The 57,671-nt window shown below is 60.2% G+C and carries 48 protein-coding genes, 1 tRNA gene and 1 pseudogene (1 of these 50 running past the window's edge); 19 read left to right on the forward strand and 31 right to left on the reverse strand.

What is annotated here, in order from left to right; genetic code table 11:
* The 3 genes and pseudogenes from HNR62_RS08750 to HNR62_RS08760 all read left to right on the forward strand — a co-directional run.
* Window positions 1–343 (forward strand): annotated as a pseudogene (locus HNR62_RS08750) (IS1634 family transposase); the annotation flags it as partial.
* 204 nt (window positions 344–547) lie between these two features.
* Window positions 548–2,605 (forward strand): ATP-dependent DNA helicase DinG, encoded by a 2,058-nt coding sequence (gene dinG / locus HNR62_RS08755; protein ID WP_239552705.1) that lies wholly within the window; start codon window positions 548–550, stop codon window positions 2,603–2,605.
* 174 nt (window positions 2,606–2,779) lie between these two features.
* On the forward strand, window positions 2,780–3,412 hold the full coding sequence (locus HNR62_RS08760; RefSeq protein WP_204795708.1) for a YccT family protein: 633 nt from the start codon (window positions 2,780–2,782) through the stop codon (window positions 3,410–3,412).
* A gap of 72 nt (window positions 3,413–3,484) precedes the next feature.
* Here HNR62_RS08760 and HNR62_RS08765 read toward each other — a convergent pair whose 3' ends face one another.
* From HNR62_RS08765 to HNR62_RS08775, 3 genes are all read right to left on the reverse strand, one after another.
* Window positions 3,485–4,021 carry a DUF924 family protein gene (locus tag HNR62_RS08765; protein WP_204795709.1) on the reverse strand — a complete coding sequence of 179 codons (537 nt, stop codon included), beginning with the start codon at window positions 4,019–4,021 and terminating at the stop codon, window positions 3,485–3,487.
* Between the two features lie 319 nt (window positions 4,022–4,340).
* Entirely contained in the window at window positions 4,341–5,708 is a 1,368-nt protein-coding gene (locus tag HNR62_RS08770; protein WP_204795710.1) for a YjiH family protein, read from the reverse strand.
* 553 nt (window positions 5,709–6,261) lie between these two features.
* Window positions 6,262–6,459 (reverse strand): DUF4250 domain-containing protein, encoded by a 198-nt coding sequence (locus HNR62_RS08775; RefSeq protein WP_204795711.1) that lies wholly within the window; start codon window positions 6,457–6,459, stop codon window positions 6,262–6,264.
* A 189-nt stretch (window positions 6,460–6,648) separates the two neighbouring features.
* Here HNR62_RS08775 and HNR62_RS08780 point away from each other — a divergent pair, with 189 nt between their 5' ends.
* The 3 genes from HNR62_RS08780 (at window position 6,649) to HNR62_RS08790 (ending at window position 9,787) form a co-directional block, all read left to right on the forward strand.
* A complete protein-coding gene (locus HNR62_RS08780) occupies window positions 6,649–7,182 on the forward strand; it encodes a hypothetical protein (RefSeq protein ID WP_204795712.1) in 534 nt (177 codons plus the stop codon).
* Window positions 7,183–7,432: 250 nt separating this feature from the next.
* The gene (locus HNR62_RS08785; RefSeq protein ID WP_204795713.1) at window positions 7,433–8,917 is read left to right on the forward strand and encodes a SulP family inorganic anion transporter; all 1,485 of its coding nucleotides are present in this window, start codon (window positions 7,433–7,435) and stop codon (window positions 8,915–8,917) included.
* A gap of 15 nt (window positions 8,918–8,932) precedes the next feature.
* Window positions 8,933–9,787 (forward strand): universal stress protein, encoded by an 855-nt coding sequence (locus HNR62_RS08790; protein WP_204795714.1) that lies wholly within the window; start codon window positions 8,933–8,935, stop codon window positions 9,785–9,787.
* Window positions 9,788–9,896: 109 nt separating this feature from the next.
* On the opposite strand, the gene HNR62_RS08795 is transcribed toward HNR62_RS08790, so the two are convergent.
* Entirely contained in the window at window positions 9,897–11,489 is a 1,593-nt protein-coding gene (locus HNR62_RS08795) for an ABC-F family ATPase (RefSeq protein WP_204795715.1), read from the reverse strand.
* Window positions 11,490–11,805: 316 nt separating this feature from the next.
* On the opposite strand from HNR62_RS08795, the gene cysQ reads away from it, so the two are divergent.
* Entirely contained in the window at window positions 11,806–12,609 is an 804-nt protein-coding gene (cysQ, locus tag HNR62_RS08800; protein ID WP_338044093.1) for a 3'(2'),5'-bisphosphate nucleotidase CysQ, read from the forward strand.
* Between the two features lie 224 nt (window positions 12,610–12,833).
* Here the strand turns inward: cysQ and HNR62_RS08805 are convergent, their stop codons facing one another.
* Entirely contained in the window at window positions 12,834–13,694 is an 861-nt protein-coding gene (locus HNR62_RS08805; RefSeq protein ID WP_204795717.1) for a universal stress protein, read from the reverse strand.
* Window positions 13,695–14,115: 421 nt separating this feature from the next.
* Here HNR62_RS08805 and HNR62_RS08810 point away from each other — a divergent pair, with 421 nt between their 5' ends.
* The 4 genes from HNR62_RS08810 (at window position 14,116) to asnB (ending at window position 17,474) form a co-directional block, all read left to right on the forward strand.
* The gene (locus tag HNR62_RS08810; RefSeq protein ID WP_204795785.1) at window positions 14,116–14,544 is read left to right on the forward strand and encodes a YbjN domain-containing protein; all 429 of its coding nucleotides are present in this window, start codon (window positions 14,116–14,118) and stop codon (window positions 14,542–14,544) included.
* 143 nt (window positions 14,545–14,687) lie between these two features.
* A tRNA-Ser gene (locus HNR62_RS08815) sits at window positions 14,688–14,775 on the forward strand.
* A gap of 205 nt (window positions 14,776–14,980) precedes the next feature.
* Window positions 14,981–15,619 (forward strand): 2OG-Fe(II) oxygenase, encoded by a 639-nt coding sequence (locus HNR62_RS08820; protein WP_338044094.1) that lies wholly within the window; start codon window positions 14,981–14,983, stop codon window positions 15,617–15,619.
* Window positions 15,620–15,809: 190 nt separating this feature from the next.
* The gene (gene asnB / locus HNR62_RS08825; protein ID WP_204795718.1) at window positions 15,810–17,474 is read left to right on the forward strand and encodes an asparagine synthase B; all 1,665 of its coding nucleotides are present in this window, start codon (window positions 15,810–15,812) and stop codon (window positions 17,472–17,474) included.
* Between the two features lie 54 nt (window positions 17,475–17,528).
* Here the strand turns inward: asnB and recD are convergent, their stop codons facing one another.
* The 9 genes from recD to HNR62_RS08870 all read right to left on the reverse strand — a co-directional run bounded on the left by recD (window position 17,529) and on the right by HNR62_RS08870 (window position 31,712).
* A complete protein-coding gene (gene recD, locus HNR62_RS08830) occupies window positions 17,529–19,580 on the reverse strand; it encodes an exodeoxyribonuclease V subunit alpha (protein WP_204795719.1) in 2,052 nt (683 codons plus the stop codon).
* The gene (gene recB, locus HNR62_RS08835) at window positions 19,567–23,343 is read right to left on the reverse strand and encodes an exodeoxyribonuclease V subunit beta (RefSeq protein ID WP_204795720.1); all 3,777 of its coding nucleotides are present in this window, start codon (window positions 23,341–23,343) and stop codon (window positions 19,567–19,569) included. Before recB ends, recD begins: the two co-directional genes overlap by 14 nt.
* A complete protein-coding gene (gene recC / locus HNR62_RS08840; RefSeq protein WP_204795721.1) occupies window positions 23,340–26,747 on the reverse strand; it encodes an exodeoxyribonuclease V subunit gamma in 3,408 nt (1,135 codons plus the stop codon). Before recC ends, recB begins: the two co-directional genes overlap by 4 nt.
* Before the next feature lie 377 nt (window positions 26,748–27,124).
* A complete protein-coding gene (locus HNR62_RS08845) occupies window positions 27,125–28,111 on the reverse strand; it encodes a transposase (RefSeq protein WP_204795722.1) in 987 nt (328 codons plus the stop codon).
* 301 nt (window positions 28,112–28,412) lie between these two features.
* Window positions 28,413–29,240, reverse strand: coding sequence for a mechanosensitive ion channel family protein (locus HNR62_RS08850; protein ID WP_204795723.1), 828 nt, complete (start codon window positions 29,238–29,240; stop codon window positions 28,413–28,415).
* Window positions 29,241–29,251: 11 nt separating this feature from the next.
* Window positions 29,252–30,244 carry a hypothetical protein gene (locus tag HNR62_RS08855; protein WP_204795724.1) on the reverse strand — a complete coding sequence of 331 codons (993 nt, stop codon included), beginning with the start codon at window positions 30,242–30,244 and terminating at the stop codon, window positions 29,252–29,254.
* A gap of 126 nt (window positions 30,245–30,370) precedes the next feature.
* Window positions 30,371–30,580 carry a DUF3565 domain-containing protein gene (locus HNR62_RS08860; protein WP_239552699.1) on the reverse strand — a complete coding sequence of 70 codons (210 nt, stop codon included), beginning with the start codon at window positions 30,578–30,580 and terminating at the stop codon, window positions 30,371–30,373.
* 148 nt (window positions 30,581–30,728) lie between these two features.
* Window positions 30,729–31,070: a PBPRA1643 family SWIM/SEC-C metal-binding motif protein gene (locus tag HNR62_RS08865; RefSeq protein ID WP_204795725.1), complete on the reverse strand. Its 342-nt coding sequence runs from the start codon at window positions 31,068–31,070 to the stop codon at window positions 30,729–30,731.
* A 135-nt stretch (window positions 31,071–31,205) separates the two neighbouring features.
* The gene (locus HNR62_RS08870; protein ID WP_204795726.1) at window positions 31,206–31,712 is read right to left on the reverse strand and encodes a DUF3087 domain-containing protein; all 507 of its coding nucleotides are present in this window, start codon (window positions 31,710–31,712) and stop codon (window positions 31,206–31,208) included.
* 158 nt (window positions 31,713–31,870) lie between these two features.
* Between HNR62_RS08870 and HNR62_RS08875 the strand changes: the two genes are divergently transcribed.
* Window positions 31,871–32,353: a LabA-like NYN domain-containing protein gene (locus HNR62_RS08875; RefSeq protein ID WP_239552700.1), complete on the forward strand. Its 483-nt coding sequence runs from the start codon at window positions 31,871–31,873 to the stop codon at window positions 32,351–32,353.
* Between the two features lie 56 nt (window positions 32,354–32,409).
* Here the strand turns inward: HNR62_RS08875 and rplY are convergent, their stop codons facing one another.
* The 11 genes from rplY to ectA all read right to left on the reverse strand — a co-directional run bounded on the left by rplY (window position 32,410) and on the right by ectA (window position 46,546).
* Window positions 32,410–32,697: a 50S ribosomal protein L25 gene (gene rplY / locus HNR62_RS08880; RefSeq protein WP_204795727.1), complete on the reverse strand. Its 288-nt coding sequence runs from the start codon at window positions 32,695–32,697 to the stop codon at window positions 32,410–32,412.
* Between the two features lie 210 nt (window positions 32,698–32,907).
* A complete protein-coding gene (gene hrpA, locus HNR62_RS08885; protein ID WP_420827150.1) occupies window positions 32,908–36,783 on the reverse strand; it encodes an ATP-dependent RNA helicase HrpA in 3,876 nt (1,291 codons plus the stop codon).
* An 827-nt stretch (window positions 36,784–37,610) separates the two neighbouring features.
* The gene (locus HNR62_RS08890) at window positions 37,611–38,084 is read right to left on the reverse strand and encodes an outer membrane lipoprotein (protein ID WP_204795729.1); all 474 of its coding nucleotides are present in this window, start codon (window positions 38,082–38,084) and stop codon (window positions 37,611–37,613) included.
* Window positions 38,085–38,344: 260 nt separating this feature from the next.
* A complete protein-coding gene (locus tag HNR62_RS08895) occupies window positions 38,345–39,481 on the reverse strand; it encodes an MFS transporter (RefSeq protein WP_204795730.1) in 1,137 nt (378 codons plus the stop codon).
* Window positions 39,482–39,589: 108 nt separating this feature from the next.
* Window positions 39,590–40,321, reverse strand: a complete 732-nt coding sequence (locus HNR62_RS08900) for a hypothetical protein (RefSeq protein WP_204795731.1) — start codon at window positions 40,319–40,321, stop codon at window positions 39,590–39,592.
* A 32-nt stretch (window positions 40,322–40,353) separates the two neighbouring features.
* Window positions 40,354–41,976 carry a DUF2813 domain-containing protein gene (locus HNR62_RS08905; RefSeq protein ID WP_204795732.1) on the reverse strand — a complete coding sequence of 541 codons (1,623 nt, stop codon included), beginning with the start codon at window positions 41,974–41,976 and terminating at the stop codon, window positions 40,354–40,356.
* Between the two features lie 32 nt (window positions 41,977–42,008).
* The gene (ppiC, locus tag HNR62_RS08910) at window positions 42,009–42,290 is read right to left on the reverse strand and encodes a peptidylprolyl isomerase PpiC (protein WP_071474009.1); all 282 of its coding nucleotides are present in this window, start codon (window positions 42,288–42,290) and stop codon (window positions 42,009–42,011) included.
* A gap of 181 nt (window positions 42,291–42,471) precedes the next feature.
* A complete protein-coding gene (locus HNR62_RS08915; RefSeq protein ID WP_338044095.1) occupies window positions 42,472–43,908 on the reverse strand; it encodes an aspartate kinase in 1,437 nt (478 codons plus the stop codon).
* 140 nt (window positions 43,909–44,048) lie between these two features.
* A complete protein-coding gene (locus tag HNR62_RS08920) occupies window positions 44,049–44,456 on the reverse strand; it encodes an ectoine synthase (protein WP_204795734.1) in 408 nt (135 codons plus the stop codon).
* Window positions 44,457–44,680: 224 nt separating this feature from the next.
* Window positions 44,681–45,952 carry a diaminobutyrate--2-oxoglutarate transaminase gene (gene ectB, locus HNR62_RS08925; RefSeq protein WP_204795735.1) on the reverse strand — a complete coding sequence of 424 codons (1,272 nt, stop codon included), beginning with the start codon at window positions 45,950–45,952 and terminating at the stop codon, window positions 44,681–44,683.
* Between the two features lie 75 nt (window positions 45,953–46,027).
* A complete protein-coding gene (gene ectA / locus HNR62_RS08930; RefSeq protein WP_204795736.1) occupies window positions 46,028–46,546 on the reverse strand; it encodes a diaminobutyrate acetyltransferase in 519 nt (172 codons plus the stop codon).
* A gap of 299 nt (window positions 46,547–46,845) precedes the next feature.
* Between ectA and HNR62_RS08935 the strand changes: the two genes are divergently transcribed.
* From HNR62_RS08935 to cdd, 7 genes are all read left to right on the forward strand, one after another.
* Complete coding sequence (locus HNR62_RS08935; protein WP_104487633.1) at window positions 46,846–47,055, forward strand: cold-shock protein; 210 nt, start codon at window positions 46,846–46,848, stop codon at window positions 47,053–47,055.
* Between the two features lie 148 nt (window positions 47,056–47,203).
* On the forward strand, window positions 47,204–48,115 hold the full coding sequence (locus tag HNR62_RS08940) for a tetratricopeptide repeat protein (protein ID WP_239552701.1): 912 nt from the start codon (window positions 47,204–47,206) through the stop codon (window positions 48,113–48,115).
* A 99-nt stretch (window positions 48,116–48,214) separates the two neighbouring features.
* The gene (locus HNR62_RS08945) at window positions 48,215–48,553 is read left to right on the forward strand and encodes a MaoP family protein (protein WP_204795737.1); all 339 of its coding nucleotides are present in this window, start codon (window positions 48,215–48,217) and stop codon (window positions 48,551–48,553) included.
* A 174-nt stretch (window positions 48,554–48,727) separates the two neighbouring features.
* Window positions 48,728–50,149 (forward strand): exodeoxyribonuclease I, encoded by a 1,422-nt coding sequence (gene sbcB, locus HNR62_RS08950; protein ID WP_204795738.1) that lies wholly within the window; start codon window positions 48,728–48,730, stop codon window positions 50,147–50,149.
* A gap of 10 nt (window positions 50,150–50,159) precedes the next feature.
* Entirely contained in the window at window positions 50,160–50,498 is a 339-nt protein-coding gene (locus HNR62_RS08955) for a CidA/LrgA family protein (RefSeq protein WP_204795739.1), read from the forward strand.
* Complete coding sequence (locus HNR62_RS08960) at window positions 50,495–51,184, forward strand: LrgB family protein (protein ID WP_204795740.1); 690 nt, start codon at window positions 50,495–50,497, stop codon at window positions 51,182–51,184. Before HNR62_RS08955 ends, HNR62_RS08960 begins: the two co-directional genes overlap by 4 nt.
* A gap of 18 nt (window positions 51,185–51,202) precedes the next feature.
* On the forward strand, window positions 51,203–52,102 hold the full coding sequence (gene cdd / locus HNR62_RS08965; RefSeq protein WP_204795741.1) for a cytidine deaminase: 900 nt from the start codon (window positions 51,203–51,205) through the stop codon (window positions 52,100–52,102).
* 132 nt (window positions 52,103–52,234) lie between these two features.
* On the opposite strand, the gene recR is transcribed toward cdd, so the two are convergent.
* The 6 genes from recR to HNR62_RS08995 all read right to left on the reverse strand — a co-directional run.
* Window positions 52,235–52,840, reverse strand: coding sequence for a recombination mediator RecR (gene recR, locus HNR62_RS08970; RefSeq protein WP_204795742.1), 606 nt, complete (start codon window positions 52,838–52,840; stop codon window positions 52,235–52,237).
* 89 nt (window positions 52,841–52,929) lie between these two features.
* Window positions 52,930–53,259: a YbaB/EbfC family nucleoid-associated protein gene (locus HNR62_RS08975; RefSeq protein ID WP_204795743.1), complete on the reverse strand. Its 330-nt coding sequence runs from the start codon at window positions 53,257–53,259 to the stop codon at window positions 52,930–52,932.
* A 40-nt stretch (window positions 53,260–53,299) separates the two neighbouring features.
* The gene (gene dnaX, locus HNR62_RS08980) at window positions 53,300–55,795 is read right to left on the reverse strand and encodes a DNA polymerase III subunit gamma/tau (RefSeq protein ID WP_204795744.1); all 2,496 of its coding nucleotides are present in this window, start codon (window positions 55,793–55,795) and stop codon (window positions 53,300–53,302) included.
* A 6-nt stretch (window positions 55,796–55,801) separates the two neighbouring features.
* Window positions 55,802–56,347 (reverse strand): adenine phosphoribosyltransferase, encoded by a 546-nt coding sequence (gene apt, locus HNR62_RS08985; protein WP_204795745.1) that lies wholly within the window; start codon window positions 56,345–56,347, stop codon window positions 55,802–55,804.
* Window positions 56,348–56,417: 70 nt separating this feature from the next.
* On the reverse strand, window positions 56,418–56,810 hold the full coding sequence (locus HNR62_RS08990) for a YbaN family protein (protein WP_204795746.1): 393 nt from the start codon (window positions 56,808–56,810) through the stop codon (window positions 56,418–56,420).
* Window positions 56,811–56,959: 149 nt separating this feature from the next.
* Window positions 56,960–57,671, reverse strand: partial view of a sodium:solute symporter family transporter gene (locus tag HNR62_RS08995; RefSeq protein WP_204795747.1) — the 3' portion only. It continues 698 nt past the right edge of the window; the window shows 712 of its 1,410 coding nt (coding positions 699–1,410); its start codon lies off the right edge, out of view — the gene reads right to left on this strand; it ends in the stop codon at window positions 56,960–56,962.

Consider the following 57,671-nt stretch of genomic DNA (forward strand, 5'->3'; position numbering starts at 1 on the left):
CGGCTTCCGCTTTCTGAAAAGCCCGGAGTTTCTGACCTCTTCCCTGTTTCTGAAAAAACCAGAGCGCATCGAGGCATTGCTGATGGTGATGACCTGTAGCCTGATGATTTATGCAGCGCTGGAGCACCGTATCCGGCAGTCACTACGGCAGAAAGATCTCAGTTTCCCGGATATGAAGAAGAAGCCGAGCCAGAATCCTACCGCGCGGTGGGTCTTCCTGTGCTTCAGCGGCATTCATGAACTTGCGGTGGGAGACGAAACACCGCTGATCGTCAATCTTCAACCGCCGCAACAGACCATTCTTGAGGCACTCGGCAAACGTTACCTGGCCATTTATTCCTGAATTAGGTGCGGAATGTCGGTTAAATACAGCTTGCAACTGATTTGAAAGCCGTCATCGGTTATAATCGATGCCCCTATTTTTCCCAGCCACTTCCTGCCACCGCCTATGCCTCAGAAGTCTCGGCCCACACCACTGTCTACGTCAGATACGCCAGATTCGACAGAGTCCAATCCCTTACCCCCTACCGGCGGCGATTATCAACGCCTGGTGCGTGACAACTACCGCCGGTTAAGCCGGGCCCTGCCCGGTTTTATTCCCCGCCGGGAGCAAAACTACCTGGTGGCGGAAATCGGCAAGGTGCTGCTCGGCCGCTACGACCGGGCCCGGCGCATTCTGGTGGCCGAGGCCGGCACCGGTATCGGCAAATCGCTGGCCTACCTGCAGGCCGGTATTCCCTGGGCGCGAATGAATCAAAAGAAGCTGGTGATCTCCACCGCCACCCTGGCCTTGCAGGAGCAGTTGGTGGACAAGGATCTGCCGCTGTTTCTGCCCCACTGCCAACCCGCCTTTCGCTTCGTGCTGGCCAAGGGCCGGGCTCGCTATTGCTGCGCCCGGCGGCTGCAGGCACTGGCCCGGGGCGAGGCCCAGATCGGCCTGTTTGACACGGCGCAAGCGTTGAGCGCAGGCCAGCAGCAGCAACTGGCCGAGCTGTGGCAGGCCTTTATGGCGGGCAACTGGCAAGGCGACAGAGACAGCTGGCCCCAGCCCATAGACCCTGCCCTGTGGCAGCAGTTGCAGGCGGAGCGACACAACTGCCAGCCGGCGCTTGGCCACCAGCGGTGTCCCTTTCACCTGGCCCGGGCCGAGCTGGAGCAGGCCGATGTGATAGTGGTGAACCATGCCCTGTTACTGGCCGATCTGAGCATGGGCGGCGGCATAGTACTGCCCGAACCCGAACAGTGCCTCTACATACTGGACGAGGCCCATCATATCGCCCCGGTGGCCCGGGATCAGGGCTCGGCCCGGCTGGCCCTGCGCCAGAGCCGGCGCCAGCTGGAACAGTTCAACAAATGGCTGGGCGGCCTGAACGAACTGCTGGGGGACGAGGGTCAGTCGGCGCTGGGCCGGCTGCTACAGAGCCTGAGCCAGCTGATACCGGCGCTGAACGGACTTTATCGCCAGTTGCACGGCGCCCTGCAACGGCGGGAACTGGAGCCAGACAGCCAGGGCTGCCTGCGCTTCAGTCCCGGTGACCTGCCGGTCGGTCTGGATGAATTACTCGGCGTGCTGAAAGAAGACGCTCAGGGGTTCTGTCGCGCCCTGGGCCCGCTGCACAGCCAGTTGAGCGAACAGCTCAAACTCAAACCGAGCCGGGCGGCCACCACAGAGGCCGCCCTGGCGACCCTGAGCCAGCAGCAGTTGCACGGCGAACAACTGCGCGACGGTGCCGAACTCTTGCTGCGCGCCACCGGCCCCAAACAAACACCGCCAGCCCGCTGGCTGGAACTTGCTCAGCCAAACAAGCAACACGACAAGCAGGAACTGCTGCTGTGTGCCACCCCCCTGGCGGTGGGCCATCTGCTGGAGCTATGGTGCTGGTCGCGGGCCGCGGCGGTGGTGATGGTGTCGGCCACCCTCACCGCCCTCAACGACTTCGGTTATTTTCGCCGCGCCGTGGGGTTGCGGGCCGACGATGGCAGCCATTATCTGCGCCTGAATTCGCCTTTTGACTACCAGAGTGCGCGGCTGATCATACCGCCGCTGGAGTGCGAACCGACCGACCCGGATTTTGACGCCTTGCTGGTCGAGCAAATCCCCCTGTGGCTGCAGGAACAGGCCGCCAGCCTGGTGCTGTTTTCTTCCTACCGGCAGATGAACCAGGCCGCCGAGGCGCTGCGGGCCAGGGGACTGTCGCTGCTGGTGCAGGGCGAGGCCAGCCGCCAGGCCCTGCTGCAACTGCACAAGATGAAGTGCGACGGCAAGCAGCCCAGCGTGCTGTTCGGCACCGGCAGCTTCGCCGAGGGGCTGGACCTGCCCGGCCACTACCTGACCAACCTCATCATCACCAAGCTGCCCTTTGCGGTGCCCACCTCGCCGGTAGAAGAAGCCATGGCCGAGTGGATCAGCCTGTGCGGCGGCAACCCCTTCATGCAGTTGGCCATGCCCGAGGCCTCGCGCAAGCTGATCCAGGCCTGCGGCCGCCTGCTGCGTACTGAAACCGACCAGGGTCGCATCGTGCTGCTGGACAAACGGCTGCTCAGCCGGCGCTACGGCCCCGCCCTGCTCGACGCCCTGCCCCCCTTTACCCGGGAGCTGGGTTAGCGCCGCCTTGGCATGCGATTATGAGTTATTGCGCTGTTAACGGTAAATTGTCACAATCCTGCGGTTAACTTTATGCAGGTTGAATGACCAGACCGCCGTGCGCTAGGGTCTGTTGACCTTTCGAGATGACAACGGCTTATCAGAATAAAAATACACATGGCTCAGGAGCCCCAGATGAAAACTCGCTTTACCCTCGCCGCCCTCGCCGTGGCCGGCCTGTCCTTTGGCGCCAGTGCCGCCACCTTTGAAGCAGTGCAGCCTTACCAGATCCATCTGGTCAATGGCAGCAAAACCGCCAACAGCATTACCAAGTCCGTCCACAAGGTGGATCTTGCCGAAGGCAAGCAACAGATTGCGATTTCCTATACCAAGGACTATTCCAATCGCTCCGATCTGCGCCTGCTCAATGGCGACCCGGTGATCATCAGCCTTGATGTGCCCGCCGATGCCGAGCTCACCCTGGATTATCAGCCGCCCGCCAATTATCAGCTGGCGCGCCAGTTTTTACGCGAGCAGGCGACCGAGCTCAGCATCGTAGACAAGAAAACCGGTAATACGGTGCCGGCCGAGCTCACCCTGATCCCGATGCCGGCCGGTCTGGATACCGCCGGTGGTATTCAGGAATCATTGGCAGAAAGAGGCATGGCTTTTAATGGCCGCACCGACGCCGCCGTGGCCGCCGCCGAAGCCAAATTTGGCGATGCGGTGGTAGACGCCGACGCCCTAGACATGCTCAAGCACTGGTGGAACGCCGCCGACAAGGACACCCAGCGCGCCTTCCAGATCTGGACCATACAGCAGCAGTAATGCCTGCCGGGTTACCCAACAAAATGCCGGGCAGTGCCCGGCATTTTGTTGCCTACGATCGTTCATGCAGGTTCAGAACCCCGAGCCCGGCTGCTGCAGAAAGGCCATTTCTTCCGCGGTGGACTCCCGCCCCAGAATGGCATTGCGATGGGGATAACGACCGAAGCGGGCAATAATGTCCCGGTGACGCCGTTCGAATGCCAGGTTATCGGCTACCTCGTTCTTCTCGAAAAGCGCCAGGGCCACGTCGTGCACCTTGAGCGATTCGCTGTGCATCATCGGCATGTACAGAAACACCCGCTGTTGTCGTGTTAATTCCCGCTCTGCCCCCGCGCTTATCGCCTCTTGCGCCAGCACCAGCGCCATGCCGTCGGCGGCAAAGGCCGCGGGTTGATCACGATAAATATGGCGGGAAAACTGGTCAAGCACGATGATCTCGGCCAGCCGCCCCGTTGCCCGGGTGCGCCACTCGAAGCACTCCCCCAGACAGGCCCGCCGGTGCACATCGCCAAAACGCCGACGGATCTCGTCATCCAGCGCCTTGTTCTTTTGCCACCACTGCGCCGGCGTCAGCACCTCAAACCAGAATTGCAGTACCGATTGATACATGATGACTCCCCCGACGTTGCCTCTTTAGCTCACAACCTTAGCTGAGCATACACCACCGCCGGGCGGCGTAACCCCTCCCCACCCCTATTCGTCTACAGGTTCGCGCCGCATGAATACGCGCCTACTGCAACTTAAACCACGGTATCTGGTAGGGTCGAATTTATTCGACCGATGACGTGGTACACCGGCCTGGCGGTCCAATGAATTGGACCCTACAGACTCGTAGCCGCCGCTTCATCTGGGCAATAAAATCACTGCGCCGTGCCAATACAAAAAAGCCCCGACTCTACGGGGCTTGTTCTGGCTGAAGGGGCTGAGATCAGAACACCAGGTGGGCGATAAGCGCAATCACCGGCAGGGTGACCAGGGTGCGCAGCAGGAAGATGACGAACAGTTCCACTATGTTGACCGGGATCTTGCTGCCCAGCAGCAGGGCGCCCACTTCCGACATATAGATAAGCTGGGTCACCGACAGCGCTGCAATCACAAAGCGGGTCAGATCGCTCTCGATGGAGGTCGCCAGAATGGCCGGAATGAACATATCGGCGAAGCCGACCACCATGGTTTCGGAGGCGGCGGCCGCTTCCGGGATCTGCAGCAGATCCAGCAGCGGCACAAAGGGCATGCCCAGCCAGCTGAACAGCGGCGTGGTTTCGGCAATCACCAGCGCCAGGGTACCGAAGGCCATGACCACCGGAAGTACCCCCAGCAGCATATCCAGGGCATTGTGCATGCCGGTACGGGCCACCTGGCCCAGGCTTTCTACCTTGCCGGCACGAGCCAGGGCCAAATGATAGCCATGACTCAGGCGGGAATAGCCGGCCGGCGTGGCTTCAGCATCGGCCGGGCGCGCTTCACCGTTGATGAAGCTGTCTTTCTTCCAGCACAGGGGCGGCAGCCGCGGCACCACGATGGCCGCCACTATGCCGGCCACACACACCGCGATATAGAAGGGAATGAACATGTGCTCCAGCTTCACCTGGGCCAGTACCACCAGGCTGAAAGTGATGGACACCGCCGAGAAGGTGGTGCCGATCACCGCCGCCTCACGCTGGGTGTAATGATGGCCTTCATACTGTTTGCTGGTCAGCAGAATACCTACGCTGCCATCGCCCAGCCAGGAAGCCATGCAGTCTACCGCCGAACGACCGGGCAGACGAAACACCGGTCGCATGATGCCGGTCAGCAGGGTGCCGACAAATTCCAGCAGGCCGAAGTCCAGCAGTAACGGCAACAGCAGGCCGGCAAAAATAAACACCGCAAACAGCACCGGCAGCAGATCGTTCAGCACCAGGCCGCCGGTGTCGCCGCTGTACAGTATCTCGGGGCCGGTCTGGGTGTACACCATCACCACGAACAGGGCGCCCAGCAGCCGGCTGACCAACCATACCGGGCTCACATTGAACAGGGTATTCAAAAAAGCGCTGCGGGTGACAAACGCCGGTTTGAACAGGGTGGCAAACACTGAGGCCAGTGCCGACAGGCTGATAATGCCGGTCACGATGAGGGTGAGCGAACCCGACAGCGCCGCCTGCAGGCTTTTGGCCAGCACCGCTATCATGATGGTCAGATCGCCGTTATAGCTGACCGGGGTCATGAACAGCAGTATGCCCAGCAGCGAGGGCAGCAAAAACATCAGCAGATTGCGTTTACCGACCGCAGCCTGCCCTTTCAAGGTCTTTTCCATGGTGACTCCTTCCTTATCGGGTCACAACGCCCAACTCGGCTATAAAAGGTAGAAACCGCTGTTTTATGCGGTCAGCAAGACATAAATGAATAAATAATCAAACTGGTATCATCTTGCTGAATACTTATTTTACAGCCAAATATATTCAATCAAAAGAAAAAATCAAAACAAACAGCCATCAACATGTTCAATGTTGGATTTTTGTTCCATTTTGTTAACGCGGGCGGGAGTATAGGGACTTTTAGGGGACAGGGAAACCGGGTCGGCGCAAAAAAATAAAAAAGGCTGCCGGGGCAGCCTGTACAACTCATTTGCGCCGGAGCACAGTGTGGATACAAGGGTCAGTTTGCCTTTATCGTCACCCTCGCGAAGGCGGGGGTCCAGTGTCTTTGCAGGCGAACCGCAGTCTGACAGTTCTGCGCTACAGGTCCTGGATTCCCACCTTCGTGGGAATGACAAGAGAGGGCACGTGAGAATGACTACTTAAGCACTCCTGTTATGCGGCATGGCTTATATATATGGCCCAGTCGCTCCTCGGTAAAATGCGCCTCGATCACGCGCCCGGCTTGAACTGATTGCTGTTGGGATCGTAGCGGTAGCCAATTTGTGACATACGCGCCATCAGCTGGCCACTGTCCAGCTCGTAACGGGAAATCAGCGCAGAGAGGCTGTCGCACTCCAGCCGCAGCTTCTCGTTCAGAATGCTCAGCACCATATGATTATCCATTCGTTCCAGTAACGTCCTGTCCATGTCGTTCTCCTGTCTGGCTTTTTTGGCTCTATGTCGCCGTCATCAACGATGACTATAGCCGGAACGGAAAGCCGGAACGAAAAATACTGCCCACCTAAAATACTGTGTATTTAAACAGTATTAGGTTGACCGATATGCCACCGGGTATTACTGTATATAAACACAGTGAATGAGCAACAAGGATCCCGTATGGCCACTCTCTTGCTATCTCGTGAACAGTTACCCCGTGAACCGTTATCTCGTGAAACGGACAATGCAATAGTGCACATTGCGCACTGGAGCAGTACACAACAGACTCGGCTGCTGGCTAAGCTGGCCGCCATCAGCCAAGGTAACCGGGGCTGGATCCTGATTGCCAATGCACCGGCACCACTGTCACGCCGGGCGCTGGTCGACGCAGGCATCAATCCGGCACGGGTCATAGAGGTAAAAAGGGCATCCGGTCAGCTGCTGCAACAGGCCATGGCCTGTACCGGCATTGCCGCCCTGGTGTGCTGGCAGTCGGCCGGTACCGGGCTGCCCACCGGCAGCCATTGCCGTCAAAGTGTGTTCATGATCAACCAGCATAATGCCCTGCCACCCTCCTCCCTTCAGACCAGGTGTACCCCCGGCCATTTCATGGCCGATAAAGCCGGGTTCCCCGGATGCATGCGACCCGCAGCCGGAGACATGGCGTGGCGTGACGCGGGAATACTGCGGCACGATTCGGTGATGCCGAGGTAGAGCCGGCATTCGTGGTGGTTTCAATCGCGGGTTATCCGGGTTCTCGGCAGCAGGATCCGGCCTTGTTCCCATAGAAGCAGCCCCCTATAATAACCGCGATCTCACGCGCATAACTTATAAGAAATTAAAGCTGTATGAATTTTTAGAATAAAGCGAACACGCCGCCCTAGCCCGCACACCCGGTATCCATCGCGTCTACTTGCGCCTTGTCTCGCCCCGGACTCCAACCCACAACCCTGGAACAATAATAATGCTCTCGAACATCAAGCAAACCTGGTTCTTCAACATAAGAGGAGACGTGCTTGCCGGCCTGGTGGTTGCCCTCGCGCTGATCCCGGAAGCCATCGCCTTTTCCATTATCGCCGGTGTCGATCCCAAAATCGGTCTCTATGCCTCTTTCAGCATGGCGGTGGTCATCGCCTTTGCCGGTGGCCGTCCGGGCATGATCTCTGCCGCCACCGGCGCCATGGCGCTGCTGATGGTCACCCTGGTCAAGGAGCACGGCCTGCAATATCTGCTGGCCGCCACCCTGCTGTGCGGTGTGCTGCAGATCCTCGCCGGCTATCTGCGCCTGGGCGAGATGATGCGCTTTGTATCCCGCTCCGTGGTCACCGGTTTCGTCAACGCCCTCGCCATTCTGATCTTTCTGGCCCAGTTGCCCGAACTGACCAACGTCACCTGGCATGTGTATGCCATGACCGCCGCCGGTCTGGGCATCATCTATCTGCTGCCGCTGGTACCTGTGGTAGGCAAGCTGCTGCCTTCGCCCCTGGTGTGCATCATCAGCCTGACTCTGATCGCCATTGCCTTCGGCATCGATATACGCACAGTGGGTGACATGGGCGAGCTGCCGGACAGCCTGCCGGTGTTCCTGTGGCCCGAGGTGCCGCTCAACCTCGAGACCCTGGCCATTATCTTCCCCTACTCTCTGTCGCTGGCCATAGTGGGCCTGCTCGAGTCGATGATGACCGCCACCATAGTGGATGATCTCACCGACACCAAGAGCGACAAGAACCGGGAATGCAAGGGCCAGGGTCTGGCCAACATCGCCACCGGCGCCCTGGGCGGCATGGCCGGTTGCGCCATGATTGGCCAGTCGGTGATCAACGTTAAATCCGGCGGTCGCGGCCGGCTCTCTACCCTGGTGGCGGGCGTGGTGCTGCTGATCATGGTGGTGTTCCTCGGCCCCTGGGTATCGCAAATTCCGATGGCCGCCCTGGTGGCGGTGATGATCATGGTGTCTATCGGTACCTTCAGCTGGAACTCGATTACCGATCTGAAAGCGCATCCGGTCAGCTCCAGCATTGTGATGATCGCCACCGTGGCCACCGTGGTATACAGCCACAATCTGGCCTATGGTGTGCTGGTGGGCGTGCTGCTCAGCGCCCTGTTCTTCGCCAACAAGGTGGGGCAGATCCTGTATGTGGGCTCCGCCAGGGCCGACGATGGCGCCCGGGAATACCGGGTAGTGGGACAGGTGTTCTTCACCTCCGCCGAGCAGTTTGTGGCCGCCTTCGACTTCAAGGAAGTGGTGGAACGGGTACGTATCGATCTGAGCCGGGCCCATTTCTGGGACATTACCGCCATTGGCGCCCTGGACAAGGTGGTACTGACCTTCCGCCGGGACGGCACCGAGGTAGAAGTGATCGGTCTGAACGAGGCCAGCGCCACCCTGGTAGATCGCTTTGCCGAGCATAAGGATCCCAAGGCTGTCGAAAAGCTGATGGGCCACTAAATTAAGGGAATAACGATGACGACCAATGTAATGGCATGTATCGATGGCTCCAGTCATGCCGGCGCCGTGTGTGATTTCGCCAGCTGGGCCAGTCTGCGGCTGGATGCCCCCCTGACCTTTATTCATGTGCTGGATAAAACACGGCAGCCGGGCCTGGCCGATTTAAGCGGCACCATTGGCCTTGGCACTCAGGAGCATCTGCTGGAAGAGCTGGCCAGCCTGGATGAAAAACGCTCCCGGCTGGCCAAGGAGCAGGGCCGGCAGATGCTGGACGCGGCCCTTGCTCGCGCCATTAAAGACGGCGTTAATGAGCCAAGCAGCCTGCAACGCCACGGTGAGCTGGTGGAAACCCTGGTGGAATTCGAACCCCGGATCCGGCTGCTGGTATTGGGCCGCTACGGGGAAGACAGCGGCTCGCCCTTTGCGCATCTGGGCAGCCATGTAGAGCAGGTGATCCGTGCCGTGCACAGCCAGGTGCTGATCACCCTGGGCGAATTCAAGGCACCGCAGCACATCATGCTGGCCTTTGACGGCAGCGCCACCACCCGCAAGGCCGTGGAAATACTGGCCCAGAGCCCGTTGTTCAAGGGGCTGACCTGCCATCTGGTACTGGTCGGTGCCGACACCGACGATCACCGGGAACAGCTGAACTGGGCCAAAACGACCCTGGAAGCCGCCGGTATCGACGCACCTGCCACCATCATCGCCGGGGAAGTGGAGAAAGTGCTCGGCCAATATCAGCAGGATAACCATATCGACATGATGGTGGTGGGCGCCTACGGCCATTCCCGTATTCGCCAATGGCTGGTGGGCAGCACCACCACCACCATGATCAGCACCGCCCGGGTACCGCTGCTGATACTGCGCTAAGGTTTATCCGGCACTAAAAAAACCACCGGGAGCCAGGGCCCCCGGTGGTTTTTTTCTGCCTGAATGGAATCGGCGGGAAACCCGGTTCCCGCCCGATCACATCATCGGCTTACACCACGCCTTTTTCACGCAGGTATTCTTCGTAGTTGCCACTGAAGTTGCGCATGCCGTCTTCGCTCAGCTCGATAATGCGGGTGGCCAGCGACGACACGAACTCCCGGTCGTGCGACACGAAGATCAGGGTGCCCTGATACATTTCCAGCGCCATGTTCAGCGACTCGATGGATTCCATGTCCAGGTGGTTGGTGGGTTCATCCATCACCAGAATGTTGGGCTTTTGCAGCATCAGTTTGCCGAACAGCATGCGACCCTGCTCACCCCCCGACAGCACCCCGACTTTCTTCTTGATGTCATCCTGGCTGAACAGCAAACGACCGAGAATGCTGCGAATGGTCTGCTCGTCGTCGCCGGCCTGCTGCCACTGGCTCATCCAGTCGAATACCGTGATATCCATGTCGAAATCGTCGGCATGATCCTGGGCGTAATAACCGATGGTGGCGTTGTCCGACCATTTGTAATGGCCGCTGACGGGCGCCAGTTCACCGACCAGGGTCTTGACCAGGGTCGACTTGCCGATACCGTTGGCGCCGAGAATGGCGATGCGCTCGCCCACTTCCACCAGCATGTTCAGGTTCTTGAACAGCAGCTCTTCGCCATAGCCCTGCGACATCTTTTCCATTTCCAGCACATTACGATAGAGCTTCTTGTCTTGCTCGAAACGCAGGAAGGGGTTCTGCCGACTGGAGGCCTTGACTTCTTCCAGCTTGATCTTGTCCATCTGCTTGGCACGAGAGGTCGCCTGACGGGCCTTGGAGGCGTTGGCGCTGAAGCGGGCCACAAACGACTGCAGATCGGCAATCTGGGCCTTCTTCTTGGCGTTGTCGGACATCAGCCGCTCGCGGGCCTGGGTGGAGGCCAGCATGTAGTCGTCGTAGTTGCCCGGATACACCCGCAGCTCGCCGTAATCCAGATCCGCCATGTGGGTACAGACGCTGTTCAGAAAGTGACGATCGTGCGAGATGATGATCATGGTGCTGTTGCGCTCGTTCAGCGCCCCTTCCAGCCAGCGAATGGTATCGATGTCCAGGTTGTTGGTGGGCTCGTCGAGCAGCAGCACTTCCGGATCGGCAAACAGTGCCTGGGCCAGCAGTACCCGCAGTTTCCAGCCCGGCGCCACTTCGCTCATGGGACCAAAGTGCTGCTCGACCGCAATGCCCACGCCCAGCAAGAGCTCGCCGGCACGGGACTCGGCGGTGTAGCCGTCGTACTCGGCGACCTTGCCTTCCAGCTCGGCGGCGCGCATATAATCGTCATCGCTGGCTTCCATATTGGCGTAAATGGCATCACGCTCCTGAATGGCGGCCCACAGCTCGGTATGCCCCATCATCACCACGTCCAGCACGCGTACCTCTTCGTAGGCGAACTGATCCTGACGCAGCTTGCCCAGCCGCTCGTTGGCGTCCAGGCTGACATTGCCGGCGCTGGGCTCCAGATCCCCGCCCATGATTTTCATGAAGGTAGACTTGCCGCAACCGTTGGCGCCGATAAGGCCATAACGGTTGCCGTCGCCGAATTTGACGGAGATATTTTCAAACAGCGGCTTGGCGCCGAATTGCATGGTGATGTTGTTGGTGGAAATCAAGAAGCAGACTCACAGTTAACGAAACGAAGAAAGGCGCTATCGCCGAAGGTCGACAAGGATACCGACAGTGGGCCCAAAGTTCAAAGAATGCGCAATATTTATACTCACAAGGGTGCCGGATGACTACTTTTTCTGCGGTATCCGGCGATACCAAAGCATCAAGGAGAATAAAAGGAAGCAGGTTCTTTGGTCGGATTGAGATGCTCATCGAATGGATTGACCGTTTGATGGGCTGGGTCTGACTACATAAATAGGAATAAGCCGCGTTTTTTTATATCATATTGGCTCATTTAAAGGTCACCCTATGGAGAGCACGGTGCACTCAGATTATCTTACTACCGCCCTGATTGCCGAGGTGGAAGCCATCGCCCGGGAGGCGGGTGCCGCCATCATGGACATTTATGGCCGGGATTTTTCCATCGAGCAAAAAGCCGACCAGTCACCGCTGACCGAGGCCGACGCCGCCGCCCACCGGCTGATTGACGCTCGCCTGAACCAGTTATCGCTGCACCTGCCGGTGCTGTCGGAAGAAGACACCGGGCAATTCGGCGGCGCCGACGTCCAGGGCCGTTACTGGCTGGTCGACCCGCTCGACGGCACCAAGGAATTCATCAAGCGCAACGGCGAATTTACCGTCAACATTGCGCTGATCGAGCAGGGCAAGCCGGTACTGGGCGTGGTCTATGCCCCTGCGCTGGCGCTGTGCTACACCGCCGCCCGGGGATATGGCGCCAGCAAGACCGACGCCGAGGGTAATAAAAGGTCGATTAAGGTCGCCGAGCATAACGCCGGTACGCCCTGGCGGGTGGTCGGCAGCCGTTCACACGCCGGTGACGCCATGCCGCTGTTGCTCGAGCAACTGGGTGAGCACGAGCTGGTGGCCATGGGCAGCTCGCTCAAGTTGTGTCTGGTGGCCGAAGGCGCCGCCGATGTGTATCCGCGGCTGGGGCCCACCTCGCTGTGGGACACCGCTGCCGCCCATTGTGTGGCAGAGCAGGCCGGCGGCCGGGTCATACAACTCGATGGCCAGCCGCTCGGCTACGGCAACCCGCAACAGTTGCTCAACCCTCATTTTCTGGTAGTGGGCAACAGCAGCCAGGACTGGCCGGCGTTGTTTTAACACCTAGGTGACATGTACGCCGATCTGTTCCCTCCCCTGAAGCTCGGGTTAACAGAACGGCCGCAGGGTGCAACGCAAGGGGAGGGTTAGGGAGGGGTTACTGTAGGGCAACACCCCCACCCCGCCTCCCCCTGGCGATAATCCTCCGTTATACCTGTGACCCAGCTGCACAGGGGGAGGAGCAGTTCAACGCCTTCGGTTGGTTTGTCGGTTTAGCTGCAAACTTACCTCGCCACCAGCACATCGCAGGGCAGCGTGCTCAAAAAACTGGTGGCGACGCTGCCGATCAGCAGCCGGCCGATGCCATGACGCCCATGTGTACCCAGCACCAGCAGTTGCGGGCCATGCAGCGCCACCGCGTTATTCAGACAGGCCTGAACGCCCCCTGCCATAATATCGGGCCGAATACGGCTTTGGTCATCTTCGGCCATAAAATGCGCCATCTCGGTTTTAATTTCCCGGGTAATCCGCTCCTGCTGCTGCCTGATCATGTCATCGATATCCTGTTGATCGTGGTGTACCAAGCCGGTAAAAGGCGGGTCGAATACATGAACCAGCCGAATCTCCGCCTCCGGCGCCAGCCACAGGGCCGCCTTCAGGGCATGGTGCGAACTGCGGGAAAAATCCGTTGCCGCCAGCACATGCTCATAGGTATCGGTAGCGTCGGTACTGACCATCAGCAGGGGGATGTCGCAGTGGCGCAGCAGTCGCTCGGCGGTGGTACCGACAAAGAGATCCCGTAACGGCTCTATATGATGCCTCCCCACGATCAACAGATCGGCCTTCAGTGCCTCGACCGTTTTACCCAGGGTCTGATACGGCTTGCCCAGTAACACATGGCAGCCCCCGCGCGCCTTGACGTCATCGGGGGCAAGATCGAAGAAGCCCTGCAGCGCCATTTCTGCCGCCTTTTTCAGGCGATGGCGCACCGAAATTTCCACCATTGGCTCATAGAGGGTCAGTGCATCATCCACCACATGGACCAGATGCAGGCTGGCCTTGAGCCGAACGGCAAGCTCGACCGCCCTGTTAACCACCAGCATGGACTCCTGTTCCAGATCGATAGCAGCAAGCAGTGTTTTCATCTCGACTTTCCTTCTAGTGGCAACTGGTAAGCAACACCCTATAACTGATATGGATTCTGGCGCTGGTTTGCCTTTATCGTCACCCTCGCGAAGGCGGGGGTCCAGTGCCTTTGCAGGCAACCAGCAGCCTGACCGTTCTGCGCCACACGTCCTGGATTCCCGCCTTCGCGGGAATGACGACAGAGCCACAGCTGTTATGCAGCATTACTTAGCGGAAAACAGGGGAGCGTAACGGCTCCTCGATGAACCTATAATGAGCATTCCCGCTTTTGATAACAAAATCAAATCAACGCGGCGCTTTATGACCCCGGCACACCCGCCGGCACCGGCTTTTGATTTTCCTCGCCCGGCCTTTGGTTTACACTAGCGACCCTTCACGCCCCATTTTTCAGGAATCTCAGTGTTAACAGCAGAAACCGCCATGCGCTGGCTAACCGCCGGTTACATCGACCACTACATCTGTGAAAACTGTCACGGCATCCACCTTTCCGAGCTGCAGGGGCAGGACGGCGTACTGGAAAGCCGACTGTTCGTGGAACATGAAGACGCCATTCTCACCACGGAAATCGAGGTGCGCCCCACCGCCCTGCTGGCGCTGGTGGCCGATCTGGGCCGACTGAACATGAACTACCCCAGCCTCAAGGTATTTGTCGATATCGTCGACGACAACCTGCCCCGCCTGATCGTGGCCGACTACCTGCATACCCGGGCCGGTATGGATCAGCCGCAGTTTTTGTGGATAGTGCAGCAAACCATGATGGCGACTCAGCAGCTGCTGCTCGAAATCACCGAACTCGGCTTTCTGATGCAGGACGACGAGCCGCAGAAAACCCCCTCGGCTGTGCATTAAGCCCGCAACTTGTTCAGGGTTAAGCCAGTCGCACGTTTTTTTACTGAAAAGCCTTGAACAAGCACCGGCAAGCCGTTAAATTACGCCCCGTTCCCAAGCGGAGCCGAGTGAAGGACACACTCGAAAATAAAATACCAAAATCTGGTGAGGTGTCCGAGTGGCTGAAGGAGCACGCCTGGAAAGTGTGTATACGGCAACGTATCGAGGGTTCGAATCCCTCCCTCACCGCCACATTAAAACCCCAAGCATTTCAAATGCTTGGGGTTTTTTAATGCCTGAAAACCGGCGGCCTGACACCTGCTGTCCTGGTTCCTTTCGGGCAATCGAATGACAAGCCCTTCCTCAAACAGTACTCTCGCTCTTCACATGCAGTTTTTCTTTCTGGCTACCCGAGTCGTAATGGGTGTACATAGGCGCTCCTGATGGAGGGTTCGACGTGAATGCAGTTGTACGGCTTGAACATGATTTTTCCGAGATAGTGGATGCCATTGCCGGCCCCGGCATCGGCCTTTTCCCCGACTTTATCGATGCCGATATGGTCGCCGCCCTGCGCCACGACCTGGCCACCCTGCCCCCCGGGGAACTGACCCCTGCCGCTATTGGCCGGGAGCGGCGGCAGCAGACCAACGAAAAAATCCGCACCGACAAGACCCGCTGGCTGGAGGGTGACACCCCGGTACAGCGCTGTTACCAGGCGCAGATGGCCGAATTGCAGCGACAACTGAACCGCCAGCTGTTTATGGGGTTGAAAGACTACGAATGCCACTATGCGCTTTATCAGAGCGGGGACTTTTACAAGAAGCACCTGGATGCCTTTCGTGGCCGGGGCAACCGCCGGATCACGACCGTGCTGTATCTCAACGACGACTGGCAGTCGACCGATGGTGGCGAGCTGCTGATCTATCCGGCGCGCGGAAAAACCGTCATGCACCGGGTCTTGCCACAAGCCGGCACCCTGGTGTGCTTTCTGTCGGAGGACTTCCCCCACGAGGTACTGCCGGCCAACCGGGATCGGCTGAGCATTGCCGGCTGGTTTCGTATCGACGACCCGGTCGCCCCGACAAGTCGGCTGTGACCGGCACCGATCACTAACCGGCAAAACAAGACGCCATTTATTAACCGTTTAAAAAATAAAGCCACTTTAAATATCGATTTACCATCAAGATGGCTTTATTTATCACATTTCAATATTTTTGCTTTTCATCCCGATGTCACTCTGCCAACCTGAGTTCATTCTCATAGCGCAAGACATTAAGGATGATCTCATGTGTTCTATCTTCGGTATTCTCGAACTCAAATCCGATCCCGCCGCCCTGCGCAGCCGGGCGCTGGAGCTGTCCAAGCTGTTGCGCCACCGGGGCCCCGACTGGTCCGGCGTCTACAGCAGCGACAACGCCATTCTGGTCCATGAGCGGCTGGCCATCGTCGGCCTGGACAGCGGCGCCCAGCCCCTGTTGAACCCGGCCAAAACCCACGCCTTGGCGGTGAACGGCGAAATCTACAACCACAAGGAGCTGGAAGCCACGCTGACCAGTGACTTCGAGTTTCAGACCCAGTCCGACTGCGAAATCATACTGGCGCTGTATCAGGAAAAAGGGCCCGAGTTTCTCGACGATCTCAACGGCATTTTCGCCTTCGTGCTCTACGACGAGGCGCAGGACGCCTACCTGATCGGCCGCGATCACATGGGCATTATCCCGCTCTACACCGGCCACGACGAGCTGGGCAACTTCTATGTTGCCTCCGAAATGAAGGCGCTCACCCCGGTGTGCAAGACCATCCAGGAGTTTCCTCCCGGCTACCTGCTGTACAGCAAGGAAGGCCAGCTGCGCCGCTATTATCAACGCGACTGGGAAGCCTACGCGGCGGTCAAGGACAAGACTTCCAGCGTGAGCGAGCTGCGCGAGGCGCTGATGGCGGCGGTCAAGCGCCAGCTGATGTGCGACGTGCCCTACGGGGTGCTGCTCTCCGGTGGCCTGGACTCGTCGGTGATCTCCGCCATCGCCAAGATATATGCGGACCGTCGGGTAGAAGACGGTGACAACAGCGAAGCCTGGTGGCCCCGGCTGCACTCCTTCGCCGTGGGCCTGGAGGGCGCACCGGACTTGATTGCCGCCCGCAAGGTGGCCGATCACCTGGGCACCGTGCATCACGAGCTGCACTATACGGTACAGGAAGGGCTCGACGCCCTGCGCGAGGTGATCTATCACCTGGAAACCTACGACGTCACCACCATTCGCGCCTCGACCCCCATGTACCTGATGGCGCGTCGCATCAAGGCCATGGGCATCAAGATGGTGCTGTCCGGCGAGGGCTCGGACGAGCTGTTCGGCGGCTACCTGTATTTTCACAAAGCGCCCAATGCCCGGGAATTCCACGAAGAAACGGTGCGCAAGCTGCAGGCGCTGCACCAGTTCGACTGCCTGCGGGCCAACAAGTCGATGGCCGCCTGGGGCGTGGAAGCCCGGGTGCCCTTCCTCGACAAGGAATTCATGGACGTGGCCATGCGCCTGAACCCGGCCGACAAGATGTGCGGCAACGGCAAGATGGAAAAACACATACTGCGCGAAGCCTTCAGCGATCTGCTGCCCCATGAAGTGGCCTGGCGCCAGAAGGAACAGTTCTCCGACGGTGTGGGTTATTCCTGGATAGACAGCCTGAAGGAGATGGTGGAAGCGGAGGTCACCGATCAGATGATGGCGGCGGCGACCTTCCGCTTTCCGCTCAACACCCCCACCAACAAGGAAGCCTATTATTACCGGGCCATCTTCGAGGGCCACTTTCCGCAGGAGTCCGCCGCCCACTGCGTGCCCTGCGGTCCGTCGGTGGCCTGCTCTACCCCCACGGCGCTGGAGTGGGACGAGCAGTGGAAGAACATGGCCGATCCCTCCGGTCGGGCAATAAAAGGTGTGCATACCCAGTCTTACTGAGCCGGTTGTCAGCCCCGCATCACAGCCAAAAATGGCGCCTTTCGGCGCCATTTTTCATTGCAATCGTTCCCCCTGCAATCGTTCCCCCTGCAATCCGGCCAGCAGGCCGCTGCGCCGCTCTACCCGCCGCTGCACCGCCTGCTCGAACACCGAGGCCCGGCTTTCTATCAGGCTGAAATGATGGCGGGCCCGGGTAATGCCGGTGTAGAGCAGTTCCTTGGTCAGCACCGGATTGAGGCCGTCCGGCAGTATCAGGGCGGTGTGGGCAAATTCCGAGCCCTGGGATTTGTGCACCGTCATCGCAAACACGGTTTCCACCGCACTCAGGCGGCTGGGCAACACAAATTTAAGCGAGCCCGAGCCGTCGTTGCGCGGAAAGGCCACCCGCAACAGGGTGCGGCCCGGCTCGTCCGGCAGGCGCAGGGCGATGCCGATATCACCGTTCATCAATCCCAGGCTGTAATCGTTGCGGGTCACCAGCACGGGGCGCCCCTCGTACCAGCCCCGATCCGCCGGCAACAAGCCGCGCCGATGCAGCAGGCCGGCGATGCGCAGGTTGAGGCCCTCTACCCCCCAGGGCCCCTTGCGCACCGCGCACAGCAGCCGAAACTGGTCGAAGGCGTCCAGCACCTGGCCCGCCCACCGGTTCCACGCCGGATCCTCCGGCGGACAGTCCGCCGCCGGCCGCTCGCGCTGCAACAGCTCCAGGTAACCACCGTAGCCGCGGGCCTCTCCCCTCCCCTTGAGCAAAAACCTGTCCAGTGCCTTGTCCTGCTCGCCGCCCAGCCGTTGCAGATGCAGATCGGCGTTACCCTCGGTAAGAATACGACGGGCACGGGTCGCATCCTGCTCGTTCACCGCCTGGGCCAGCCGACCTATGCCGGAGCCACTGCCGAAACGGCGGGAATAGCGCAGCATCAGGGTGCGTTGAGCCAGCGGATATTGCTCGACACTGCCCGGCTGCAGGGCCGGATGGGCCAGAGTTTCGCCACTCACCTGCTCCAGCCAGCGGCCCAGTTCCGGGTCGTAAAAGCCGCCCTCCGCATCCCGGCACAGGTCGCCGAGCAGGGCCCCGGCCTCCACCGAGGCCAGCTGATCCTTGTCTCCCAGCAGGATCAGCCGGGCATGAAGCGGCAGCGCCGCCAGCAGGCAGGCCATCATCTCCAGGTCGATCATCGAGGCTTCGTCCACCACCAGCACGTCCAGCGGCAGCAGGTTGCCCGCATGATGACGAAAATGGCGGCTGTCGGGCAGACTGCCCAGCAGCCGGTGCAGGGTAGTGACCTCGCTCGGGATCTGGCTGCGCACCGCCTCGCTCACCGGCAGCGAGGCGACCTGGGCGCCGATGGACTCGGTGAGCCGGGCCGCCGCCTTGCCGGTGGGAGCCGCCAGCCGGATGCGCAGCGACTGCTCGCCCGCCGACTGCTGCAACAGCGCCAGCAATCGCACCACAGTGGTGGTCTTGCCGGTGCCGGGGCCGCCGGTAACCAGGCTGAAATTGCCCCGCGCCGCCAAGGCACAGGCCAGCTTCTGCCAGTCGGTCTGCCGCTGGCCGTCCACCACCAATGGCTCGGGAAACAGCTGCTCCAGCTGTTCGCTCAACTTTTCGGGCAAGGCCGGTTGCTGGTTCAACCGGGTAGCCAATGCCCGGGCTACCGACTGTTCGTAGCGCCAGTAACGGCGCAGATAGAGCCGCTCGCCGTCCAGTACCAGCGGGGTGGCGGAATCGCCGTCGGCACCGGCCACCAGGCTGCTGGCCTGTAGCACCCGGCACCAGTCCTCACTGCTGACCTCGGCCAGCACCCTTGATGGCAAGGGAGTGGTGCCCGCCTCGTCGCCTTCCGGCGGCAGCGACAGCGCAAAGTCGGGGCTGGCCAGGGTGGTGGCCAGATCCAGACACACGTGACCGTGGCCCAGCTGATGGCTGGCCAGCGCCGCCGCCAGCAGCAACAACGGCTCGGCCTCCGGCTCCAGCTCGGCAAAAAATCCGGCCAGGGCCCGATCCAGCGCCCGCAGCCAGCCCTGCTCGACCCAGGCATCCAGTAGGGAAAAGGTCTGCTCCCGGCTGTGCAGGGACGCCTCGGTGATCACATCAGGCTGATTCATTCGATGACTCCTCGTCAGGCTGGCCGGTACCCTCATCGCCGGTACTCTCATCGCCGGTAAAAAGAGCGTCCAGGGTTTCTATCAGTTCGCGGGGCGGCCTGTCCCGGTAGACGGCTTGGGGATGACGCACAAAAAGATAGAGGGCGCCGCCCATGTGGGTGTCGTAATCGTAATCGGGCAGCCGCAGCTTCAACTGACGATGCAGCGCCAGCAGGTAAAGCACATACTGCAGATCGTAACGGTGCTTCAACACCTGCTCGTTCATGGCCGCATCCGTGTAGGCGCCGTCGTCATTGCCCAGCCAGTTCGACTTGTAGTCCACCACGAAATAGCGGCCCTCATGCTCGAACACCAGATCGATAAAGCCCTTGAACATGCCGTTCAGGCTATCGGGCAGCAGCCCGGCCCTGGGCTGGCCCGGCAGCACGGCGGCCTGCACCAGGGCATCGATACGGCGCACGTCCACCCGGCTGACCTCCAGCCAGAATTCCAGCTCCGGCTGAAAGGCGGAAAGCCCGGCCAGCCTGGGCGCCGTCATTGCCTCTGTGGGCTCACACAAGGGTGTATGCAGCAGCTGCCGCAGCCAGTCACCCAGCGGGGCTATCCACTCGGTCAGGCCGCGCAGCTGGCAGCGGCGGGCCAGCTGCTCCGCCAGTGCCGGCGAGTCGGCATCGAAGCCCTCGCGCCCGGCCAGCTCCAGCAGGCCGTGCAGAAAGGTACCCGGATTGGGCCCGCGTGGAAAACGGTGCAGGGTCGGCGTTTCACCGAGCCGCAGCGGCATGAAGACCGACTCCCGTTCATCGTCTGTCACCGTGGCCGCCGCCGGGCTCTCCGGCGCCATATCCTCGAAGCGCCGGGTCGGCCCGGCCGCAGTCACCTCACCGGTGCGCAGGGCACTGTAAGAGGCAATCCACCAATGCTCGGCGGCGGCCCGGCCCGGGGTGCGCCAGTGAGGCTCGGTGGCGGCTTCCTCCCGGCCCAGCAACATCTGTGCACTCGGTACGGGGGCAGGCGTCAGCGCTATGTCCCCCGCCACCGCCAGTGGACCCAGCCAGTCTTTCAATGCCTGGCTGTTGGGCAAGGGCACGCCGGCACCCAGCAGATAACCCAGCGCCGAGTCATGCAGGCGCGAGCGGTTGGTGTTGCCCACCTTGATATCGGCCAGGCCCAGCCAGCAGGCGTGGCGGGCACGGGTCAGGGCCACATAGAGCAGACGCAGATCCTCCCCCAGCCGCTCGCGGTCGGCCTGCGCCAGTTGGTCTTCGTCCGGCGTCAGCACCAGACGGCGGCGTTCGCCGTCGTACAGTTGCACCGCCCTGCCCTTTTTCGGCGCCTTGAACGAGCAGATAAAAGGCAGAAACACCAGCGGATATTCCAGCCCCTTGGACTTGTGAATGGTCACCACCCGCACCAGGGCCGCATCGCTTTCCAGCCGCAGCACCTGCTCGTCCGCCGCCTGCCCCTCGCCGCCAATCAGCTCGGCCAGATGACGGGTCAGGGCCTGTTCGCCGTCCAATGTGGCCGCCGCCTGCTGCATCAGTTCGGCCAGGTGCAGCAGGTTGGTCAGGGCCCGCTCGCCATCGGCCCGCACCATCAGCCGCCCCGGCAGGGCGAAGTCGTGCAGCAGCTGATGCACCATGGGCAGCACCCCCTGACGGCGCCAGCGGTTGCGATAGTCGCGAAACTGCATCACCCGACGTTCCCAGCTGCGTTCGTCCTGATTGAGCTGCTCCAGCTCGTTCAGGGTCAGCCCCAGGCTGCGACTGGCCAGTGCCGCCCGCAACAGGCGGTCCTGCTCCGGCTCGGCGCAGGCCCGCAGCCACAACAGCAGATCCCGCGCCTCCTGGCTGTCGAAGATGGAGTCCTTGTCGGACAGATAGACGCTGCGCACCCCGCGGGCGGCCAGCGCAGTGCGAATCGCCTCGGCCTCCCTGAAGTCCCGGACCAGCACCGCGATGTCGCTCGGCTGCAGCGCGGTCAGGCCCTGCTCGCCGACAAAGCCGGCCTGGTTCTGTCGCCCCAGGTTGAGCAGTTCGGTGATCTCGGTCGCCGCGCTGGCCGCCATCTGCTCGCGATAGGCCGCGCCCGACACCGGCTCGTCCTGCTCCAGCTGCCAGAAGGTCAGCGCCGGAGCGGCAACAGAAGATGGGTGTCCTTTCTTGTTGCCAGAAGATGGGTGTCCTTTTTCGTTTGCTTTTTCGTGCTCGTGGCTTTCCTCGTTTGCAGTTCTGTTGACGTACCACCGCTCTTTACGGCCTTTGGCCTGCACCGGCATGAAAGGCAGCGGGTTGTCGGTGCCCTCGCGGAACAGGAAGGCGCCCTTGCCGCCATCGCGCTGTTCGGCCAGCTCGAAGATGCGGTTGACCGCCGTCACCATGGCGGTCGCCGAGCGAAAGTTGGTGTCCAGGCTGTCATGACGGCCGCGGGTGGCGGCCCGTGCGCCGAGATAGGTGTGAATATCGGCGCCGCGGAAGGCGTAAATCGCCTGCTTGGGATCGCCGATCAGGAAGAGGCCGCTGTCGTGATGGTTTTCAACTAGCCGGTAGATGCGGTCGAAAATGCGGTACTGCAGCGGGTCCGTGTCCTGAAATTCATCGATCAGCGCCACCGGAAACTGACTGCGGATCACCTCGGCCAGCCGGTCGCCGTTGTCCCCCTGCAAGGCATCATCCAGCCGGGACAGCATGTCGTCGAAGCCCATCTCGGCCCGGCGACGCTTTTCTTCGTCGAACCGCCGGCGTACCCAGGCGGCGGCGTGGCGGCGGGGTGCCTCGAGAGGAGCGGCAAGGGCGGCAAGCTGCCCGGGCAGCTCACGCATGGCTGTAAAGGCGGGATGTGAAGGGGCGTCCCCGACTTTCCAGGCCTCCGCTATTCCCTCGGGCGTCAGCCGATAAATAGCCGCCTCGCTGAGCGAAAGCTCGATCCCATCACTGTTGATCCAATCGCGTATGGCAGCCAGCCACCCGTCGGTACGCCTGGCCTGCAACCACTTGCCCTGGACCTGCTTTTTGGCGATGGCCGATTGCAGTATGCCATCAAGCTCTTCCAGCCAGACGCCCCAGGGGGCTTTCAGCAGGGCTAACGTCTCCGCCTGTCGCTGCAGATCCGCCGCCAGCAGCTTGGACAGGGGCTCGCTTGCCTCTCCCGCCTCCTGCAACAGGGGCCTCAGTTCGCCGAGCAGGGTGTCCGGCGTTTTCCAGTGGTTGATCACCCAGTCCAGCGCCTCCCCCGTCAGCGGGTAGCACTGCTGGCGCCAGTAATCGCGCACCACCAGCGCCAGCAGCTCGCCGTGATCGGTCTGCAGGGTCTGGGTGAAGAGGCTGCCGCTGTCGAAGGCGTGTTCGCGCAGCATGCGCTGACACCAGCCGTGAATGGTGGATACCGCCGCCTCGTCCATCCACTGGGCGGCGATGTCGAGCCGCCGGGCGCAGGCCGGCCATTGTTCGGCGTCGAAGTCGGCCTTGAGTTGCGCCAGCAGCTCATCGCCCTCTTCCTCGCCGCGAAACACCTGCGCCGCCTCCACCAGGCGGGCTCGAATGCGGTCGCGCAGCTCGCGGGTGGCGGCATCGGTAAAGGTCACCACCAGTATCTCCGGCGGCAGCAGTTCGCGCTCGAAGCCGGCGTCACCACCGTGGCCCAGCACCAGCCGCAGATAAAGGGCCGATATGGTAAAGGTTTTGCCGGTGCCGGCGCTGGCCTCGATCAGTCGGCTGCCGTGAAGCACAAACCGCAGTGCCAGCGGACGGGATGAAAGTGCGCTCATTGATCTGTCTCCAGCGGTTCGGGTTGATGGTCCAGCAGGGGCTGATAGAGCCGCGCGCTCCAGTCGGCGAAGTCGCCGCTGGCGTTGAGCGCGGCAAAGGTCGGGTACTGGCGGGACAGGGCGGCATTCTGCCGGCTCTCCCCGGCAAACCGATAATCGTCGCCTTCGTAGGCTTTGCGGGCCTTTTCCTCGTCCTGCTGTTCGAGCCAGACCATGGCGGTATTCAGCGCCACCGGCAGCGGTGCCTCCAGTCCGAGTCGCCAGGCCTCCAGCCAGCCCTGCAGAATGCGTTCGGCGTGGCTCTGGGGCAACGGCAGGAACAACAGGGTCTCGTCCTCGCCCACCAGCAGGGTGGTCAGCTCGATGCCGACGGCGGCCGCCGTCACCTGGGTGACGAAGGGCCGCAGCAGCCGATGCCATTTGAAGGTTTTCTTGTTCATCAGGGTGCCCGGTTGCAGCTCGATACGCGCCAGCCGTTCCCCGGCCTGGTGCAGGCCACCCAGCCAGCCTTCCAGTTCTATCCCCCCATGGTCAAACCGCAGCGGCAAGGGGGATTCCAGCGGCGTCGGCCACTGCTGGCACACCGCCTGATAACGCTGCAGTTGCTCGGGCAAGGGCGCCAGCAACTGTGCCTTTTGTCGTTCGCCGAAGCCGGCCAATGGCAGCAGGCCCTGGCCTTCCAGCCGGCGGGCCTCCAGGGCCAGCGACTGTTCCGGGGCCTCGGTTGACTGGGCGGCCTGCTCCAGTAGTTGCCGTTTCAGCTGATACAGCTGCAAGCCATTGAGGCCGAAGGGCTCCTCATCCAGCTGGGGCGGGGTTTCTTCATCCAGATAGACCTTGAGCCGCTGGGTAAAGAAATGCCCCACGGGATCACGCAGAAAGTGCTGCAGCCGATCCAGCTGCTGCGCCTCGTCGAACGCAAGCGGCGGAAGAACGGCCTCGTGCCGTGGCATCTGGCTGCGGTGCAACCCGGCCCATTCCCGGGCGTAGCTGAACAGCGGCCCCTCTTCGCCAAAATAGGCCTTGCTGAAGGGCTGCAGCGGGTGCTCGGTGGTGATGGCCGGCAGTAGCTCGCGACCATCACTCATGGTCCAGCCGCCGGCCAGGTGATCCCGCAGCTGGCCGACCAGCACCGAGGGCGGCCGTTCGCTGTTGTCGCGAATGCTGCGCCCCACCCAACTGATATAGAGCCGTTCCCGCGCCGACAGCAGGGCCTCCAGCAGCAGATAGCGGTCATCTTCCCGCCGGGAGCGATCGCCGGGCCGGTAATCTCCCGCCATCAAATCGAAGTCGAGCGGGGTCACGCTGCGCGGATAGTCGCCGTCGTTCATGCCGAGCAGGCAGACCATGCGAAAGGGAATGGCCCGCATCGGCATCAGGGTACAGAAGTTGACCGCCCCGGCCAGAAAACGCTGGCTGAGCGAGCCCTGATCCAGGGCCCCCAACCAGGCCTCGCGCACCACGTTGAGCGGCAGCGGCTCCTCGAGTTCGACCCCGGCGCAGAGCGCCTGCCAGTTTTCCAGCGCCTCGGTCAGGCCCGCCAGCAATGCCTGATCCCGATCGTTGGCGGGCAGAAAACACGACGCCAGCACGCCATGCAGCACCTGCCCCCACTCTGCGGGCAGATGAGGCCGGGACAGTTGCTCATGCAAGGCATCCAGGGTATCCAGCAGCCTGACCAGGGGGCCTATCAGGGCCGCGTCCAGGCCGCCGATTTCATCAAAAGGCTCTATGCCCTGACAGGCGTCTCCCGAGCCCACCGCATAACCGAGCAGCATGCGCCGCAGGCCAAAACGCCAGGTGTTCTGCTCCAGATCCGCCGGCAGCCCCAGGGCCGCACGGCGCCGGGCATCCAGCCCCCAGCGCACCCCGGCGCCTTCAATCCAGCGATGCAGGGTGGGCACATCCTGTTCGTTAATACCGAAGCGATCGCGCAAGGCCGGCACTTCCAGCAGATCCAGTATTTCGCTGACGGTCTGGCGGTTGTCCGGCAGGCGCAACAGCTGTTCGAGGGCGATCAGCAGGGGTTCGGTGCCCCGGCTGCCCTGATCCGCCAGGGTAAAGGGAATATAGCGATCGTCTTCCCGGCCGTACTGGCCGAACACCGCCTGGATATGAGGGGCGTAGACGTTGACGTCCGGCACCATGACGATAATGTCGCGCGGGCGCAGACCGGCATCGGTGCTGAAGTACGCCAGCAGCTGATCGTGCAGTATTTCCACCTCCCGCTGGCCGCTGTGGGCCACATGAAAGCGGATGGACGCGGTGCTCTCGGTCAGCGGCGACCACTGCTCGCGGGTTTCCGCCAGCGGCCGCAGGTTGAGCATGTCGTCCTGCAGTTGACCGAGCAGATGGCCGACATTACCTTCACCGAACAGGTCGATGCGGCTGCCCATCGCGTCGAACCTCGCCTTGTAGTGTTCGGGATCGTCGACGCTGTCGAGCAGGTTGATGTAGTCCCGCCCCTGCTTGCCCCAGGCCGCCAGCAAGGGGTGGGCATGCTGATGCAGATCGCTGTCGGTCAGCTCAAGTGGCTGTCCCGGCTTGCGGGCATGGCGGCGGTAGCGGTGCCTGAGCAGGTCCTGATCCGGCACTATGTCACCCCAGTGATGCTGACAGGGGTTGTGCACACACAGCAGCACCTGGGTGAAGCGCGCCAGTGCCGCCAGCGCCTCCAGGGTCTGGGCCGGCAGCGAGGAAATACCGAACACAATCACCCGGCGCGGCAGGTCCGCCGGAACCTGCTCGCATTCTCGCAGGTGTTCGACAAAGCGCGGATGCACCCCGGCCCGGCTGCCGGCCAGCTGCTCATGGCCCACGTCTTCCAGCAGTGCCCGCCACAGCGCCGGTTGCCACAGCACGGCGTTATCCAGCGGCACCGGTCCCCGGCGGGCGCTGATGATCCGATCCCGCCCTGCGGCCCATTCCGCCAACCAGTCGGCTCTGTATACCTGATACTGATCGAACAGATCCGCCAGCCGTTCGGCCAGCTGATAGCGCTTGCGACAGTCGTCATCCTGCTGCAGAAAACGATGCAGCGGCGCAAAGCGTGCATCGGCCAGCAGTTCGGGCAACAGCCGCACCAGCCGCCAGGTCAGCGGCGCCTTGTCGAGCGGCGACTGTAACGGAATGCTGTGACTGCCGAGTACGGCACGGTAGGTTTGCCACAGAAAACGCGCCGGCAGGTCTACCTGCATGGCGGCGGCAATACCGCCGCTGCGATGCTCGGCCAGCGCCAGCTTCAGCCACTGGGCGATACCGTTGCTTTGCACCAGTATCACCTCGTTTTCCAGCGGTGCCAGCGGGTTACGCCGCATCCAGGCCACCGCCAGCTCTCGCAGTTCCTCCAGCTGATTGCCGTGCACCACCATCAGCCCCGGCGTCAGCACATCATTATTCTGCATTCGATTCCCTTGTTATTATCCCGCACCGCCCCATGATAATGCCAAATCCCCTTAGTTAGGACATCCATATTTAAACCCTTTTAATCCTCCCGGTTAGGACACCCACCTTGACGCTTTGGCTTTCCCAGTTAGGACTCCCACCTTGATGCTTTGGCTTTCCCAGTTAGGACACCCATCTTGATGCTTTGGCTTTTCGGCGTGATCAGTAGCAGTTGCCATCAAGCCGAAATAAGACCAGCTCACTCGAAGGCGGCTAACACACCGGTGTAGATAACAGGTTTAAATGGTCAGGAGAGAAAAACAGGGGGTCGCTTATGTCTCAGTGTTTGAGAGGTTTAATGTTGACCGAGCCGGCAGTACCGCAGCTTGGCACCGCTCTATGCGGAAAAAGACGGGCCCTGCACACATCGTCGGTGGTGCGCCTGGGCATAGCGTATTCTGCTCATCCCACGGCCGATCACGCTGCCTCGGGATAAGTGATGAGGCTTCAGGGCGGCGAGAAAACCAGCCGTGCCCAGCCCCAGACGCGCCAGAATAGGCGGGGTATCTTCGGCTATCACACCTGCTTTGTCTTCCCGCCTCGCTCTCCCCACCCAGTCTACCAGCTGCAGGTAGTCGGCAAAGGAGAAAGGAATGCCTTTTTCGTTATCCTGATGAAAATGTTCGATAAAGGGGAGCAGCGCAAGACCTTGGGTCTGATCGCTCGGTGTATGCTTGTCCGACTGGGCATGGTGTTGAAGCCGCTGATGCAGAGACACATCCACCGAGTCCTCCGGTTGCTCCACCATCCCGGCTCGCAATGGATTAAGATCCACATAGGTCATGCAAGCCAGCAGGCCGGCGTCATCCAGAATGGCTTGGGAGCGAAAGCGCCCCTCCCAGAACCGCCCCTTGCAGTTGTCTTCCTCATTGGCTTTACGCGCAATATGCTCGTTGAGACAGCGCATATACCAGGACAAATCACTCAGCCGACGGCGCCAGCCGGCAATAATGCCCTGCGCCGCCAACTGCTCTGCCTCGGTGTCGGCGGTACCCGCCATATAGCGTTCCACCAGTACCGGCAGCCGAAACAGCCGGTGCCAGCGCGCCACCACTTCGTTCTCGGTCAATGCCTCGGCGGCGGCAGTATCCACATGCACCACCAGATGATAGTGATTGGCCATGACCGCATAGGCGCACAAGTCGATGGTGAATACCTTCTGCAGCTGTCGCAACCGTGCCAGCACCCAGCGTTTGCGATGATTGAAATCCTGGCCGGTCAGTCGGTCTTCGCCGCACAGATAGGCACGTCGCACACAGCGGCAGATACAATGGTAATAAGGTGTATCAACCGGTGACACCAGCTCGGAACGAGGACGAGTCATAAAGCTCCCCAAGTACAACGGATTAACCACAAGCTTAGCTGTAGTTCAAAAAACAGCCAACCCGATGGGTGTCCTCTAATACTGTTCACCAAATACAAAGGATGAACCTCAAGCTTAGCCTTGGTTCAAAAAACAACCAACCCGATGGATGTCCTCTTGGTTTTTTAATCCGATGGGTGTCCTCTTTGGCTTTGTTGAGGGGGGGTGGCTAAGAGTCCGATGGATGTCCTCTTGGTTTCCTCTTGGTTTCTAATCTAGTGGGTGTACTTTTTCCTCTTCCTTTTTGTTTCGCTACGGAGACTTACGAGCCAGACTTTGTGCCCAAATCCATCGCCTGCTCCGGCGGGATACGGGCAAAACTGACCGGCATCTTGCGCAGGCAGTCCTTGCCGCGGGCGGTCAGGTCGGACATGAACTGAAACTGCTGACGCGGATCCATCGGATAGGCCTTGATGCGATAATGGGTGCCCCAGGGTTGCTCTTCCAGCACGACCAGCACGGGCTGCTGTAACTTGAGATAGGGGCTGGTCAGGGCCACGTCCTGCAGCACCCGACGCACTTCATGGGCATCGTGATCCGGCTCCAGATAAAAGCTCACCACGCACATCAGGCTGGCGCCACCGTTGTTGGCGTTACGAATCAGCCCGGTCCACAGTCTTTGGTGGGGAATAAACACCACGGTATCACTCGGGGTGACGATTTCCACCACCCGCATCCCCACGTGCCTGACCTCGCCGTAACAGCCGTCCACCTCTATCCAGTCGCCGGGCCGGTACGGCAGCTCATAGGCGGCCACTATGCCCCCGAGCAGGCTGCTGACGTAATCCTTGAGCGCAAAGCCGATGGCCAGACCCGCCGCCCCCAGTATCGCCAGGGTGTTCTGCACCGTGAGCTCGATGAACAGCGGCACTATCCAGATCAGGGCGGCCAGTATCACCAGGATGCGAATGGTGGGGATCAACGCCAGTACAAACAGTCGCCGGCTACTGTGCAGCCGCTCCGCCAGCCAGGGCAGCAATTTCTGGCTCAGCCACACCAACAGTATCGCCACCAGTATCACCGCCAGGGCTTCAATCAACGTCTGGGTGGTGATATCCCTGAACAACCTGACAACCTGCTCCGTATCCATGCCCACCCCCGTTAAAAGTCGTCCAGCAGATAACCCCGGCTGCCAAGAAAATCGCGCACCGTCAGATAGCCATACACGCAAAGCCGCCAGTGCTCCCTGTGCCGCTCGACAATGCCGAATTGCGCCAGCCGCAACAGCTGCACATTAAGCTGGTCCGGGGCCATGACCGGCAATACCCGTTGCAATTCCTCTCCGCTCAGGCCCCGATGCAACAGCAGCGAATACAGGATAAAGGCGGTGCCGTCGTCCGCCTCCAGCGGCAGTTCCGGCAGCGGCTTGTCTGCGTTCACTCTACATTCCCACAGCGCCAGCGCCAGCCCCACGTTGCCCCGCGCCTGGCCGGCCAGGTGACTCAGCTGCCGATCCGATCCCGTTATGCCGATCTGGCGCAACAGGGCCTGCCCGGCCGGGGCAAAGCAATAAACCCGGGGCAGGCTGAGCGGCCAGGTACGCCGCAAAAAGGCAAAGGTCCAGCTGTCGCACACCACCAGCCCCTTGCCAAAATCGCCGTGCAGCAGCCTGGGCAGCAGCACCCGGATAAAGCGCAGGCCGTCGGCAAAGCGCAACAAATAGCGGGCCAGGTCGTCAATCAGCCAGGGCACGCCCCGGGACATTTGTTGCTGCCACCACTCATCCACTGCCACCGCACGGATTTGAGTCGTATCCGGTGGCGTCAGCAAGGCCCACCCCTGTTGCCAGGTCCAGTCCCGGACAATGGCGGCGCTGCCGCTGAACGGTGGATCCAGCAGAAAACAGACGCTGTTGTCGGCCCCGTCAACCCAGTCGGAAAAATGCGCGTTCAGGGCGCCGACCGCAGGGCCACGCTCAAACTCCTGATAATCGGGCAGTTCGGTGTCTTCATCCTGGGTCGCCGTTTCCTCGTCCTTCAGCCCCAGAATACGCAGCATCCGCCGCCAGGCTCGTTGAAAACGGGTCACCGTCGGCGGTGCCGGACAGTTAAAATCTTCCGCCGGGATCAATTGCCAGTGGTTGTGAGCGGTCATCGAACTCTCCTTTTCATGCCCGGATTGACGACTCGCGATAACAATAGCGGCCACCTTTGCAGTCAGTGTAGCCGCTGGCGCACGCAGACTTGATGTGCCGGACCAAAGACAGCGGCGGGAGTGAGGTTACACCGGCGCGTCTTTCGGCTCACCCCGATCGCATTTTTTGCACAATAACAAATGGCCCAGCATGGCTTGCCGCCCCGCCGCCGTGGTGACCCAGGGCCGGTTGATAAAAGGCGGCCGGTGGCGCACATGCTGAAAATGACCGCACTGCAATTCTGCCACCCAGTCATCTTCTTCATCTCGGTGGTAGCCGGTAATGGCTTGTTTCATCTTTCTGACTCTTTTATGACTCTCTGTGTCGTCGACACTGAACTCGTTATTGCCTTGCCGCTGGGCAAAAAAAAGAGGCGGACAACGCGTCCGCCTCTCTTATTTTTCTGCTTTCATGGCGTAAATAGCCAGCCGGATCGCGTATCTCTTACCCGCAGCACTTCTTGTATTTGTTACCGCTGCCGCAACTGCAGGGATCGTTGCGCTCGGGCGTCTTGTCCTGCCTGACGGTATTTGCCTTGTTGAGCAGCGTGGTCAGTTCGGTAATGGACTCGACCGCCCCCTCATTGCTATCGATAGTCACCTCGGCGAACAACCGGGCCTCGGCAGCCTGAGCCTCGACTTCCAGCTTGCGAGCCTCGCTGGTCACCACCAGCGTAAGCGGATGCTTTTTGCTACCGAGCTTGTGGCTGGCCTTGGTGTTATAGCCGTAACTGATGTGGCTTTGGCGCGCATCCTGGCGGCCCTTGAAGAAAAACTTGTCTGACATGTCGTCATCCTTACTGCTTGAAAGGACAGGGGCTATCACCATCTATGCGCTGGCCGCTGCTGAAATGAAGGGGTGCTGGTGCGCCAATACCCGTATCATGGCTTGATAAAAAAGGGGCATTGTACTCGAGCGCCGTTAAAACCGCTTCAGAATACTGTCATCATAATCATCAATATTCGGTGTCAGCTTGTACTGGGCCGTCAGAGTGTCGAGTTGTGCCTGTTTGGCATTTAATTCATCCATGATGATGGTATTGTCGTCCAGCTGCCACAGTTGTCGTGAACCGGCATAACTGTACTGCAGGGCCAGCAGCGCGTCCGCGTCTCCTTGCCGGGCCGCCGCTTCCAGCTTGCGCATTTTACGGGTGATCTTGTTCAGCGACTGCTTCAGCTCCCACACATAGAGCACCTCGGTCAGGTAATCATGATGGCGATACTTGCTCAAGCCCCACCCGATGACGGCCGCCGTCACCAACACCCCCAGGGCGTTCCAGTGAAAGTGACTGCCGTCCGGATCCGGCAACAGGGCGATCAGGGTTTGCGAAACGAGTAAACTGCCCGCCGCCAGCACCAGTGCGCAACCAATCAGCACCCGATTCAGATGGCGACGATAACGGGTTTTATCGATGTCGATTAACGTCATAACGACCTGAAAGAAAAGTAAAAAGAGACCGCATTATAACCAAAAAGCGCCCCGTTCACTATCGCCGCTCACTACCGGCGGTAAGCAAAGCCGATCATAGGGGGCCGGATCCTGCTACCCTGGACGCCTGATTGAAGCAGACCTGAGCAAGCGAGCCCATGATGCCGGAAAAAGTCGCGATTTTTGTAGATGTGCAGAATGTGTATTACACCTGCCGACAGGCACTGGGAGGCAATTTCGACTACAACGCCTTCTGGGCCCGGGTGGCCGACGGCCGCGAAGTGGTGGCGGCCTTCGCCTATGCCATCGACCGGGGTGACGAGAAACAGCGCCAGTTTCAGAATATCCTGCGGGCCATCGGCTTCGAGGTAAAGCTCAAGCCCTTTATCCAGCGGGCAGACGGCTCGGCCAAGGGCGACTGGGACGTGGGCATTACCATCGACATGCTGGAGTCGGCTGCCGTCGCCGACACCCTGGTGCTGGTGTCCGGCGACGGGGATTTTGCCATTCTGGCCGACAAGCTGCGCCTCCATTACGGCAAACGGGTCGAAGTCTATGGCGCCCCCGCCCTCACCGCCAGGGCGCTGATGGACGCGGCCAGCGACTTTATTGCCATCGATCACGGCCTGCTGTTGCCATAAACCGCCGGCACAAAAAAACCGCCTTGCGGCGGTTTTTTTCAGAATGACATTCGCGATTAGGCGCGGATGAAATCCAGGTGGGTCAGCTTCGGCTTGAAGGGGTGACGCTGTACGTCCTGAACCTTGACCTTCACTTCCTGACCGTCGATAACCAGGGTCAGCACTTCGCTGTAGAAAGCGTTGTCGGCCTGAGCGATGTTGGCTTTTTTGTGATCCAGAGCGATGGCTACCGGCTCCTGGCCTGCACCGTAAACGATGGCAGGTACTTTTTCTTCATGACGCAGGCGGCGGCTCGCACCTTTCCCCAGGTCTGAACGAACTTCAGCTTCAAATACGAATGACATAATTTTCTCTCTTAAGGTTGGTGGCGAACGCTGCGACCGGCATTCGCCTGTAAAAAGCGCGCGGATAGTAACATGCACCGGCCCCGGCAACAAGGTAAAGCAGAGATCGTGAGGGGTGAGGAGTCGAAGTGTGAGGAGTAATACACGGGTGTTGTTCCTGCCTCCTCCTCACCCCTCACTCTTAACCCCTCACGCCTCACTCTTCACTCCTCACAGGCTGTTTATCTGCTGCTGGATACGCTTGTCCGAGATGGGGTACGGCGTGCCCAGGGTCTGGGCGAAATAGGACACCCTGAGCTCCTCTATCATCCAGCGGATGTCCGCCACCTCGGGCGCCAGCGGCTTGCCTTTGGGCTGCTTGTTCAGCAGCGACTGGTAGGCCTGCTGCACCTGCTGAATTTTCAGCAGGTGCGCGCGATCCCGGTGCGGGTCTATCGCCAGCTTGTCCAGCCGGCGCGACAGAGCCTCCAGATAACGGCCAAGATCGCTCAGGCGCTCGGCACCCGTCCCGGTCACGAAGCCGCGGAAAATCAGCCCGTCCAGCTGGGCCTGAATGTCCGACATGGCCATGGCCTGCGCCAGATCTATCTTGCCCTTCAGCCGTTTCTTCACGGCGTGGGCCCGGCTCAGTACCTCTTCCACCTGCAGCGCAATGTCGGCCACCGCCTGATTCAGCTCGCCGGCCACCTTGTCTTTCAGCGTGGCAAAGGCCTCGGGCGTCCAGGCCGGGGCACCGTGTTGGCGCATCAGCTGGTGCACGCCGGCACGAATGCAGTCATCCACCAGATCCAGCACCTTGCCGTAGGGATTGAAATACAGCCCCAGCTTGGCCTTGTTCGGCAGTTTTGCATGCAGATACTTGATGGGCGACGGCAGTTGCAGCAGCAAGAGCCGGCTCTGGCCGCTCCACATGGTCTGGGCCTGGCTGACTTCGTCTTCACACAGGGTCAGCGCCACGCTGTCGCCCTGATCGGCAATGGCCGGATAGGCCTTCACCTCGAAGCCGGCGCGCCTGGCGGCGTAGGTTTTGGGAATGGTGCGCGCGGGAAAAGCCAAGAGCCCGTCCTGCTCGAAGCGATCGTCATCCACCGCCTGAGTCAGCGCGGTCTGCACCTGGCCCTGCAGCGACAACTTGATCGCCTCCAGATCCCGGCCTGCCGCCAATACCTTGCCGTCGGCGTCCAGCACGCAGAAGCGCATGATCAAATGCGCCGGCAGTGCCTGCCAGTCCCAGTCTTCTCGCGGCACCGTCACCCCGGTCATGCGGCGCAGGTGCTTTTCCATCTGATCGAGCAGCTCGCCTTCCAGCGGCGTCATGGCCGCCAGCAGGGCCTCGGCAAAGTTGGGCGCCGGCACAAAGTGCTTGCGCATCGGCTTGGGCAACGACTTGATCAAGCCAATCAACAGCTCCCGACGCAGGCCCGGCACCTGCCACCGGAACGGTGCCGGATGCACCTGGTTCAACAGCGGCAGGGGTATACGCACCGTGACCCCGTCTTCTTCCTGCCCCGGCTCGAACTGGTAGTCCAGTGCCAGGTTCAGGCCGTCGTGCTGCCAGGCATCGGGGTAATCCCGGGTGGTGACCTTTTCGGCTCTTTCGTTGAGCAGCATCTCTTCGGTAAAGTGCAGCAGTTCGGGGTTGGCTTTGCGCGCCTGTTTCCACCAGTCGTCGAAATGGCGAATCGACACCATGTCGGCAGGCAGCCGCTCGTCGTAAAAACGGAACAGGGTTTCGTCGTCGATCACCAGATCCCGACGGCGCGACTTGTGCTCCAGGGCCTCGGCCTGCTCCAGCAGGGCTCTGTTATGGTGAAAGAACTCGTGGCGGGTGTTCAGCTCCCCTTCCACCAGCGCCTGTCGGATAAACAACTCGCGGCACAGCTTGGGATCGACCTGGCTGTAGTTGACCCGGCGGCGCACCACCACCGGCAGCCCGAACAGGCTCTGACTCAGGTAGCCCATGACCGCACCCTGCTTTTTCGACCAGTAGGGTTCGCTGTAACTGGACTTGAGCAGGTGGGCGCCCGCCCGCTCCAGCCAGTCCGGCTCCAGCCGGGCGGCGGTGCGACCGTAAAGACGGTGGGTTTCGGTCAGTTCGGCCACCATCAGCCAGCGAGGCGGCTTTTTGGCAAGACTGGAGCCGGGCACCAGCACGAAGCGGGCATTGCGGGCGCCGATGATGTCTTTTTTGTCGCCATCGCGCATGCCGACCTGGCTGAGCATGCCGGTCAGCAGCGCCTGGTGCAGGCTGTTATAGTCGGCCGGCTCGCTGTTGAGCGCAAAGCCCAGCTCGCGCACCACCAGCCGCAGCTGGCTGTAGATGTCCTGCCATTCGCGCACCCGCAGATAATTCAGAAACTCCTTGATGCACTGTTTGCGAAACTGGTTGCCGCTTAAGCTTTTTTGCTGTTCTTTCAGGTAGTTCCACAGGTTGATGTAGGCCATGAAGTCCGAGTCTTTGTCGGCAAAACGGCGGTGCATCTCGGCGGCAGCCTGTTGTTTGTCCTGCGGGCGCTCACGCGGGTCCTGAATGCTGAGTGCGGCGGTGATCACCATCACCTCGGTCACGCAGCCGTGCTCGCGTGCCGCCAGCACCATGCGGGCCAGTCGCGGATCCACCGGCAGCCGGGCCAGATCACGCCCCAGTGGTGTCAGTTTCAAATCTCCCTGATCGCCAAGCACGGCGCCCAGCTCTTCCAGCAGTCGAATGCCATCGCTGATGTTCTTGCGATCCGGCGCTTCCACAAACGGAAAGGCCGAGATATCGCCCAGCCCCAGCGACAGCATCTGCAGGATAACCGAGGCCAGGTTAGTACGCAGAATCTCGGGGTCGGTAAATTCGGGCCGGTTCATGAAGTCATCTTCGCCGTACAGACGAATACAGATGCCCGCCTCTACCCGGCCGCAGCGGCCCATCCGCTGGTTGGCACTGGCCTGAGAGATGGGCTCAATCGGCAGCCGCTGCACCTTGGTACGATAGGAGTAGCGGCTGATGCGCGCGGTACCCGGATCGATCACGTAACGAATGCCGGGCACGGTAAGCGAGGTTTCGGCCACGTTGGTGGCCAGCACGATGCGCCGGCCGCGGTGAGATTCGAAAATGCGGTTCTGTTCGGCATTGGACAGCCGGGAATAGAGCGGCACCACTTCGGTGTGGCGCAGCTCCAGCTTGTTGAGCGCATCGGCGGTGTCGCGAATTTCCCGCTCGCCGTTCATGAAAATCAGAATATCGCCCGGGCCTTCCTGGGTGAGTTCGGTCACCGCATCGAAAAGGCCCTGCAGCTGATCCCGCTCCCGGTTGTCATCCAGCAGCGGCCGATAGCGCAGTTCCACCGGATAGGTGCGGCCCGACACCGTGATGATGGGCGCCTGGTTGAAATGCCGGGAAAACCGCTCGGGGTCGATAGTCGCCGAGGTGATGATCACCTTGAGATCGGGCCTTTTCGGCAGCAGCTGCTTCAGATAACCCATGATGAAGTCGATATTCAGACTGCGTTCGTGGGCTTCATCGATAATGATGGTGTCGTACTGGTGCAACATGCGGTCTTGCTGAATTTCGGCCAGCAGTATGCCGTCGGTCATCAGCTTGACCTGGGTGCCTTCACTGATCTGATCGTTGAACCGCACCTTGTAACCGACCCGCTGGCCCAGATCGCATTCCAGCTCTTGCGCCAGTCGGGTGGCCACGCTCCGCGCCGCCAGCCGGCGGGGTTGGGTGTGGCCTATGGTGCCCTCTATTCCCAGGCCCAGTTCCAGACACATCTTGGGGATCTGGGTGGTTTTACCGGAGCCGGTTTCGCCGGCGATGATCACCACCTGATGGTCACGAATGGCGGCCTTGATGGTGTCGCGCTTTTCGCTGACCGGCAGCTGCGGCGGATAATGAATGGGCTGTTCCAGCAGGGCCTGCCGACGACGGCGCTCGGCGATCGAGGCGGTCATCTCGGCGGCAATGTTTGCCAGCACTTTTTCCTGTCTGGCCCGGGGCAGCTTGGCCAGGCCCTGCAACCGACGACGAAAACGGCCGCGCGCGGCACCCCTGCACTCTTTCAGCCTTGCCTGCCACTGTTCAACGGACTGCGTCAAACCCAACCCCATTCACTCGATTAAAAACTGGCGCGCAGTCTAGCAGAAATGCGCCGCGAAGGGAGCCGGGATGGCGCATCGCCTGGCGTCGTCAGGCGTCGTCAGGCGGTAGCGGCGTCGTTTATTCAAAGCAGGGAGTATCGTCATCATGAGCGCCATTTCACTCGTTTTGCCATGATAGCGGCGCCACGCTCTGTCACCCGATTTTCGATGCGCCTACCCACTTTGGTGGTGTTTTTATCATCACAACATCCGTTCGCCGACACCGATGACGGTCAGGGGGCCGTTAAAAACGTGATATAGATCTAGATCCGCACGATAAAACAACATTCACAACAAAGCGACCAAAGAGCATAGAATAAAAATACAAACAATTGATTTTAATAGGTTTAATAAAATAAAAACACAAAACAACAACACTATAAACCGCGTGGAAACGCCGTGAAAGACGAACAAAACCTGACAAAACAGACATCAGGAACGCCATACATCGAAACAAGCAAACAAACCACAAAATACCGATTGAAAAGAAAACGACACCCCCGTATATTAGGTTCACAGCCCATCGTTGAGGAAGGTAAAAAATGAAAGAGTTGGTTATCACCGTCATTTTTACAGTCGGCGCCGCTTTAGTCGCCATTTCTGCACCTTCCTTGGCACAAATGTAAAAATGAGCCCGGGAAGACAGGACTGTAAAACACAATGTAAAACACTAAGAAATAAAAATATTGCCTGTAATAAACAAGACTGTTTACAGATAATCCAGAGAGTAAAAAGGCGCCTCCAGAGGCGCCTTTTTACTCTCTGCGGTTTGCCCCCTGTCGGGTTTAGTAAGGGGCCACACTCATGGTGCTGCCCGAGCCCACCAGCCGTACCCGCTGACCCGCCTGCCAGTCGCGATCGGCCTTTTGCACCACTATCAGGCTGTCGCCCCGGTCGGTACGCACTTCCAGCTCCACCGCTCTGACCTGGTTGATTTTGTCTTCGGCCCGCGAGCCCACCATGGCACCGGCAATGGCGGCTGCCGCCGTGGCCAGTGAACGGCCCGAACCGCCGCCAACCTGGTTACCCAGCATACCGCCGACTACACCCCCACCAACGGTACCGATAAGGTTCGGGTTTTCGTCACCGGCCTGAATGGTCACCGGCCGCACCGACACCACGGTGCCGTAGGTCACCGTTTGCGCCTGCTTGGCGGCACTGCTGCTGTACACATCACCGGAATAGACATCCGGGTTGGCACAGCCCGCCAGACCGAGCGCGGCCACCACGACAACCGCTGACAATGTTTTCATTTTCATATTGAACCCCCTATGGAAAGCGATACCGTCATTCTCGTTTTTATTATCGCAAAAGAATACAGACCCGACTGTAATAGCCTTTATTGCGTTATTCATCGGCCAATACCGACTGTCTCTGATTGGTTAACCCCAGTCTACCCTCATTCGGCCCGGAAATAAGCACGGGCACAAGGGGTTCCTTCCTGTCGGCGAAAACCAGAAACCACAACGGTCGACCCAGGGGCCGGCCGTTGTGGTAAGAAAGAAGATGACGCCGCGGCTTAAATGGTGGTACCCACCGGCTTGTCGGTCAGTAAACGCATCAGCAACAGCCACAGCGCCCAACCGGCCACCAGCAGGATGACAAACAGGAACAGACCCGAGTGGAATTTTTCCAGCATCATGCCCGCTATCATGGGGCCGGTCAGCGAGCCGATGCTGTAGGTAAACATCAGTTTCTGGGCCATTTTCACCAGCGCCCGACCCTGCATCTTGCCACAGGCATAAGACATGGTGGTGGGATACAGAGTAAAGCCCCCCGCTCCCAGCAGCGCAAAGGCCAGGAGCATGGCGCCCTTGCCGTCAAACTCCCACAGCAGCAGACAACCGGCGCCAATCATCAGGGTCTGTACCGCCATCATGGTGCGCTTGCCGAACTTGTCGGCCAGGCTGCCGTTGGGTAACTGAAACGCCATGCCGCACAGGATAAGCCAGGCCATGTAGAGCCCGATTTCCCCCCCCAGCGACAACTGCTCCAGCTGAATGGGCATCAGGGCATAGAGGGCACCGAGCAGCATGCCCGCCACCAGACAGCCGACCAACCCCAGGGCTCTGTCGGCCCGGGGCGGCTTGCCGCTGTTGGCATTGACGCCCCCCTCGGCCTTCAAATTCGGTCGTTTGGCCCACAGCAAGGGTACCACAGCAAGCACACAGAGGCCGGAAGCCAGCCAGAAGCCGGTCATGCCGGCGGTCGGGATCCAGTCGATAAACAGCTGGCTGATGCCGTAGCTGAAGTAATAGACAAGCATGTAACGGGCCATGGCACTGGAACGACGATGCGGCGGCGCCACACCCAGCACCCAGCTTTCTACCGCCACGAAGCTGACCGCCGCCGCCATGCCCGCGAGCACGCGCAGTATCAACCAGACCGGTAGCAGGCTGGTCCAGGTCAATGCCAGGGCGGCCAGCGCCAGCGTCAGGCTGCACAGTACCAGCGAACGCACGTGCCCCAGCCGTTCGATCAGCTTATCGGCAAAGAAGCTCGCGCCCAGCATGCCCAGATAAAACGCCGAGCCCACCAGACCAATTTGTGCCGCCGGCGCCCCCAGATCATTCAGGCACACCGCCACCAGGGTCAGCAAAAAAGCGTTACCCAGGGTAAGCAGTGTCAAATGCAGATAAAGGGGAATTAAATACATGGCGCCTCCGGTTTTTGAGGCGCGCATTCTAGGATCGGCTATTTGGCAAGTACAACGAGAAAAATTGGGACTTTACCGCAGTTTTTTTGCTGTTTAACCGATGTTAAATCACAATTGCCAGATAATGCCCTGTCCCGTGGTCAGGGCACCCAAAATTAACAAGGCAGCAACCGCAATCACCGGTGGCCGGGTCTGTTCTTTTCGCAGCAAAGGCAGTAACCAGATGATGGCACCAAGCAAGATGGCTGCACTCATCTGGGTGAAGGGCACTATCAAGTGGCTCATGTCCGGCTGCCCATTCCGGGCCAGACTGCTCTGGGCAAACAGGGCCTGCACCAGCAGCAACAGCAAGCAAGCGACAGCAAAGACGATGCCCGCCAGCGGCAGCAGGGTATTGAAGGCCTGCAAGCGGTGCTTGGCGCGCACCATGATCAGGTGCGCAAACACACAACCGCCGGCGCCGGCTACCAGCAGCGCGGCCGGGCCCGTTATGGTCATGATCCAGACACCATAAAGCACCGCCAGTACCAGCGCCGGTGTGTGCCAGCTTAACGGCAGGCTGCGCTTGCCCTGCAGCCGCGCCTGATACAGGACGGTGCCCAGACCGGCGGCCAATGCCAGCCCGCCCAGCCACAACAGGGGCACCGGCACCGCCGCTTCCACCCCCAGCATCAGGGCCAGGCCAAAGACCGCCCAGGCCGACAAGAGGCCATCGCTGATGCGCCGACGCTGGCCAGGGCAGAGATCGCCGTTTCGTAATACCCACAGCAGCAGGCCCAGGGCCGCAATGGCGGTTAATGCCAGTGGCGCAAACAACCGCGCCGGCAACAGTTCTGTCATCGGTCATTCTCCAAAAGATAAACCCGCGTATTCTACCGTTGTCGACGGGCAATCGCGACCATGCGGGCAAACATGCGCCGTAATTCCACCGGCACCAGCTGCGCGCCCTGCAGTTCGATGGCTTCCACCACCGCCAGCGCCATACCCGGCTTGCTGCGCCGACTGAGGGCGCGTTCGATAATACGGGTGGCCGGGGTGTGCTTGTCGTGGATCTGGGCTTCCTGGCGAAACACCGACTCCAGCCCCCTGTCGAACAGATAATGTTCGATATCGAGCCGCGGCAACACGGTCAGATGATCTTCCTCCCGCTCGCCGCGCAACATGCTGCGTACGCCCTGGGCATATTTCTGGCCCGCTTCGTCACCATCGGTCAGCAGATGCCAACCGATGCCGAAATCCCGCGCCACCTTGATAAGCGGACTGTGGCCACACTGGGCAAACTCTATGATACGAATGCCCTCTGCGGGCAAGACATAACCACAGATGCGGGCCAGTTCGTTCAACAGCCAGATCTCGGTTTCTCCCTCCACCAGTAACCAGTAACGGGCAAACAGCGACATGGGCCTGTTGATGCGCACATGAAAGGCAATGCGACGCATGTCTTCGCCATTGTATTTTTCGTTGCCAATCTGGAAGCTTCTGGTTTCGTGCTCCGCCCGTACCAGCCGGCGCAGGTGATTGAGGGGAAAGGCCGACAGCAGGTCGCCGGAATTGGTGGTCACCAGTTTCTGCCCCGGAAAACGCTCCAGAATGCCCCAGGTCACCGCCAGCATGGTGGGATGCAGCCGACTTTCCGGATCTTCAATCAGCAGCATGGGCCGGGAGCCCACTTCGATGGGACGACCGCCCCGTGTTTGCAGTATGGTGCGCGCCACGGCCGACAGCGCCAGCGACAGGCCGCTTTCCTCCCCCATCGGCTGCCAGTCGTTCAGCTTGCCCAACTGGCTCAGGGTGACCGGGTGAATGGCGATGTCCCGCGCCCGCCGCGGCGCCCGGCTGGTGGCGCCCTGGGGGGTGAAATAATGCTCGAACAGCTGACGCACCGCGTCCAGTCCGGCCTTGATATCCCGCTGGCTCAGCTCTTCTTCTTCCGCCAACTGTTCACTGAGCCGTGTCAGCAATTGCTCGTAATCGCCGTTCAGGTTGACGATGGGCAGATCCTGGGGCGTGCCGCGAGAATCACGCAGGCGGAACACCGGGTTCATTTCAATCAGATAATGCACCAGTTGGTGGGCGTCATCCCGCTCGATGGGGACACCGCCACCGTCCACAAAATCGTGTTCACTGACAATTCCCTCGGCCGTGCGCTTCGCCCGGGCCCGGTAATGTACCCGATGAAAGCTGTCTTTATGTTTGACCCACACCGGCTCCAGCCGTGCCAACCGGGCCGAATGCTCGCTGATGCCGGGTCTGTGCTCGCGATAACTGAGCACGATTTGCAGCTCGTCGATCGTCTCACCCGGCTCCGGCCGGTAAAAATCCTCGTCCACAAACTGGTAACAGCAGCCGCCCTGCCCCATCAGCCGCCACAATGCCCGAAACAGGCTGGTTTTACCCCAGGCATTCTCGCCCATCAGCGCCGTGCTCTGATTGAGCTTGAGCGACAGCTGATTAAGGCCCATGAAGTTTCTGATCTGAATATGCTCGAGAAACATGCGCTATCCTCGGTGATCAGCGGCCGTACCGATCAGTTGCGATACAACACCTTGATCAGATGATAGCCGAAACGGGTTTTCACCGGTCCCTGAATGGCCAGCTCGGGGCCGCTGAACACCGCCTTGTCGAACGGCCCCACCATATCACCCTTGTTGAATTCGCCCAGGTCGCCACCGCGCTTGCCGGAAGGACAGGTGGAATGTTTTTTGGCGAGTTTGTGAAAGTCGCCGCCCTTGTCCAGCTGTTGTTTGATCGCCAGGCATTCGGCTTCGGTTTTTACCAGTATATGCAGGGCACAGGCACGTTTTGCCATGAGAGATTCTCTTGAAAGGAAAGTAGTCACTGCAGTGTGCCAAAATGCGAGGAGAGTCACCAGTTCGGGTGAAGATAAGAATGCGTCATGCCCGCGAAGGCGGGCATCCAGTAAACACAGCACAGGTTCAAACCCGGTGCAAATATCATGGACTCCCGCCTGCGCGGGAGTGACGGATGACTTACGCTACCGCCAGCGCGACCGTGTCGGCGTGGGTCTGCACCAGTTCGTCGTGCAGCGACACCACCGCCTGCTCGTAGTATTCGTCATCGACGATAAACTGCATTTCCACCGCCCGCAGCGACTGATGTACGGCTCGCACCGGCACCTCGGCTCTGTTCAAGGCCGCCACCGAGCGGGCCAGCAGACCCGGAATGCTCATGTTGCTGCCCACCGCCGACACCAGTGACACCTTGTGGGTGTTAACATCGGCGTTGTCGAATCGGTGTTGCAGGGCGCTGACCAGAGTGCGTACCGTTTTACGGTTGCCGGACACATAATAGGTCAGGGTGTTGGCGTTCATGTCCTTGGCCACCAGATTCAGCTTCATGCGATCCAGCTCGTCGGTGAAACACTCGGCATAGTGCGAGACCCGGCCCACCATGTCCTGATCGAACAGCTCGACCGCAAACAGATTGCGGCGACCGGCCACCATTTCCACGCAGGGTGCGGGACTACGATAGTCGGTGGTGATCAGGGTGCCTTCGTGATCCGGTTCGAAGGTATTGCGTACCCGCAACGGAATATCCTGCTGACGCAGGCCCTTGGCGGCCTGGGGATGAATGGCTTCCATCCCCAGGTTGGACAGCTGATCGGTCACGTCGTAGTTGGTGCGACCGAGAGGGATCACCTGCTCTTCGCCCGCCAGTCGCGGATCGGCACTGCTCAGGTGAAATTCCTTGTGTATGATGGCCTCGCGGGCGCCGCTCAGCACCGCCAGCCGGCTGAAGGTCATTTCGCTGTAACCCCGGTCGAAGCGGCTCATCAGCCCTTCCTTACAATGGGCATAGCCGGTCACCACCGGCAACTGGCTGGACAGTTCGACGCGCTCCAGTGCCTGCTCCAGCACCTGATCCAGCGGCAGTGTCTCGTCGGTGCGCCAGCCGGTCAAATCCATTAATACCGCATTGACGCCACTCTGACGCAGATACAACACCATGTTGTGGGCACTGTGCGCCTCCCCCATGGCCGCCAGCAGCTCGCGAACGGTCTGCAACTGCTCGGCCAGCTGAAACTGGCCAAAGGCACAGACCTGGCGCAGGTGATGCAAACAGTCGCGAATGCCGGCGATACGATCGTGCAAAAAAGCGTCCGCCAGGGCGCGCTCGGGGCTCAGGCCAAACATGTCCTTGTTGATCTGGGCCATACGGTTACTGACATTATCCAGCGTCTGTTCCCAGGCACTGTCGTCTTCCGCATCCGCAAAGGTCGCATACACGCCGGGAGCGCCGGTGCGTTTGCATTCCAGCAGGCCATCGGTAATACCACCGAACGCCGATACCACCAGCATGCGCTGATAGTATTCGCCGGACTTGCGTTTATGCAGCACTATATTATCCCGCACCGCCTGATACTGACTCATCGAGGTGCCGCCAATTTTTTCTACTGTGTGTAACACTTTACATTCCCTTAATATTTTTATTGGATGCTTGCCGTGTTCGCACATTTTCAGTGGGCCTGGGATCCCGATGCCTATCTGCAAACGAGGCCCTGCCCAGTGAAAATGTCCGGAGCGGGGGCCGGGCCCCCGCCGGGTCATCAACCGTCGATGGCTTCCGCTTCCAGCGGATAAACGCCGTCGGCGTCGTGCACTTCCTTGCCGGTCAGCGGCGGGTTGAACACGCAGGCCATTTTCATGTCTTCACTGCCGCCCCGCAGCAGGTGCTCGTCGTGCTTATCGAGAACATAGAGGGTGCCCGCTTCAATGGGGTAGATCTTGCCGGTGGCCAGATCCTTGATTTCGCCATTGCCGCTCATGCAATACACCGACTCCAGGTGGTTCTGGTAGTGAATGTGGGTCTCGGTGTTGGCATAGATGGTGGTAATGTGAAACGAGAAGCCCATGTTGTCGCCTTTCAGCAACATGCGGGTGCTGTCCCAGGTGCCGGTTTCGGACTCGATGAAACGTTCGTTTTTTTCACATTCGGCAAGAGTACGTACTATCATGGTATTCCTTTCTTTTGTTCTGTTTTGTCCGCCGGGGCGGACAGTGAAAATCAATTTGCAGGTAAAGCGGCAACAGGGTTGCCTCATCCGCCACGCTGCAAGCACATCCTTGTGGCGCTCAACAAATGCCATCCCTGGCATTTGACGGGCGGCTGAGGCAATCCCTGCAGCCCCTTCTTGGCCTCCAAGTCATCGATTGCGACGACTCAACTGCTAGATAAGGCTTAAGACGCCTTCTTCAGGCGTTCGCTTGCGGTCTCGACAATGGATTCTTCCAGCCAGTCCAGCCCCTGGGTCAGCTCGGCCTCGGTGATGATCAGCGGGCACAGGCACTTCACCACTTCGTCGTTGGGGCCTGCGGTTTCAATGATCAGGCCGCGCTCGAAGCACTTGGAGGTGATCACATCGGCGATATCGCCATCGCGGCAGGCGATACCCTGCATCATGCCCCGGCCTTTCACCTTCACGAACAACTGCGGGAAGCGGTCGACCATGGCCTGCATGCGTGTGGTCAGCAACTCGCCCTTGGCCCGCACTTCGCCGGCGAAGACGTCGTCTTGCCAGAAGGTTTCCAGCGCCTTGCGTGCGGTAACGAAAGCATGGTTATTGCCACGGAAGGTACCGTTGTGTTCGCCCGGCTCCCACTGATCCAGCTCGGGACGCATCAGCACCAGCGCAAACGGCAGACCCATGCCACTCAGCGACTTGGACAGGGTGATGATGTCCGGCTTGATGCCGGCCGGCTCGAAGCTGAAGAAGGTGCCGGTACGGCCGCAACCGGCCTGAATGTCATCGGCAATCAACAGAATGTCATGCTGGCGGCAGATTTTCTCCAGACGCTGCAGCCATTCCATCGAGGCCGCATTAAGGCCACCCTCGCCCTGTACTACCTCAAACAGAACGGCGGCAGGCTTGTCTAGGCCACTGGAGTTGTCGTTGAGCATGGTTTCGAACAGCAGCAGGCTGTCTTCACCGGCACCGGTGTAACCGTCGTACGGGAGACGGGTGACGTTGGCCAGTACGGTACCGGCACCACCACGGTGATGCTGGTTACCGGTGGCGGCCAGGGCGCCCAGGCTGACGCCATGGAAACCGTTGGTGAAGGCCACTATGTTCTCCCGGCCGGTCACCTTGCGCGCCAGCTTCATCGCCGCTTCCACCGCGTTGGTGCCGGTGGGGCCGGTAAACTGGGCCACATGATCCAGGCCGCGCGGCTTGAGGATGATTTGCTGCAGGGCGGTCAGAAACGCCGCCTTGGCAGAGGTATGCATATCCAGGCCATGGGCGATGCCATCTGCCTGAATATATTCAATCAGTGCCTCCTTCAATACCGGGTGGTTATGGCCGTAGTTGAGGGTACCGGCACCGGCAAGAAAGTCCAGATAGCGCTTGCCACTCTGGTCGTGCAGCCAGACACCCTGAGCCTTGTTAAAGGTCACCGGAAAAGAGCGGGCGTAGGTTTGTACACTGGATTCCATTACATCAAAAATACTCATCTCGACTCCTTAAAGTCCTGAGTTCAAATCTAAAAATATAAAATTCGAAAAATGCTGAGGGTCGGCCGACAGCAATCAGCCGAGCGCAATGCGGTAGAGAATTTCGCTGCTGCTGCCACCGTTGAAGTGACGCTGCTGATCGAACAGCACCTGGCGCACGCCCTGCCCTGTGCCCTGGCTGCGGGCCAGGCTTTCAAACAGTCCCCAGGAAGGGGCATTGTCGGCGGTGATGGTGGTTTCGACGTGGGTGACGTCGGCACAGGCATGCGATCCCAACAGGGTATCGAGCAGGGTGCGACCCAGCCCTTCACCACGGGCGCGTTTATCTATGGCTACCTGCCAGACAAACAAGGTGTTTGGCTCGGCAGGTTTACGGTAGGCAGAGATAAACCCCAGCAGTGTGCCGTCTTCGTCTTCGGCCAACATACAGGTGTCGGCAAAGTGCAGGCATTGCAGCAGATTACAATAGGTGGAATTGGTATCCAGGGGTTTACAGCGGGCAATCAGGCTATTCACCTCATGACCGTCGGTAGACGTGGGATGGCGCAACAATAGTTGCAAATCAATGGTCGTGTCCGTGTCGCTAGCAATCATTTATAGTCCTAAACTGTTTTAGTTAGTGGGCTAAGTAAAAAACCCTTATTAACCTAACAAAGCATTGATAAATTGCAACCTGATCTCGATTAAATTAATTTGAACAGCATGTATTTTACCGTCGTAATGTGACCAATACCGCCGGTGAAAAGCCACGAACGAAACCTCCCCCGCCCAGTCACGGCCCGCCTGAACGGAAGATTAACGACCTCACAGGCTCGCTTCATGGCGAGCTGCTACTATCAATGCAGTGGCGATGCTGTTATCACCACCTTGTCAGACTAAATCGGATACACACTATGAGTACGAAAGAAACAGGAACCGTAAAATGGTTCAACGAGGAGAAAGGCTTCGGATTCATCACCCGGGCTTCCGGGCCGGATCTGTTTGTGCACTTTTCCTCCATACAGGGCGATGGTTTCAAAACCCTGCAGGAAGGTCAGCCGGTCACTTTTGTCGTCACCCAGGGCAAGAAAGGGCCTCAAGCCGAAGAAGTAGAGCTGGCTTGACCCTTACCAGGCGGCACCTGGTGCCGCCTGAGTCACTCTTTGAATGCCGCTCGTTATTTGAACACCCGTCATTATTTGAACACCCGTCATCATCGGGTTATCCTGCCCCGACCAGGTTTTTGAGTCTTTCACCTCCAGTCGGTACCCCATGACCAGATTATTTATATCCCTCTGTTTTTTTATTCTGTCCTTGCCCGTTCTCGCCCAGACCGACGCCGCCTCCGCCACCACAGAAGAAACCATGGTAGAAGAGCGCATTCCGCTCACGCCCTTTATGGAACGCTATATGCTGGATGAGCTGAAGGCGTTGCGCAGCGAAATGGCCCGCTTTCAGATCCACGTCACCGACGAAGTGGTACAAAAGGAACTGGCGGTAGCCGACAAGGCCATGAGCTACGCCAACGTGACCGTGACCTATTTTTTCTATCTGCTGGCGGGCGCCGCCTCGGTACTGGCCATTGTCGGCTGGCAATCGTTGCGGGAACTGAAAAAGACCGCCCGGGAATATGCCGAAACCGAAATGAAGAAAATCACCAATACCTACGAACACAAGCTGAAGCAGATAGAACGCGAATTGCAGCGAAAAACCAAGGTTATTGCGGAGAACTACCGGGAAATAGAACGATTCCAGGAAATTCACGGCCTCTGGCTGCGTGCCAGTCAGGAGCAGAGTCCCCAGGCGAAAATCGATATCTACGATCAGATCCTGGACATCAAACCCGGCGATCTCGATGCCCTCACCCACAAGGCCGATGCGGCCCTGATGATGAACGAGCGCCAGTGGGCGCTGAGTCTGTGTAACCGGGTACTGCAGGTGGATCAGCAAAATGCGCACGCCCTGTATCAGCGGGCCTGTGCCCATGCGGGCGTGGGTAACGAGGATCAGGCGTTGTCCGATCTGGAGCTGGCGGTGCAGAGTAATGTACACCTGCGTAGCGTGGCGGCCGATGACGAGGAATTCGACCCGCTGCGCCAGCACCCGCGCTTTATCGAGCTGACCAGTGACAGCTCGGAGCAAAGCGGCGTAGACAGTGACGCCGAAGTCAAAAAACAGGCATGAAAAATTTTTCAATAACACGTGAAAAAAATTGATTTTGCATACCGGAAGCCAGTGCCATACTTTGCGCGAATCATAGAGCCACATAGAGTGAGAATGAACATGAGCTTTGAGTCAACCAAGCCGTTTCAGGACTTCGCCCATTTTCCTCGCGGTCTGCGTCGTTGTGGCGAGTTTACCGTTGCGGAAGCCCAACTGCTTGAACAATCCGGCCACGCCATGCTCGCGCTGTATACCGGGCAACGGGCACCGAATTGCGATGACGAGCAACGTTTTTTTGAACAGGTGCAACAAGGTTCAGCGTCGGAAAGCCGCCATGCCAAGGTCTGGTTGAAATACCTGAAAGTCATCGGCCCCAAGCGTGTACACCGCCTCTGTTCGCCCATGGCGGCGGCCAGCGGCGACGACGACTACGAACCGGCAGAAGACACCGCCGAATAACCTGCTGCGCATCGAGTCGCCCGTATCATGTCGTCAACAAGGCCGGCACCACGCCGGCCTTTTTGTTGCCTATGTTCCGCCTGGAACCACGCCATGCTTTGCCCGCCATCGCCACAAGATGATACTCTAACGCCAGACACAGGCATGACCCACAGCGATTAAAGACCCTACATCATGAGCGACCAAGCAGCACAGCCCACTTTTCTGTTCCACGACTACGAGACGGCAGGCATCCATCCGGCGCTGGACAGGCCGGTGCAGTTTGCCGCCATCCGCACCGACGACGAGCTGAACGAGATTGGCGAGCCGGTCATGTTCTATTGCCGGTTACCGGTCGACTACCTGCCTTCGCCCGAGGCGACACTGATCACCGGCATCACACCGCAAACCGCCCAGCAACAGGGGGTGTGCGAGGCCGAGTTTATCGCCCGCATCCACGAGCAGTTCAGCCAGGCAGGCACCTGCATTCTGGGCTACAACAATATCCGCTTCGACGATGAAGTGACCCGTTACACCCTGTATCGCAACTTCTACGACCCTTACGCCTACAGCTGGCAGCAGGGCAATTCCCGCTGGGATTTGCTGGATGTGGTGCGCACCTTCTATGCCCTGCGGCCGGACGGTATCCAGTGGCCGGAAGACGAGGACGGCAAGCCCAGCTTCAAGCTGGAGCGACTGACCGCTGCCAACGGTATCGAACACGGCAATGCCCACGACGCCCTGGCCGATGTGCGCGCCACCATCGCCCTGGCCCGATTGCTGCGCCAGGCCCAACCCAAGCTGTTCGACTATCTGTTCGAACTGCGCAGCAAGCACAAGGTGAAGGCGTTGCTGGACGTCATCAACAGCAAGCCCTTGGTGCATGTGTCCGGCATGTTTTCGGCCTGGCAGGGCTGTGCCAGCTGGATTGCGCCTCTGGCCTGGCATCCGGACAATGCCAATGCGGTGATTTGCGTCAATTTGAACATGGATCTGACGCCGCTTGTCGAGCTGACCCCGGAGCAACTGCACCAGCGGCTCTATACCAGACGGGACGATCTGGGCGAGCTGGCGCCGGTACCGGTCAAGCTGGTGCATATCAACAAATGTCCGGCTCTGGCCAAGGCGGCCGCGCTCACCGAGCAAAGAGCCGACGAACTGGGCATAGACAGGGCCCGATGCCGCCAGAGCCTGGATCTGCTGCGCCGCCATCCTGAGATCCGCGAAAAGGTGGTGGCGCTCTATCAGCTGCAACGGGATTTCCCCCCCGTCACCGATGTGGATGCGGCGCTCTATCAGGGCGGTTTTTTCAGCGCGGCAGACAAGGCCGCCATGGCCATGGTACGCAACAGTACGCCGGATGCCCTCGCCGCCCTGCCACTGCAGTTCAGTGATGCCCGCCTGCCCGAGTTGCTGTTTCGCTACCGGGCCCGCAACTACCCTCATACCCTGAGTGAACAGGAATGGCAGCGCTGGCGACAGCATTGTCAGGACAGGCTGGCCGAACTGGCCGAGCCCTACATGCACCGACTGGAACAATTGGTGATCGAGCATCAGGAAGATGAACACAAGCTGGCACTGCTGCAGGCGGTAGCCCGTTATGTTCAATCCCTTTAAGAGCCATCACATGAAACTGATTCGCGATTTTGCGGTGCTTATCGCCTGTCTTCTGGTGGGCAAGGGCATGGCGACACTCCTGCCCTTTGCCTTTCCGGGCAGCATTCTCGGTTTGCTGCTGCTGTTTTTTCTGCTCTCCACTCAGCTTATTCCGCTGGGCTGGGTCCATGACGGCGGCCATCTTATCCTGCGCCATATGGCCTTGCTGTTTATTCCGGTAGCGGCCGCTCTACTCGGGTATGTGGACGTGCTTAGCGACGGCCTGGGCTTGATTATCGGCTCCGCGCTCGGGGGCTTGGTGCTGATCCTGCTGGTGGTGGGGCGTCTCTATCAGAGGATGATGTCATGATGGTCTGGCTCGCGATGCCACTCACGGCCCTGTTTTATCTGCTGACCAGGAAACTGGCCCGCAAGGTAAAAAACCCGCTGGTCAATACCATCATGCTGCCGGCGCTGGCCATCATGGCCCTGTTGTTGCTGACCGGACAGGACTCGACCGATTACCAGACCGGCGTGAGACCACTTAGCCTGCTGCTGGAGCTGGCGGTGGTCGCCTTTGCCCTGCCACTGTACCAGCAGGCCGCCAAAATCCGCCGCCAGCTGGGGCCCATCCTGTTGTGCTGCAGCCTGTCGGTGTTGATTTCGGTAGGCACTACCCTGCTGATCGGTGGCCTGATACAGGCGGAGCCTGAATTACTGGCTTCTATCGCCACCAAATCGATTACCACGCCGCTGGCCATGAGCATCAGCCAGAGCATGGGCGGTATTCCCGCCATCGCCGCCGGGCTGGTGATCATTGTCGGCATGATGGGCGCCATCATCGGCTTTCCGCTGCTGCGGCTTGCCGGCATCCACCATCCCGAAGCCCAGGGCCTGGCCATGGGCGCCGGCGCTCACGCCATCGGCACCGGTGCCGCCGCCGACGTCGGGAACGTACAGGGCGCCTTTGCCTCGCTGGCCATGGTGGTGTGCGGTATCGCCACCGCCGTGCTGGCCCCGCCGCTGTTTCAGCTGTACCTTTGGTTGACCCATTAAGTCGAAGAGGCGCTGCCGATGACCAATGATGCACTCAAACAGGCACTCAATCAGGCACTACAGTTGCACAGGCTCGAGGATCTGTGTCGCTTCAGCCCGGAGCAGATCGCCACCCTGTTGCAAGCGACCCAGCTGGGTGAAGATGCCCTGGCGCTGGCCCTGCTACCGCTGGCCCGGCACAAGGCACAGGCACCGGTCTCCGGCTTTCGGGTGGGTGCCATCGCCATTGGCGGCTCCGGCCACTGGTATCTGGGCGCCAATATGGAAACCGGCGGCCTCCCCCTGAACTCTGCCCTGCATGCGGAGCAGGCAGCCATTGGCCATGCGGCGCTCTTTGATGAGCATCACATCGATAAAATGGTGGTCAGCGCCAGTCCCTGCGGCCACTGCCGCCAGTTCATGCAGGAGCTCAATCAAGACAGTCTCATGCTGGTACTGCCCGATGATCACTTCATGCTTGCCGAGCTGCTGCCCCATGCCTTTGGCCCGGCGGATCTGGGGCAGGCCTGCGGCATGCTCAACAGCCCGGCCGGCTCGCTTGGCCTGCAAAAGTGTCAACCACAGACGGCGCAAGACCTGGCGTGTCTGGCCGCCCTGGACGAAGCCAATGCCAGCTATGCCCCTTACAGCCACAACCGGGCCGGTGTGGCCCTGTTGCTGGACGATGGTCAGATCTGCCGCGGCCGTTACCTGGAAAATGCCGCTTTCAACCCCAGCCTGGGGCCCATGCAGCTCGCCCTGAGCCAGCTGTTTTTGCAGGACTATACCGCCGACCGGATCCGGCGCGCCTTTATCGTGGAAGCCAAAGCGGAGGTACGGCAATATGATGCCGCTGCCCGGTTGCTGAGCCGGTTGAGTGCGGTCACGCTGGAGCGGCTGGTATTGGACACAGTGAGGGGTGAGGGGGAAACGGCGTAAACCGCAACCATGCATACCCTCTTTTGTAGGGTCGACTTATTTTAGGTAAGAGTATTCGACCACAACCAGGGCACAGCCTTAAAACGGTCGAATGAATTCGGCCCTACAGGGTGTTTCCCCTCACCAGCGGGGTCAATCGGCGAAGGTTTTTCGCCCCATGAAGGAATGGCTGAGGGTGTTGCCGTCGACCAGATCCAGTTCGCCGCCGATGGGCACACCGTGGGCGATGCGGCTGACGCCAACGCCATGGCTGCGGGCAATATCGGCAATGAAATAGGCGGTTGCTTCCCCTTCCACCGTGGGGTTGGTGGCCAGGATCAGCTCTTCGAACGACTCCGTTGCCAGCCAGTCGGCCAGGTTATCCAGCCCCAGCTCTTCCGGTCCTACCCCGTCGAGCGGCGACAGATGGCCCATCAGCACGAAGTAACGCCCCTGATACTGACCGGTCTGCTCGATGGCCACCACATCGGCCGGGCTTTCGACGATACAGAGCTGGCCGCTGATGGCCCGCTTGGGGTTGGCACACAGCGGACACACTTCTTCTTCGGTGAAAGTGCGGCACTGGCGGCAATGGCCAATCTTCTCCAATGCCTGATCCAGCACATGCGCCAGGCGACGGCCACCGGCACGCTGACGCTCCAGCAGGGCAAAGGCCATCCGCTGGGCCGACTTGGGACCCACACCGGGCAGCACTTGCAGGCTCTTGATCAATTCATCCAACAGGGGGCTAAAACGCATGGGGTCACTCGGGAGATAAAAGCAGGAAACACGGGGAACAGAAAACAGAAAGCCGGGATCTTATTCCCGGCTTCATACAGGCAGCTGCCTTAAAACGGCATCTTGAAGCCCGGGGGCAGTTGCATGCCGCCGGTCAGTTCGCCCATGCGGCTCTTGTTCTGCTCTTCTACGCGGCGCACGGCATCGTTAACCGCGGCGGCCAGCAAGTCTTCGAGCAGTTCCTTGTCATCCTGCAGCAGGCTTTCGTCCAGCTCGACACGGCGTACCGAGTGGCTGCCCGCCATGGTGACCTTAACCAGGCCGGCACCGGCTTCGCCTACAACTTCCAGCTGGGCCAGCTCTTCTTGCAGCTTCTGCATTTTTTCCTGCATCTGCTGGGCCTGCTTCATGATATTGCCCATTCCACCTTTACCAAACATACATGCTCACTCTTGATTAATGGATAAATAAAGCCCGACGCTACAGCGCCATGGGCTCGATACTGTCGGTGTCGAGCACCGCCGCGAAACGCGATATGAAAAATTGTACCGCATCATCGGCCTCGATTTCATCTTTGGCGCGTGCGGTCGCCGCCTGATACAGCAATTGTTCGATTTCGAACGGGGTTTCCCCCCCCTGCTCGCCTATCTCTACCTGCAAACCGACCGGCGTCGACAGCTGGCCATTGATGGCCGCCTCCAGTTCCTGACGGGTCTTGTCGGTCAGCAGATGACGGTGCGCCGGACGCAACCAGAGCCGCCAGAGAGTCTCGTTGCGCTCCAGGGTACTGTGCATCGCCAGCTGACGCAGCAGACCACCCAGCGGCAGTTGTGCCACCAGCCGGGTCCATTCGTCCTCGGCTTCGGGCAGCAGGCTCGCCGCCTTCAGGGGCTCGGGACCCGGTTGAGAGGGAGCCGCCGTTGCCCGAATTCGGGATGAGCCGGGCCTGGGGGTGGATGCCGGCTTGTTCGCGGTACTGGCGGCCTGGGTCGGTGTCACCGCCGGCTGATGTAATGATCCCGCCGGACGGCCGACCGATGACGTCGGCGTGACCGTGACCGCCTGCTTGACACTGGGTACCCCCGTTGGCCGGGCAGCGACCGGTTCATCCTGCCAGGGCGGTGTATCCTCGTCATCCCAGGGCATGTCGTCATAGGCGTCGAGCGGCGGCAGTTCTTCTGCCCCGGTCATGACCCGAGCGTCGGGACGGCCACCGCCCTGCTCTGGCATCGAGGAGCCATTCGGCTGAGTCGGGCTCGGAGCAGGATGGGCAGAAGCCGGCATCATCGGGGGCCGAGGAACGGGGGCCGCCGATCTGGTCGGCGGCACCGCAGACAGGGTTCTGGCGGTGGCCTGATCTGGCGCGGGCCCGGTTTTCTCCGGACCTTGGGTTTTCTCCGGGCTCTGGCTACGCAACCGGTTTCGGGTTTGCAACAAGCGGCGAAGGCGGGCGACGTCGGCCGCCGCCTCGTCGATGACGATACCGTCTGTCGGCGCCAGGGCCGCGGGTGGCCGTTCAGCCGGAGGCGCTGCAGCCGTCGCTTCTGCCGCTGGCACAGGCGCAGACGAGTTCGACGTCACCGGTGAAGCGGTCGGTGAAGACAAGGCCGCTTCGTCCGGCATCGGCGCCTGCGGAGCATTTTTCTGCTCCTGAGGCTGAGGCTGAGGCTGGGGCTGGGGCTGGGGATGGGGATGGGGCTGTGCAGCATGGCCCAGGCGCCCCGCTTCGCTCAGAATTTCGTCCTGCTCCTGCCACAATCTGGCCGCCATGGCGTCATCTTCATCCACGTCTTGCGGCGCGGGGGCAGATGCTGGCGGCTCAGGCTTTTTTACGGCGGAGGCTCCGGGCCCGTCAAGCGCCACTCGCGGAGCAGCCGCGCCGGGGGTCGTGGCAACCGGCGTCTCGGGACAAAATGCCAGGGTACGCAACAGCGTCATTTCCAGCGCCGAGCGGCCATCGGGGGCGAAAGGCAGATCTTTGCGGCCCTGCAGGCAAATCTGGTAATAGAGCTGTATTTGCTCGGCCGACACCAGCGGCGCCAGCCGATTGAGCTCGGCGGCATAAGGCGACGGGGGCGCCGGTACCACCTGGGCCAGCGCCAGCTGGTGCCAGAAGCCGATCAGCTCCTTGTGAATTTGATCGTAATCCGGGCCCATGGCTGCCAGCTGGGCCACCCGTGCCAGCAAGGCCTCACCCTCTCCGGCCAGCACCGCCTCGACCAGCGCCAGCAGCTGGCTGCGGTTGAGGTTGCCCAGCATGGACTCGACCCGTTCCAGCCTGACCTCACCATTACCGAAGGCCAGCGCCTGATCGGTCAGGCTCAGGGCATCCCGCAGGCTGCCGTCGGCGGCGCGCGCCAGGGCGGCGGTCGCTTCGGGTTCGAACGGAAGCTGCTCCTGCTGCAGAATATGATGCAGCTGACCGTCGATAAGCGCAGGCTCCAGACTCTTCAGGTGGAACTGCAGACAGCGAGACAAGATGGTGATCGGCAGCTTCTGCGGATCCGTGGTGGCCAGCAGAAACTTGACGTGGGGCGGCGGCTCTTCCAGGGTTTTCAGCAGCGCATTGAAGCTGTGCCGAGAGAGCATGTGCACTTCATCGATCAGATACACCTTGAAGCGCCCGCGCGACGGCTGATACTGCACGTTGTCCAGCAGTTCGCGGGTGTCTTCCACCTTGGTGCGACTGGCCGCATCAATCTCCAGCAGGTCGATGAAACGCCCCTGCTCTATTTCCAGACAACTGGCGCATTGGCCACAAGGCTCGGAGGTGATGCCGGTGTCGCAGTTCAGCGCCTTGGCCAGCAACCGGGCGATGGAAGTCTTGCCGACCCCCCGGGTGCCGCTGAACAGATAGGCATGATGCAACCGCCCCTGTGACAGGGCGTTGACCAGCGCGGTCAGCACATGTTGCTGCCCCACCACATCGGCAAAACGCCGGGGGCGCCATTTTCTGGCGAGGACCTGATAACTCATCGTCGGTTAATGACCGTCAAACTGAACCAGGCTGCTCACCCGGATGCCCATATTGTTCAGTCGCTGCAAGCCACCCAGGGCCGGCAGGGCAATCACGAAAGCCGCGTCCTGCACTTCACCGCCACAGCGGCGCACCAGCTTGACCGCCGCTTCCACCGTGCCGCCGGTGGCCAGCAAATCGTCGATGATCAGCACCTTCTCGCCGGGCGCAATAGAATCCACATGTATTTGCAGCCGATCCTGGCCATATTCCAGATCATAAGCCACTTCAATCACTTCACGGGGCAACTTGCCGGGTTTGCGGGCCGGGATAAATCCTACCCCCAGCGCCGCCGCCACCGGGGCACCGAAGATAAAACCGCGGGCCTCGGTACCCAGCACCTTGGTGATACCGGAATGACGATACAGCTCCACCAGGGTATCAATGCTCGCCTTGAACGCCGCGGCGTTCTCCACCAGGCTGGTGATATCGCGAAAAACGATGCCTGCTTTAGGGTAATCGGGAATGGAGGCGATGCTGTCGGCAATCAGTTTCAGGGTTTCTTGTTTCATAATAAACGGGCAGCCTTGTTAGGCCCGAACACGGCGCGGGCATGGCATATAAGGTTGAATGGCGGCTAGCTTAGGGCCTAGTCTGCTTCAATGCAACCGCCGGGGGCTCGGGCACCAGGGGTAAGCGTAAAAACCACAGTAGCAGGGCCACAAATGTCAGCGCCAGCCCCACCTTGACCGGCCACAGAGGCACGATATAAATGGAAAAACCGAAGCTGAGCGCCATCATTCCCAGGGCCCGGCGCCGCACCCGGGCACGCAGGCCGCGGTGAGTCTGCCAGTCGCGGATCATGCCGCCAAACCAGGGGTGATTCACCAGCCAATGGTGTACCCGAGGCGACGACTTGCCAAACAGAAATGCCGACAACAAGACGAAAGGCGTGGTGGGCAGCACCGGCAGAAACGCCCCCAGCACCCCCAGCCCCAACGAAACACTGCCAAGCAGGGCAAACAATACGCGCATAAGGCCCTCCTTACTCTTCACTTGCTACTCTTCACCTGCCACTCTTCACCTGCCGAGCATAGCAGGATACCGCGGCCACGGGGAGCCAAAGCCGTGAGCCGCCGTCGGGCAAGAGACCGGTATCACGGAACCGCCTTCCCCGCGCCGAGTCAGGGCTCCATACCGACACTAGGCGCCCGCTCCTGCGCCCTCGGCTTGAGCCCCAGGGCAAACAGCAGCAGACCCGAAAGCAGAATCACCACGGTAATCACCAGCAGCTTGCTGTAACTGTGCTCTACGCCGAACAACGGGCCTATCAGATCGAGCCGACCGCTTTTTTCCAGAAAATAAAGCACGGCGCCGGCAAGGGCCACGGCAAAATTGACCACAAAGCTCCAACGGGCCACCTCGCGTCCGGCCAGTATGCTGAACAGTATCACCGGGGTCAGCGCCAGCGAGGCGGTGCCGCTGACCGCCACCGCATCAAACAAGTCCTTGCTGCCGACAAACACCAGTATCAGGCCGCCCAGGGCGAACAGCGCCATGGCCAGCCGACCGCTGGCGGCGGAGGGACGTCCCAACCCCATGTCCATCACCAGCAGCTTGGATGCGCTGGACAGAGTCGAATCCAGGGTGGAGGCGGCGGAAATGACCAGCGCCAGCCCCAACACCAGCATGGCCGGGGTGCCGAGCAACCGCTGCAGCGTAAGCAGCACGTCCTTGTCTTCTCCGCCCTGCAGGCCGGCAAACACCCCGAGCAGGCCGAAGGCCAGGATCAACAAGGCCGACAGCCAGAAGGCATGCATAAAACTGCGCCTGGTGGTGTCCCGGTCGGCGATAAAGCCCCGATCCGTCATCACGGGGTCATGCAAGGGGTAACTC

This window comes from Oceanisphaera litoralis (assembly GCF_016907015.1).
Lineage (GTDB): Bacteria > Pseudomonadota > Gammaproteobacteria > Enterobacterales > Aeromonadaceae > Oceanimonas > Oceanimonas litoralis.

Bases quoted from the DNA above. Each gene is read 5' to 3' on its own strand.
- HNR62_RS08760 (WP_204795708.1), top strand. From the start codon at position 2,780: ATGAAAACTCGCTTTACCCTCGCCGCCCTCGCCGTGGCCGGCCTGTCC.
- HNR62_RS08765 (WP_204795709.1), bottom strand. From the start codon at position 4,021: ATGTATCAATCGGTACTGCAATTCTGGTTTGAGGTGCTGACGCCGGCG.
- HNR62_RS08770 (WP_204795710.1), bottom strand. From the start codon at position 5,708: ATGGAAAAGACCTTGAAAGGGCAGGCTGCGGTCGGTAAACGCAATCTG.
- HNR62_RS08775 (WP_204795711.1), bottom strand. From the start codon at position 6,459: ATGGACAGGACGTTACTGGAACGAATGGATAATCATATGGTGCTGAGC.
- HNR62_RS08780 (WP_204795712.1), top strand. From the start codon at position 6,649: ATGGCCACTCTCTTGCTATCTCGTGAACAGTTACCCCGTGAACCGTTA.
- HNR62_RS08785 (WP_204795713.1), top strand. From the start codon at position 7,433: ATGCTCTCGAACATCAAGCAAACCTGGTTCTTCAACATAAGAGGAGAC.
- HNR62_RS08790 (WP_204795714.1), top strand. From the start codon at position 8,933: ATGACGACCAATGTAATGGCATGTATCGATGGCTCCAGTCATGCCGGC.
- HNR62_RS08805 (WP_204795717.1), bottom strand. From the start codon at position 13,694: ATGAAAACACTGCTTGCTGCTATCGATCTGGAACAGGAGTCCATGCTG.
- HNR62_RS08810 (WP_204795785.1), top strand. From the start codon at position 14,116: ATGCGCTGGCTAACCGCCGGTTACATCGACCACTACATCTGTGAAAAC.
- asnB (WP_204795718.1), top strand. From the start codon at position 15,810: ATGTGTTCTATCTTCGGTATTCTCGAACTCAAATCCGATCCCGCCGCC.
- recD (WP_204795719.1), bottom strand. From the start codon at position 19,580: ATGAATCAGCCTGATGTGATCACCGAGGCGTCCCTGCACAGCCGGGAG.
- recB (WP_204795720.1), bottom strand. From the start codon at position 23,343: ATGAGCGCACTTTCATCCCGTCCGCTGGCACTGCGGTTTGTGCTTCAC.
- recC (WP_204795721.1), bottom strand. From the start codon at position 26,747: ATGCAGAATAATGATGTGCTGACGCCGGGGCTGATGGTGGTGCACGGC.
- HNR62_RS08845 (WP_204795722.1), bottom strand. From the start codon at position 28,111: ATGACTCGTCCTCGTTCCGAGCTGGTGTCACCGGTTGATACACCTTAT.
- HNR62_RS08850 (WP_204795723.1), bottom strand. From the start codon at position 29,240: ATGGATACGGAGCAGGTTGTCAGGTTGTTCAGGGATATCACCACCCAG.
- HNR62_RS08855 (WP_204795724.1), bottom strand. From the start codon at position 30,244: ATGACCGCTCACAACCACTGGCAATTGATCCCGGCGGAAGATTTTAAC.
- HNR62_RS08860 (WP_239552699.1), bottom strand. From the start codon at position 30,580: ATGAAACAAGCCATTACCGGCTACCACCGAGATGAAGAAGATGACTGG.
- HNR62_RS08865 (WP_204795725.1), bottom strand. From the start codon at position 31,070: ATGTCAGACAAGTTTTTCTTCAAGGGCCGCCAGGATGCGCGCCAAAGC.
- HNR62_RS08870 (WP_204795726.1), bottom strand. From the start codon at position 31,712: ATGACGTTAATCGACATCGATAAAACCCGTTATCGTCGCCATCTGAAT.
- HNR62_RS08875 (WP_239552700.1), top strand. From the start codon at position 31,871: ATGATGCCGGAAAAAGTCGCGATTTTTGTAGATGTGCAGAATGTGTAT.
- rplY (WP_204795727.1), bottom strand. From the start codon at position 32,697: ATGTCATTCGTATTTGAAGCTGAAGTTCGTTCAGACCTGGGGAAAGGT.
- HNR62_RS08890 (WP_204795729.1), bottom strand. From the start codon at position 38,084: ATGAAAATGAAAACATTGTCAGCGGTTGTCGTGGTGGCCGCGCTCGGT.
- HNR62_RS08895 (WP_204795730.1), bottom strand. From the start codon at position 39,481: ATGTATTTAATTCCCCTTTATCTGCATTTGACACTGCTTACCCTGGGT.
- HNR62_RS08900 (WP_204795731.1), bottom strand. From the start codon at position 40,321: ATGACAGAACTGTTGCCGGCGCGGTTGTTTGCGCCACTGGCATTAACC.
- HNR62_RS08905 (WP_204795732.1), bottom strand. From the start codon at position 41,976: ATGTTTCTCGAGCATATTCAGATCAGAAACTTCATGGGCCTTAATCAG.
- ppiC (WP_071474009.1), bottom strand. From the start codon at position 42,290: ATGGCAAAACGTGCCTGTGCCCTGCATATACTGGTAAAAACCGAAGCC.
- HNR62_RS08920 (WP_204795734.1), bottom strand. From the start codon at position 44,456: ATGATAGTACGTACTCTTGCCGAATGTGAAAAAAACGAACGTTTCATC.
- ectB (WP_204795735.1), bottom strand. From the start codon at position 45,952: ATGAGTATTTTTGATGTAATGGAATCCAGTGTACAAACCTACGCCCGC.
- ectA (WP_204795736.1), bottom strand. From the start codon at position 46,546: ATGATTGCTAGCGACACGGACACGACCATTGATTTGCAACTATTGTTG.
- HNR62_RS08935 (WP_104487633.1), top strand. From the start codon at position 46,846: ATGAGTACGAAAGAAACAGGAACCGTAAAATGGTTCAACGAGGAGAAA.
- HNR62_RS08940 (WP_239552701.1), top strand. From the start codon at position 47,204: ATGACCAGATTATTTATATCCCTCTGTTTTTTTATTCTGTCCTTGCCC.
- HNR62_RS08945 (WP_204795737.1), top strand. From the start codon at position 48,215: ATGAGCTTTGAGTCAACCAAGCCGTTTCAGGACTTCGCCCATTTTCCT.
- sbcB (WP_204795738.1), top strand. From the start codon at position 48,728: ATGAGCGACCAAGCAGCACAGCCCACTTTTCTGTTCCACGACTACGAG.
- HNR62_RS08955 (WP_204795739.1), top strand. From the start codon at position 50,160: ATGAAACTGATTCGCGATTTTGCGGTGCTTATCGCCTGTCTTCTGGTG.
- HNR62_RS08960 (WP_204795740.1), top strand. From the start codon at position 50,495: ATGATGGTCTGGCTCGCGATGCCACTCACGGCCCTGTTTTATCTGCTG.
- cdd (WP_204795741.1), top strand. From the start codon at position 51,203: ATGACCAATGATGCACTCAAACAGGCACTCAATCAGGCACTACAGTTG.
- recR (WP_204795742.1), bottom strand. From the start codon at position 52,840: ATGCGTTTTAGCCCCCTGTTGGATGAATTGATCAAGAGCCTGCAAGTG.
- HNR62_RS08975 (WP_204795743.1), bottom strand. From the start codon at position 53,259: ATGTTTGGTAAAGGTGGAATGGGCAATATCATGAAGCAGGCCCAGCAG.
- dnaX (WP_204795744.1), bottom strand. From the start codon at position 55,795: ATGAGTTATCAGGTCCTCGCCAGAAAATGGCGCCCCCGGCGTTTTGCC.
- apt (WP_204795745.1), bottom strand. From the start codon at position 56,347: ATGAAACAAGAAACCCTGAAACTGATTGCCGACAGCATCGCCTCCATT.
- HNR62_RS08990 (WP_204795746.1), bottom strand. From the start codon at position 56,810: ATGCGCGTATTGTTTGCCCTGCTTGGCAGTGTTTCGTTGGGGCTGGGG.